This is a genomic window from Bacillus cereus group sp. MYBK139-1, assembly GCF_051916915.1.
In the GTDB taxonomy this organism is placed as follows: domain Bacteria; phylum Bacillota; class Bacilli; order Bacillales; family Bacillaceae_G; genus Bacillus_A; species Bacillus_A pacificus.
In genome coordinates this window covers 979,396-1,037,066 of record NZ_JBQAHO010000001.1, presented here as the reverse complement: position 1 = coordinate 1,037,066, position 57,671 = coordinate 979,396, and the positions used below count along the sequence as shown (strand labels likewise).

Below are 57,671 nucleotides of genomic sequence, written 5' to 3'. Positions count from 1 at the left end.
TAAGCTAATGGCTTATATTTTAGATGAAAAAGATGTACTTATTTTAGATGAACCAACGAATCATCTGGATTTGCCTTCACGTGAACAGCTCGAAAATACATTAGCTGAGTATAAGGGAACACTCGTTATTGTTTCTCATGATCGATATTTTCTGGAGAAAACAACAAACACAAAACTTGTGTTTGTAAACAATACGATACAAAAGCAACTTGAAGAACCTACGAAAACTAGAGATGAAATTGAAGAGCTACGTTTAACGTTAGAAACAGAAAGACAAGAAGTATTAGGGAAATTAAGCTTTTTAACTTCTAAAGATAAAGAATATAAAGCACTGGATGAACGATTTAAGGAACTTACAAAGCAGATTAAGGAACTTTAATGTAAGTAAGGGGGATTAACATGGGAGAAGAGAGTTTGACTAAGTTATTTAGAATAGATTGTGGAGATCTATACCTACAAGAGTTTACGGTCAATGATGCAGAGAGTATTTATCAAATAGCAAATCAACCGGAGATAGAAAAATTTTTACCGGACTGGAAATCAACGAAAGAACAACGAATTGTTTGGATTGCAAATTATGAAACACCTGCAAACAAAGCGTTCCTTGATGCTGTAAGAACTACGAATAACATAGATGACCATATATTAAAGCTAGGAATATTCAAGAAATCGACTAATGAATTTGTTGGATGGTGCTGCACAGGTATGAAAGACGAACTTCCTTCACCAAATAGAGAAATTATGTATGCTGTTTCAAGTGAATATCATAATAAAGGTTATGCGACGAAAGCGACAAAAAGCTTGATTAATTATTTGTTTAAAAATACAAATGTAGATGTTCTTAACGCAATTGCAGTAATAAACAACGCACCTTCAAATAAAGTTATTGAAAAATGCGGGTTTACTTATTTGAGTCAACAGACGATAGAAAATCAAATTTATAATCATTATGTATTGAGTAAATCCGTATGGATAAAAAATAGTGCTCTTTAAAAGGAGCGAGAATGCAAAAAAAGCTTAGAGCTAAAACTCTAAGCTTTTTTACATTTTGTGCTTTTCACCAAAAACAGATGTATCAAGTTGTATAAGCAAGAACCATTTTATAAACAACATATTCGAAAAGGGATTTGGAAAATTTTGTCGAATGTATTCGTCTGTGAAAACACTAAATTTTTACTCGAATTATTCTGTAAATGAATTACTTTAAGCTTTAATAAAAGCATAAAAGGAAAAAAGAATTTGTAACTAAAATTAACGGTAAAGTTTTAGTGGAGTACATTTCTTAAAGTATGAAATAGTTTAAAAGAGGGGGAGAAAGCGTATTATAATTTGGTTTCGTAACTTACCACAAATAAGTATGGATTTATCAGAATGGAATCCTTTTATACAGAATAATTGGCATAGGAAACATTATATGAAGTTTGTATATGTACTTCAAATCATTATTTTTCTAATTCCGAATTATTTTGGAGCAAGTTTCACTGATCTTAATATATTTTATCTTATCATCATAGGCATTTTGGTCTTCATTATTCATGAATGTCTACATATTATTGTTATAAATAATAAAGGTGATATTAGCTTAACCCGTAGTGGAGTATTTTTTTGGCTAAATACGAATGCAATTCTATCCAAAGCGAGATTTTGGACCTTTATGAGTTTACCTATTATTGTACTATCGGTCATTCCGGCCATTATATCATCTTGTGTATCAGGCAATATTAAATCAATTTTATTATTTGTATGTTGGATAAATTCAATAATTTCTGCTTCAGATATATACAATTCTTTGTTAATTGCAATGAAACCGAAGTACTCAATTTTTTGTAGAGGGTATTATAAAGTGAAAGAGAATTAAAATGGTGAGTCAAATACATTTCAATTAAAGGCGTAAGTTAAAAATATAACTTTGGGAAGGAAAAAATCGATAAAGTAATCGGTCTTTTCTTTTTCGTATAATAAAGATAGGATATTGTATTTCCTCCCACTATACAATTATTATAAGATAGTTATGCGTTAATTTTAATTTGTAAATAATATTATTATCAGTTTTTTTAGAAATCTTACAAGCGTGTAAGATAAATGAAAGATGAATCAATATGAGCTATAAGAGAATTCATTTACACTCATTGTGAGAAGTGCAAATGAAGGGAGAATAGAAATGGAAATTTTACATGCGAAAAATATTAGTAAAGTATATAAAGGGAAAATACCTTTTAAAGCATTAGTAGATATTGATTTATCAATTCAAGAAGGTGAATTTATAGGGATCATGGGGCCATCTGGTAGCGGGAAAACAACGTTATTAAATATGGTATCTACTATCGACTCTCCAACATCGGGAGAAATAGTAATAAATGGTACGAATCCTTTCCAGTTATCATCTGAAGATTTGGCTTTATTCCGTAGAAAACAATTAGGATTTGTATTCCAATCATTTAATTTACTTAGTACGCTTACAGTGAAGGAAAATATCGTATTACCGATGACATTAGATGGTGTTTCTGTGCAAGAAATGAATAAACGAGTAGAAGAAATTGCAGAGAAATTAAATATTACAGATATATTGAATAAAAGAACGTTTGAAATTTCAGGGGGACAAGCTCAAAGAACAGCAATTGCTCGTGCAATTGTTCATAAACCGCAATTATTACTTGCTGATGAACCGACCGGGAATTTAGACTCTAAATCTTCAAATGATGTAATGGAGATGCTGGATACGCTTAATAAGGAAGAAAAGGCAACGATGATGTTAGTTACACATGATCCGTATGCAGCTAGTTTTTGTAGCCGAGTAATCTTCATTAAAGATGGTCAACTATATAACGAAATTTATCGTGGTGAAAGTCGGCAAACCTTTTATCAAAAGATTATGGATGTCCTTTCTTTGTTAGGAGGGAAAAGGCATGACTTTTCGTCAGTTCGCATTTAATAATATTTTTCGAAATAAGCGTACATATGCTGCCCATTTTTTAAGTAGTGCATTTTCGATTATGATTTTCTTTACATATGCCCTTTTATTATTCCATCCTGATTTACAGGGGGAGTTGAAATCGACAAGTAAAACAATAAGTACATTTGGTACATTAGGATTTCAAATATCCCAAGGTTTGATTTTTGTTTTTTCATTTTTCTTTATTTTATATTCAGTGAGCTCGTTTTTAAAAACGCGTAAGAAAGAATTTGGCATTTTAATGATGCAAGGTATGTCAATGAGACAGCTTAAGCAGTTATTGTTAATTGAAAATATGTTAATCGGACTTGGTTCGATTTGTATTGGGATCCTCATTGGCCTCATATTTTCTAAACTAGTTTTACTAATCAGTGCCAGTGTATTAATGATTAGTAATGGTTTACCTTTTTATATACCAGTGCAGGCTGTATTATTAACAGTTTTCACGTTTCTTGTCTTATTTTTAATCGTTTCGTTAGTTACATTTAAAACGGTTAAAGTAACCGAACTTGTGGAACTTATTCAAGCTGGAGAAAAGCCAAAGCCTGAACCGAAAGCTTCAATAATATTATCGTTACTTTCTTTAATTAGTATAGGGTATGGATATATTTCAGTATTTCGCTTTATTCAAAATCATAGTTTTATCATGCTCGTAATGGGTGTGCTCTTAGTAATTATAGGAACGTACTTTTTATATACACAATGTAGCGTTTATATATTGCATCTTGCGAAAAGGAGTGAATTTTTCTTTTTAAAGAGAACAAATATATTAACGTTTTCAGAATTAATTTACCGTATGAAAGATAATGCAACTATGTTTTTTATAGTGTCTATTATTTCAGCAGTTGCTTTTACAGCAATTGGAACTACAGCTGCTATTGGGAATAAAGAATTGGTAAGAATGACAAACCCATATACGTTTCTTTATATAGGTCCTGAAAAAGACAAAATGGTGGATAAACATCTATCTATTATAAAAAAACATCTTGCTGATGCGAATATTCCATATCGAACAGCTTCATCTTCTTATAAATATACAGAAAGTAATGTATATGTAATGAAGTTAAGTGAATATAACGAACTTGCGAGAGCACTAGGATATCAACAAGAAACAATTGAAAAAGAAGATGAAATATTACTAATCCCTGGAATGGTATCACAAAAACAAGAATTTAAAAATGGTGATTATAAAAAGAATATTGAAGTCATTGAAGGAGATTGGATAAAGACATTTCGTGTGAAAAAAGCTGTAGAAAATTTAGTTTTACCACATGATACTAGCGGTATTTTTATCGCGGTTCAAGATCGTGTATATGATGGTATTCCTTTTAATATCAATCAAGATGATGTAGTTATTCAACATCGTACATACGGATTTGTTGTAGATGACTGGATAAAGACGAAAGAAATTTCAAATCAATTAAATAGTATATTCAATGCAGATGCAAGAGAAGATAATTTCCATTTTCAAGCTTTGACTTTAAGTTTGTTAGAGGCAAAACAAACGAATGGATTATTACTTATGGCCAGTGTTTTAGTTGGAATCGTCTTCTTCACATTTGCCGCTAGTTTTATTTACTTCCGGTTATATACTGATTTGGATCGCGATCAACAACAATATAAAATGATTTCGAAAATGGGATTAAGTAAGCGAGAGTTGAAAAAAGTTGTAACGAGACAGTTATTATTAATGTTCTTTTTACCGATTACCATTGCAGTAATACACACAGTGGTTGCTTATATGGCATTGCAACAATTAGTCGATTTTTCTATTTTAAATAGTTCTATTGTAATTTTAATTTCATTTATCTGTATACAAGTTTTATATTTCTATATAACTCGTTGGCGTTATTTACAGAAGCTTTATAAAACTATGGAACAGTAGGGAATATGAGTAAGTAAGACTGCATAAAAGCATGTAAAAACAATTTGAGTTATGAAAGGAACTGTGATGAAGAAAATATTATCTATTTTCATTTTAAGTATATTAATGTTAATAAGTTTAAGTGCATGCTCTAAAAATGAAAACAGATTTCCAGCTAACGGTGTATTAATCATTGGAGATGAAAATAATACTTTATCAATTATGAATCGTTATCAGGAAATTACGAAAGAAAATGAAGTGTTTTCTGTAAAAACGGGTACATTTGGAAATGGACAAGTTTTAATTTTAAATGAATCTACAGCACAAGCGTTGATTAAAACAAAGGTTTTTCGTGAAAGAGAGAATGGATCCAAATTTAGACCTATAGGTACGTTACCTAAGTTACCAAAAGAAGGCTCGATTTTGTTGGCACAAGAAGATGAAAAAAATTTAAAAAGTATTGAATTAGAAGGAAAGGAGTTTGCTGTTAAATACGGTAGTGATGCTTGGATAGGTAACACTCGTAAATATCCAACACAAGCGTATGTAATTGTAGCAAAAGATAGTGTGTATAAAGAATTAAAAGCAAATGAAACGAAAATGCATCTTCTCCACCTGAACAAGTCTTTAGGTGATGAAAAACCTAAAATGTCGACAGATAATACATTAATAAATGAAAAAGTAAAAGTAGAAAAGTTAATTAAAGATCATCAAGGGGAAGTATCATTTCAGTTTGTAACGATTGGAGAAAAATCTTAAAAAAGAGTTCGAGTTTGATAGAAATTTTATCAATCTCGAACTCTTTTTACTTTAGAGCATTCATATAACATAGATTACATTACTTCATTTAATCGAGTCTCACTTGTTTCTTCAATCGCAGTTGAATTTTGAACTGAATTATTTTGTGCTTCTTTTTCTTTACGAGCCTTTTGTAGCATTTCAAGTATAATCCATAAAGGAACACCTTTATCTTTTAGCATCTTCCATAAATCTAATTCATTAAATTTATGCTCAGGTTGTTTCATCTCTTTTTCAGATGAACGAATATCAAATTTGATGGGATCATTTGATTTTTTATCTTCAAGTTTAGTAGAAGAGATAGTATTATGCTCAAGATTAGATGGAGTTATTTTAGTAGGTTGAGATAATGTATGAATATTTGATCTGATTTGCATGCTTTTTCCTCCTTTTCAAGCAATGAGATTAGTTTTCTTATGGTTTTTAAATCTTTTTAACATGAGGAAACTATACCTAATTATAAATTCAAATAAATAGATTTACAAGGTGCATTGTAAAAAGTAAATGTTTACTTGAATTAATATTTATCAACATTTGTATATGTTTTCTATATATACAACGTATATATAATAATTTACATTATGTTTAAGTTATTAAAGCATGCTGTAAAGTGAAAAATGTAAACGTTTTATCAGGGGGAGGAAATATGGGGAAGTTATTTTTAAAAATATGTTTTTTTGCATTAGTGGCTGTTTGTTCATTGGTAGCGAAAATAACATATGCTGAAGAGAGTCAACAAAATAATTATCCGATCATTTTAGTAAATGGGTTTGCCGGATGGGGTAGAGAGGAAATGCTAGGGGTTAAATATTGGGGGGGTGTTCATGATATACAAGAAGATTTGAAACGCAATGGTTATACAGTTCATACCGCAGCTGTTGGACCAGTTTCTAGTAACTGGGACCGTGCATGTGAATTATATGCCCAAATTAACGGTGGAACAGTAGACTACGGTGCCGCACATGCTGAGAAACATGGACATAATCGTTTTGGTAGAACTTATAGTGGTTTTGCGCCGAATTGGAGTGAAACAAATAAAGTTCATTTAGTTGGGCATAGCATGGGTGGACAAACGATTAGAACATTAGTACAGCTATTAAAAGAAGGCAGTTTTGAAGAAAAAAATCATGTGAAAAATCACCCAAACACCAAAATATCACCATTATTTGAGGGTGAGAAATCATATGTTCATAGTGTTACAACATTAGCAACTCCTCACAACGGTACAACACTTGCGGATGGTAGTCTTCTACTACCGTTCGTTAAAGATTTACTCATTACAGCTGCAAGTTTTGGAGGAAACGATAATTTATCACTATATGATTTTAAATTGGATCAATGGGGCATAAAGAAAAATGTTGGAGAGTCCTTTTTCCAATACAGTAATCGTATTCTAAATAGTTCACTTTGGAAAAATACAAAAGATATAAGTCAATGGGATTTAAGTACAGATGGTGCAAAGGAGTTAAATAATTGGGTAAAGACGCAACCGAATGTGTATTACTTATCCTATAGTGGACATGCATCACAAGCGGCACCTATAACAGGTTTACATTTGCCTCATATAACGATGAATAAAGTGTTAATGGGGAATGCATTTTTCTTAGGTTCCTATGCAAGGTATGAAGAAAATCGTCCATTAATTGATACTACTTGGTGGCAAAATGATGGTGTAGTAAATACAAGTTCTATGATTGCACCTTCTTCTAATGCTACCGTAAATAATAATGAGTCATTACAGATTGGGAAATGGAATCATATCGAAACGAAAGCAAATTGGGACCATCTCGACATGGTAGGATTAAGTATTTCAGACACGTTAGGTTTTTCTAACATTCAAGAGTTTTATAGAACAATTGCTGAAAAGCTATCACGTTTACCGAAATAGGTAATAATAAAGCGCTCTCGATGGAATTCGAGGGCGCTTTATATTATATTGAAAGAGGGATTTGGTAGAAAAATATGGGGGGATATTATGAAAATTAAAGTTGTACTATCAGGATATGGAACAGTAGGAAGAGAGTTTATAAAATTACTACATGAAAAATGTTCATATATATATGAAACATATGGTATAGAGTTAGTTGTAAGTGGCGTATTAGGCAGAAATGTTGCAATACATAATGAGGATGGATTATCTATTCACAACTTATTAATGTATGGTAGCAGTAGTGCTGCAATTGAAAAGTATATAGAATATCATCCGGAGGAACGTGCGACAGATAACATAAGTGGTACAGTGCTGGTAGAATCAACAGTTACAAACCTTAAAGATGGAAATCCAGGGAAACAATATATAAAACAAGCGATTGAGAAACAAATGGATATAGTAGCAATTTCAAAAGGTGCGCTTGTTACAAACTGGAGAGAAATAAATGAAGCAGCAAAAATTGCGAATGTACGAATTCGATATAGTGGTGCAACTGCGGCCGCATTACCGACACTTGATATTGGTCAATTTAGTTTAGCTGGTTGCCATGTTGAAAAAATAGAAGGAATATTAAACGGGACAACAAATTATATTCTTACGAAAATGAATGAGGAAGATATTACGTTTGAAGAAGCACTGAAAGAAGCGCAACGTAAAGGAATTGCTGAGACGAACCCAATATTGGATGTAAGCGGATCTGATAGTGCTTGTAAATTGTTACTTTTGACAAACAGTTTAATGGGAACAGAGCATATGCTTACAGATATATATATAAAAGGAATTGAACATGTTACAAAACAACAAATTCGAAATGCTAAGGAACAAAATAAATTTATTAAATTAATAGCTTCAGCGTATAAGGATCAGGATGGTAAAGTGACTCTTAAAGTAGAACCGTACGAAATAGATAAGAATCATCCACTAGCAAATGTAAATGGTACAGAAAAAGGAATTACGTTCTTTACAGATACGATGGGGCAAGTTACTACAATTGGTGGTGCTTCTAATCCACGAGGCGCTGCAGCTGCAGCTTTAAAAGATGTAATTAACTTATATCGTAAAGATTTGTCACGTATGAACGGGTAGTAAAATTACCAATGGGTTAAAGTTTCACTTTATAAAACCGTACCGCCCTTTATAAAAAATACATATGTAGTGGACCTTTTGAGAATGAAATAATTATGCAAAAATGATTGCAGGGGGTAAGGAATTGTTTAAAGATTTTAAAGTTGTCAAAGAGCGTCCCGTTTATATTCAATTGAAAGATTATTTAAAAAAGATGATTATGAAAGGGCATTTGCTCGGGGAGCAAAAAATTCCTTCGACGAGGGAACTTAGCGAATTATTAAGTGTGAGCAGAAATACTGTGCTAGCTGCTTATGCGGATTTAGAGCAAGAAGGACTTATATATGCAGTTAAAGGAAAAGGGAATTTTGTTGCGAAGGTTGATATTTCAAACACTTCGTCTGTTGAAATAGATTGGAAAAATAAACTTAATACAGTTACTTTATTAGCGGATGAATTAGATTTAATGAAACATGGTGTTCGCTGGGAAAAAGGAATGATTGTTTTTAACAGTATCGCTCCGGACGAAAAGCTATTTGATGTGGAAAATTTCAAAAGAGCTTTTCTTACTCGTATGTCCATTGAAGGTGATGTCGTATTAAATTACGGATACGCAAAAGGCTATAGACCGTTAATGAAATATCTACTTCATTATATGGAAATGAAAGGTGTAGATATTTCGAATAAAGACATTTTAATTACAAATGGATTTACAGAAGGGTTAGACATTGTTCTATCCTCGTTATCAAAGAAATCAGGGCGGGTTATTTGCGAGAATCCGACTCATCATGCTGCACTCAAGCTTTTCCGCCTACATGGTCTTGAAGTGCATGGAATAAATATGAATGAAGATGGTATTGATACGAACGAAGTGGAAAAAAGCTTGCGTGAAAAAGAGTTTGATTTTGCATATTTAATTCCTTCCTATCATAATCCAACCGGTATTGTTACGAGTTCAGAGAAAAGAACGGAACTGATGAGATTATTTTCAAAATATAAGGTTCCTATTATAGAAGATGGATTTAATGAGGAACTACGTTATTCAGGTTCACATTTAGCCCCACTATTAACTTTTGCTGGTGCTGGTAATAATGTGATTTATATTAGTAGCTTTTCTAAGGTACTTTTCCCTGGTTTACGTGTTGGATGGATCATTGCAGATAAAGAGCTGATTCATTATTTAGAAAGTGTAAAAAGAGCAAGAACAATTCACACATCTACTTTAGATCAAGCTGTTCTTTTTCAATATTTACATGAAGGATATTTTGAAAAATATTTAAAAAAGGCAAGGTCTGTTTATAAGAAAAAATATGAGTTAGCTGTTGGGGCGTGTAACGAGTACATTCCGTTTCAAAGAATGACCGGTGATGGTGGACTTCATTTATTTATAGAGTTAGAAGAAAAAATTCATGCCCGCACACTTTTGCAAAAGTGTTATGAGCAAGGGGTTACTTTTTCTCCTGGAGATGTGTTTTATTCTGATGGAGAAGGAGCGACCACTTTTCGATTAGGATTTTCACGCCTGAAAGAAGAAGAAATAGTTCGTGGAATCAAAATAATCGGTGATACAATAAAAAACGAAATTTGGAGTTGAGGAAATGAGAATTGGCGTTATTATGGGAGGAGTATCCTCTGAAAAACAAGTATCCATTATGACTGGAAATGAAATGATTGCAAATTTAGATAAAAATATATATGAAATTGTACCAATTACATTAAATGAAAAAATGGATTTAATCGAAAAAGCGAAAGACATTGATTTTGCATTGCTCGCGTTACACGGAAAATACGGAGAAGATGGAACTGTTCAAGGAACGCTTGAAAGTTTAGGTATTCCTTATAGCGGAAGCAATATGTTATCTAGCGGTATATGTATGGACAAAAATATTTCGAAAAAGATTTTACGTTATGAAGGAATAGAAACACCAGATTGGATTGAACTTACAAAAATGGAGGATCTAAATGTTGATGAATTAGATAAATTAGGATTTCCGTTAGTGGTAAAACCAAACTCTGGTGGCTCGAGTGTGGGGGTAAAGATTGTATATGATAAAGATGAATTAATTTCAATGCTGGAAACGGTGTTCGAATGGGATTCTGAAGTAGTAATAGAGAAATATATAAAAGGTGACGAGATTACATGTTCCATTTTTGATGGAAAACAATTACCTATTATTTCAATTCGACATGCGGCGGAGTTCTTTGATTACAATGCGAAATATGATGATATTAGTACAATTGAAGAAGTTATCGAACTTCCAGCTGAACTTAAGGAACGTGTAAACAAAGCGTCCCTGGCTTGCTATAAAGCATTAAAATGCAGCGTTTATGCAAGGGTGGATATGATGGTGAAGGATGGTATTCCATATGTAATGGAGATTAATACATTACCAGGGATGACGCAAGCGAGTTTACTACCAAAAAGTGCAGCTGCAGCTGGAATTGAATATAGTAAACTATTAGATATGATTATTGAAACTTCATTAAGAGTAAGAAAAGAAGAAGGATTTTAAGTAGCGGTATCATGAATAACTTTTGACAGTTACATGAAGTATGTTATGATGAATACAATACGAAAATTAAATATTTTATCCACTAGGGGAGCCTATTATAGGCTGAGATCAAATTGGAATTTGAGACTCTTAGTACCTGATCTGGTTAATACCAGCGTAGGGAAGTGGGAAAGACATTGCTATTTAATAAATAAAAACTGTCAATTTCACTTTCTTTACGCCTGTAAAGAAAGTTTTTTTGTTTTACAGATGTAATAATGGTGGGTAAATACTTAAATTTTATACATAATTGGAGGGATTTAAATGACTTTTTCACAATCATTACGTAAAGAAGTAGATTCAATTTGGGAAGCTAGTTTTCATCATCCTTTTGTAAAAAAACTTGGTGAAGGAACGTTAGATTTAGCTAGTTTTCGCTATTACGTGCTTCAAGATTCATATTATTTAAGTCACTTCGCTAGAGTACAAACTTTAGGAGCTGCAAAAGCACTGGAATTAGAAACGACAGCTCGTATGGCACACCATGCTCAAAATACATATGAGGCGGAATTATCTTTACATGAGAATTTTGCGAAGAAATTAGGGATAACACAAGAAGAAAAAGATACTTTTATCCCTGCTCCAACTGCATACGCATATACTTCACATATGTATCGTGTTGCGTATGAAGGGCATTTAGGTGATATCATTGCAGCTATTTTACCTTGCTATTGGTTATATTATGAAATTGGTGAGCGTTTAAAAGAGTGTCAGCCAGAAGAGCCAATTTATAACGAATGGATTTCTGCTTATGGATCTGATTGGTTCCGAACGTTGGTTGAAGAACAAATTACACGATTAGATGCAATAGCTGAAAAAGTAACAGAGGCAGACCGAAATCGAATGAAACAACATTTTATTATTAGCAGTCAATATGAATATTCATTTTGGGAAATGGCTTATACATTAGAAAAGTGGCCGATAAGTACAGAAGAGAAAAACGTAATAGGATAAAGAGAAGAGATATTGCTATTCACAGGTGTGAATCATATTTATGTATATGATTTAACAAAAGAAGTATTGTAAAAAGACGCATCAATCTAAGTGCGTCTTTTTTTAATTTTTAAAAATGAACTCATGGAAAAATATCCTAAAAATAGGTACATGAACAAGGTGCATCATCTACTGATAGGTCATATTTTGTAGGTGTACGTATTGAACTTAGTTTATAGTATCGTGCTATTTCTACTTAGATTTAACGAACAGAAATATAGGAAAGCGTCGAAAGGTTTAAAGTTAATAAACGGAGGTCATGAAAATGAATCAGTTTCAACAAGAACTACAAGCGTTAAGCCTTAATGATTACCAGTCTGGAAATGTTGTGTATTGGGACCAGCAAAACCAATATCCATATTACTATATTGAAGATGCTGCTCGTCGCTGTGGCGGTTGTGGTCGTTGTGGCGGTTGTGCAGGTCGCTGTGGTGGATTCCGTTGTTTTGGTTGCTTCGGTTGTTTTGGTTGTTTTAGTTGTGGTGGTTGTGGCAGCTGTGGTAGTTGCTCTAATTGTTTTAATGGTACTTCTGATGCTATTGTAATATATGAATATTGACTACGAATATTCATATAAAATATTAGCTTTATATATGTACATGTCGACAAAGAATATAGCGCCATCGCTAGTGGATATATTCAATCATTCAAGTAAAAGAGTAAATCGTACCTTACTCTTTGTTCATATAGTATAGGATTGTTAGCGGAAATCTAAGACTCTTTATATTGAGAAATCAAGAAGAATCATCTTAAAGAGTCTTATCTTTTTTTCATATATTAAAGAGAAGCCAGCAAAAGCTAACGACTCTTTAATGTATGAAGGGAATAAGAAACTGTATTTTGTATTCTTCAAATTACAATCTGATGGCTTAACGTATTTTGTTTCTGAGCCAACATCAGATACACAACTTAATGCAATGAAAGGATACCTTGACCGTAAAGGTTGGTGGTATGAGGTTAAGTAAAATATTCTATGTAACAGCTAATGAGGCCTATGTAAATATATATTAATTTAGTAACAGTATGACAAAGAAACCGATTCCTATAAAAGAGAGTCGGTTTCTTATAATTATTATGTCAAAGTTTAATGCTGATATCTATTAAACAATAAACTCGAAATATTCCGGGAAATCAATGTTATTCATATTCTCTATACCACCATTTTCCTCTATATGAGCATATATTTTATGAACGCATTTATATAACAAGGCCATATGTTTCTCAGGCATATCATCTAGTAATATAAATGCTTCGACACGGTTAGTTGCATTCTTTGCAACTTTAAAATTCCATCTACTATAAAGCTCTGGATTTAACATACAAGATTCGGTATCTGGGCCAAAACTGTAAATCACATTTTCTTTATCCTCATTTTCTTTTATGATTGCTATTAGTGGATATCTCCCCATTGTTCTCAACACTCCTTAATTAAAAACTTTATCAAGAGGAACTTTTAAATGCTCATCAAAAGGTATCATTGGCTCAGTAGATGCAGGTATCGTTCATAAGCATGCTTTTCTAAAGCTTCCTGAAGCAATTCTCTTTGATTTTCAGGGATTTTTCTGTTTGTTATTTCTTCTACTTGGCTAAGATATTCTTGGAATCTAGGTGTATTTAAATTACCAGGGTCAGCAAACATAAATGTATTACGTGCATCTTCTAAAGAATTAAAAGAAGTTTTTGGAATATCTCTAAACTCACTAACGCTAGCATATGCAAAGCGATCTCCCATTTGCAATTTATTCGTAAAATGCGAAATACCTTCTGGGAATTTTGCTACACTCGCACCCTTTGCGAGTGTAGTGACTTTGCTTATGCCTTTATCACCAATAAGTCCTAAACCAACTTGAGTTAAAGCATAACTTCCCCATTTTGCACGACTTTCTGCGTCACCATTTATTACATCATTAATAAATGAATCTGACAATACATGTGACAGAGTCTGACCGCAAAGGAATGAAACAGCATTTTATTATTAGCATTCAATATGAATATTCATTTTGGGAAATGACTTATACATTAGAACAGTGGTCGGTGAATAAAGAATCGAAAAAGGTAATAGGATAGTGAAAAGAGGTATGGATATACATATGTATGGTCAATACCTCTTTTATAATCTTTTGTAAAATTATTGTAAATCCCAAATACAATACGTTACTTATATTGTATAATCTTAATGTATTGTATTTATGATATAAAAGGAGGGCTATGTATGAAAATTTCTTTTAACTTTTATCAGAGTCATGTCATTAATATATAAGTCGGATAAGCGGTATTTGCTTCTCTTTTTAAATAATTAAATTATGTGATGATACTTTAGTTTTTTGAGATCAAGAAAAATGAAGAAAGGAAGTAATCATTTTATGGAAAATTTAAAGTTGTTAACATTTGAAAATATAATAGAACCTCTTTTAAACGAAAGCGTATCATTTATATATTTTCCTATTGAATGGCTCGATATTGTAGAGATACATTATAAGACATTTTTATTAACGAGTAAGTTGAAACGATTGAATGAAAGATTATATGATATGTTTTCTGATATATTATTTATTCAGCATAATCCATATGTATTAAATGAAAATACACCATGGATTGTATGTAAAGAACCTATTAGAAAAGAACAACTTGATTATATTTTTCAAAGTTGGTATGAGATTATTCATGATTGGAAACCTAATAAATTAATAGATTCACCAAAATATGAATGGCATTACGATTTAATTTCTAATTTAACAGTATTACATGATAATGAAGTATATTCTAGGTGGGTGCCCGCTTTAATTTCACATATTTTTTGTGAACGGCCTTTACAGTTAGAAAACATACACGAAGAAGATATATATTTTTCTCCTCTTAGATCACAAAATATTTGCGAGGCTATGTCGGAGCCTATTAAAGACGAAAAAACACAAGATTATTTCGCCTATGTATATCGGTTCGAATATATAACGCGCGGAGGAGAGAACATTCCATTATTAAATGTTTCAATAGGAATTCGGAGGTTTTATCAAGAATATAACCATCCAGACATTCCTTTGCTTTTAAGACGAAAACGAGGCATGATTTTAATTTCTACTCCAGAACTTGCATCGAATAATAAAAAAGTTCGGTTTGTAAAACTAAAAGTACAACAAGCTACAAATGGTATAAAGTGGATAAAGATATTTAGAAATTTAAAAGATGATTTTCATATAGGTGGAGAAGTTGAATTGGAGCATATTCTTCAATATCCGAAAGATTATATGCTGGGAGAAAATCTTAGGGTGTTGCTTCCATACAATGAAAGAATATATAAAGTTCAAGGTACTAAAATAAAACCTGGTATAAAAGTAGAGGAAAGAGAGTATTTATTTAAAGGGTTTCAGCAAAAATTCACTTATTTCACATTACTACCAGAATGTAAAAAACTAGCAATAAATAATAAAAATGAAGTATTCCCTTTAATTGCACCAAAAGGATTAGAGACTATAACGTTAGAAATATGGTCTGAAAAAATATCGATGGAAGTAGAACAAGCGTTATTTGAAAGTGAAATTGTGTTAGCTCAAATTAGTGAGTCATCATATATATTAAATGCAGATTCGCCAGTGCTGTTAAAAATAGTAAGATGTAATATTGAAAAGGTATTGCAAAATCCATATAAAATGCAATATTGCCAAAAGTATAAAACGAATTTAGTAGAGGATGTTATGAAAGCGGTTTATGCTACTGCAGGTGAGCGTAATGATGCGACATTGGCGTTAATTGCAATGAAAAATTGTGATGGACGTGAAAAAATTGATCCAAAGCAAATTGTTAGAGAAGGATTTGCACGAACAAACCGTATTTCAGCATTTATTAATTTATTTATAGGTCAAAGTGTATCTCGTAAAACAATTATAAATTGCCTTCTTAGTTTATTAGAACAAAAAGGATTTTTGAAACGTAGTTGGAATAAGATAAATTTACCTTGTACATATGTTAGTTTATCAATTGAACGAATCTCGAAATTTGATTTCTTACCTATTATTTCACAAATAAAAGGTAAAGAAATTTCATATAAATTATATGGGAATACAGATTGGCAAACGATTGATCGTTTATTATTACATGTAAATAAGCATAATACCTTTTTACCACAGCCTTCAAAGCGAAATGATATGGGGATGCAATTTAAACAATTTGTTTCTGAAACATTAAGAGGAATTTTACAACATGCAAAAGAAAGAAGTGAACAAGTATATTTCATTATAGATGCGAATGTAAGAAAACATTGGATAAAAGAGTTACAAAATAAAAAAATTGATATAGATACTTTCCCTGAATTTTTTCCAGATGTGTTAAAAGTCCCAAACTTAAATATTATTAGAATAAATACATCTTTTGATGTGCCAAAATATGGTGCAATAGAATGTGACGATATACTGGATGGTACGAGTTTATATGTAGATGAAAAAGGAATGTATTATAGCACTGGTGAATATTCGCTTAATGGTAGTGAAACATTGCAGCGATACATACTTGAAATTCTACCGCTAGGTATAAAAGCAGTAGAAAGGAATTATATTGCCAAAATGATACATTACATGTGCTGTAATACAAGTATGCTGTTGGAAAAGGATGTACACATGCCGTATTCCATGCATATGGCGAAAGTAATAAAAGGGTATATGACTGATATAGATGCAAGAGAGTTTAAAGAGTTTGATGATGAACTGGATGTAGATATAATAAAGATAGAAAAGAAAGATTCAATTATTCTGCTGTAAATAATAATAGACAAATCCTGTTCCTTATATCGGTCAGGATTTGTCATTTTTTCATGTAAATAAGGATATCATTTGTCATGTATCTTCTCTTTTACGTATTTACTTTATTTGCATACAGGATTAAGATGTTTTTTAGAAATAAAAAACATCTTATTTGGAAAAGTAATATGAATTGATTCAAAAGAAATTTGAAAGGAATGAGGAATTGTGAAGAAGTTAGATGTGCTATTAATGCTATTGAGCGGCCTCTTTCCAGTTGCAGGAATTATGAAGCAAATCCCATTAGAACAATCTTTATATATTGGAGGCCTTTTATTTTTTACTAGTTTCGGTAGCTATTTTGCGAAAAAAATATATTCACGTATATGTAGTTGGATAGCTTATGCGCCATTTATAACATTACTGCTAGTAATTTGGCATCAAGATATTTCAACAAGTTCAATTATAGCGAACGCGAAAATTGCCGCTTGTGTCGCTTTAATTCCATGTTTATTCCGTTTTCGTACATATGGACTTACTTTCGGTTTATTCGCATTATGGGCCGCTTTATTATGGGATATTAAAGAAGTGCAGTCGTTAGTTATACTTGAACGTATGTCGAGTTTAATGACAAGTCATTTCAAATATCTTATGCTTTTAGTTGGTGGACTTATATTAGGTGGATTAATTGCTATGTTATTACACCGTAAAGAAGAGGATTATAAAGAAAATATAACTTTATTTCAACAAAAAAAGAAACGTAAAAAGCGATCATTTAAGATTCCGATCCCAAGATTACCGAAATTTAAGTTAAAATTATTTAAGTTCGGTGGAAAAGTATCGAAACAAAAAACGCCTGAAAAAATACGTGAGCATAATTACGAAGAACCAACTGCAGTTGCAACATATGAAATGACAGAGCAAATACCTCAATATAAAGAAGAGACTGCTCAAGGTCAAACGAGGATGGAACGTCGTAGAAATCGGTATAATGCATAATGAAGTTAAAAGCCCCTTAATGATTAATCAATTTTAAGAAAAATCATTAAGGGGTTTTTATGTTATTAAAAATTGATTGCTAAGGTGAAATTTATAGCATACTCTAAAGTTGAGGGCTTAAATAAAATAATAGGAGGACAAAATGCTTATTATTACATATATTTCTGTCTGTATATTATTTTTAGTTAGCTTTTTACATGTTTATTGGGCTTTTGGAGGTAAGTGGGCGACAAATAGTATCATTCCAACAAAAGCTGGGGAAAAGGCATTTACACCAGGTACAGGGATGACTTTGTTCATTGCGTTATTACTAAGTATGGCCGCAATAATTTTATTACAACAAACAAATATTATTCATTTTTCATTTCCTACTATTATTGTTCAAATCGGATCTTGGGTTTGTATGATTATTTTTTTCATTAGAGTAATAGGTGAGTTTCATTATTTTGGCATCTTTAAGCGAAAAAAAGATACGCGTTTTGCTAAAATGGATACTGTTTTATATATACCGCTTTGTGCATTTTTATCTTTATCATTCTTACTAGCAATTATTACGTGAACATTAAAATAGTACCTGTTTTCTTGATAATGAATATAAACGTAAAGTGGCAAGTGTAAAAGTGAAAAATCTAGTAGTAAATAAAAAGGATGTAAGCGCCTTTTTATCGAATTATAGATTATTATGAAAGGCGGGTGCACGATGAAGTATGTAAAAGTCAGTATGAATGGTGGAAGTGAACATAAATTTTCGATGACTTTAGAACGGTTTGAAGAACTTATTACGACAGAGAATGGACTATTAGAAAATAAATTAGTTAGTATTGAAAATGTAATGATTAATCCTACTAATATATCCTCTGTAGTTGAAAAAATTGGTGTACCGGCAAAGTTTATGGAAGCTTAAAAATCGGTACATAAAAAACATCCAAGGGGGATGTTTTTTTATGTATAAATATGTTAATTGTACAATGAATTTATGAAGAGAATGTATAGTGATACTTCGTACATGCACAAAAAATAAGTACAAGCATATATTAGATAGTGGGACAAGACCATCGTGTCCTACTTAATACTCAGAAAAAACCTCTATCACATGAGAGCATCTGATTACAGGGTGCTCTTTTTTATTCAGTTCTTTAACTTTCAATTTTAAACATGTCCTTGATGTTAATAAATATTAAAAATAAAATAATAGCAAAAATTAAGTTAGATAAATAGAAATCTTGATGAAATAGTAATTCAAAGATGACATCAAAAGCATATAAAAAGGCGATAGTAGGTAATATACAAATAAATATAAATCTCCAATTTTTTAGATAATGTTTATAATTAGGAAATAATTTCTCCATATACATAGCTCCTATAATTTTTATTTTCTATATAATTATACATTTAAATAAAAAGATTTACAAAAGGTTATTTAGCAATCTTTTTAATACATGATTTGACTAAAAAACTTTTAAAGAGTAACACTTAAATGATACACTATAATCTACGTTATTTTTGAAATGAATAGAGGGATTTACATGATAGATAAAATTAAAAATGCTGTAGAGGATATGCACGAAGATGAAGCAAAATATTTACTTCAAAGTATTCTAATCCAATTAAATTTATTAGAAGAAAAGTATAGTGAAGATACTATTAAAAATTTGATGGATATTTCTAAGCAACTAACGAGTAATACATCTTATAAAAGAAATGTAAAAGAAAGCTTACACGTACATATTGCTTTTGATGATTCAACAGCTGGATGTTTAAAGCATATGCTTGGTCAAGAAGAACGATTGGAAGAGATGGTCGTTGCTTTTTCTGAATTCTTTTCAATTGGGCCGATAAATAAGTTACATATGAATGAAGGGCAACTAGCAAGACAGAAATGGTTAGTAAACAACTTAAATGCTTATGAAAATTATTTTGAAGAAGAGTATTTACCAAGGTTTTTAGAAACTATAGAAGAACTACACGCTATACCTATTGAAACCCCTATTACAATTTGGAAAGCCGATAACGCACATGAACATGTAGGTCTATGTTTTGTAATGGCGCAATTAAAAGATAAGAAAAATATTCGCGTTATGAATACATCTGATGCAAGTAAAAAAATATTAAAACTAGAGTATGCGATTCGTGGAACTGGAGAGTTAGCACCTGAAAGTTTAGCTCTAATTCAAAAAAGTTTTGTAAAATTGCCGTATTTAACTGTAGAGAAACGTACGCAGTTTGAACATGAGTGGGATAGTCTATCGAAAAGTACGGAATTTTTAAGAGTTTGGACAGACAATGAAGTACGTTCTGTACAAGAAAATTATTTTGATCAATTTATTATTGAATGCGCGAAAAGTATAGGTGCTGATCAAGAATTCCTAAAAGCTCCTAGAGTAATTGGTGAAGCACTTGGTCTTGTAGAACAATCAGTTGGCGATACGTTTTTAGAATATCGCTTAAAGGAATTAATTAAACAAGAAGTATTTGAATTTGAAGGTTCATTAGATGAAATGCGTTTCTATAGTGTGAAATTAAGAAAATAATACATCTATTTCGTTTATGAAGAAGCTCGTATTTTTAAATACGAGCTTTATTTTTTGTTGAATTTAGGCTATACATAAGCTTCCCAGAGAGGGCATATCACATATGAATGGTAAAGGAAATGAATGAAAAGAAGGTGATTTATTAATATGTATAACCAGCAAAATTATCCATATGATCAAGCGATGTATTATAATCCACAAAACTACGGGTATGAACCTACAAATGAAGTGAGAGATATTGAACAAGAAGATTACAGACCAGATGATGCGGAAGATGCTCCAACGTCACCACCTCCGTCACAAACGCCGTCGTTACCGTCTACATTTGCTTCTCCTGCACAACCAGGTAATATGAAATCCTGGATGTGTAACTGTCTAGGAAGATGGGGCTATTTACGCTTACATCGTCCTGGTCCTTTCGGAAGGGATTTATGGTTCTTCCCGACTGAAGTGAGAAGAAATGGAGTATCAGGTTACACGTGGCAAGGTGGTCGTCGTCGTAAAGTAAGTTATCGCTATCAACAAATTAGTAATTTTATGTGCTTCGCATAAAGAGAAGTGAGGGAGTGAAACGATTTTACTTTCTCACTTTTTATTTTTCAATATACGAAGTAAGATTTTGATTAAAAATTTACAATATTCTCGTTTTTATTAGAGTATAATGCATATGTTGGGTTGGTTTTCAACAACAAATGAGAGTGAGGGAATACAATGTCAATGAAAAATAAAGTTGGGTTAAGCATAGAGGATGGCATTAATTTAGCTTCAGCTCAGTTTAAAGAAGATGCGTATGAAATTTATAAAGAATCGAGAAAAAAACAACCAATATTATTTGTAAACCAAGTTGAAATCGGTAAAGAATGGCTTATTACTAGATATGAAGATGCTCTGCCACTTTTAAAAGATAATCGTTTAAAAAAAGATTGGACAAATGTGTTTTCTCAAGATACAAAGAACATGTATCTTTCCGTTGATAATAGTGACCACTTAACAACACATATGCTAAATTCAGATCCACCTAACCACAGTCGTTTACGATTTTTAGTTCAAAAAGCTTTTACACCGAAGATGATTGCACAATTAGACGGAAGAATTCAGAGAATAGCAGATGATTTGATAAGTGATATAGAGCGAAAAGGTACATTAAATCTTGTGGACGATTATTCATTTCCATTACCAATTATTGTGATAAGTGAGATGCTCGGTATTCCAAAAGAAGATCAAGCGAAATTTAGAATTTGGTCTCATGCTGTTATTGCATCACCAGAAACACCTGAAGAAATAAAAGAAACTGAAAAACAACTATCTGAGTTTATTACATATCTTCAATATTTAGTTGATATGAAACGAAAAGAGCCAAAAGAAGACTTGGTGAGTGCTTTAATACTTGCAGAGAGTGAAGGGCATAAACTGAGCGCTCGGGAACTATATTCAATGATAATGCTATTAATTGTAGCAGGACATGAGACGACAGTGAATTTAATTACAAATACGGTATTAGCACTTCTTGAAAATCCAAATCAATTACAGTTATTAAAAGATAATCCAAAACTAATTGATTCGGCTATTGAGGAAGGATTACGTTATTATTCTCCAGTTGAGGTTACAACTGCAAGATGGGCAGCAGAACCTTTTCAAATTCACCATCAAACAATACAGAAAGGAGATATGGTTATTATCGCATTGGCTTCAGCGAACCGTGATGAAACTGTGTTTGAAAATCCAGAAATATTTGATATTACACGGGAGAACAACCGTCACATTGCCTTTGGCCATGGTAGTCATTTCTGCTTAGGAGCTCCACTTGCGAGGTTAGAAGCAAAGATTGCTATTACTACTTTGTTCAAACGAATGTCTGACCTACAAATAAAAGGCGATCGTAAAGACATTAAATGGCAAGGTAACTATTTAATGCGTTCTTTAGAGGAATTGCCTTTAACTTTCTAGAATAGTTAAAGGGAGACATGCATACATTGAAAATGTTTTACATAGAGTATGTATGTGTAATTTAAATTCGAAACGGAAGGGTGAAAACATCCCAATGATCAACTAATTCTATTTATAAGAGATCTTCGTTAAAAAACGAAATATTCTTCTGAATAGGGTTAGTCTGTACATTTATAGAAAAGGGATGTATTTCGCTCTGCGAATATATAGTCTTTTTATATGATTTGTGCTGCCTCCTGTTCAGAACATGAAATAGGAGGCTTTTTTATGTCGACAAATGTAGTAACGAAACAAAACAATGGGGTATCACAAGTATTAAAAAATCGGTTTGTGCAAGGGATTTTAGCATCAGCATTATTTTTACAAATTGGAATATGGGTTCGGAACTTTGCGGTATTACTTTATGTAATGGAAATGACAAAAGGTGATGCTTTTGCTATTTCGATGATTTCAGTGGCGGAGTTTGCTCCAATTTTCATCTTTTCCTTTATTGGCGGTACTTTTGCTGATAGGTGGAAGCCGAAGAGGACTATGATATGGTGTGAGACTTTAAGTTCTTTATCAGTATTTGCAGTATTAATTACTCTAATGTTTGGAACGTGGAAAATCGTATTTTTTGTAACGCTCATTTCTGCAATTCTTTCACAGTTTTCTCAACCATCTGGAATGAAATTATTTAAACAGCATTTATCGGCAGAACAAATTCAATTAGCGATGTCTATTTATCAAACAATATTTGCGATATTTATGGTGTTAGGACCGATTCTTGGAACATTTATTTTTCATAGTTTTGGAATTTATATTTCAATCATTATTACAGGTATTGCTTTTTTACTTGCAGCAGCTGTGTTATTATTTCTTCCGAAAGATCTTGAGAATGATAATGAGAAGAAAGAAATCACTCTGTTACAGGAAATGCTTGATGGTATTAAATATGTGAAAAAGAAAAAAGCATTAACTTTGCTAGGGCTTTGTTTTATGGCAGCAGGACTAGGAATTGGTTTAATTCAGCCGTTAGGTATTTTTATTGTAACTGAGCAGTTAGGATTATCAAAAGAGAGTTTACAATGGTTACTAACAGTAAATGGTGCAGGAATGATTGTTGGCGGTGCTTTAGCGATGGTATTTGCAAAAAACGTTGCGCCGCAAAAAATGTTAATTATCGGTATGCTCGGTCAGGCAATCGGCATCGGTATTATAGGTTATTCTACAAATTTATGGGTAACACTCATAGCACAACTTTTTAGTGGGTTAGCTCTTCCATGTATTCAAATAGGTATTAATACGCTTATTATTCAAAATAGCGATACAGATTTTATTGGTCGTGTAAATGGCATTTTAAGTCCATTATTCACTGGTTCAATGGTAGTAACAATGAGTATTGCTGGTTCATTAAAAGAAATGTTCTCATTAAGTACAATGTATGAAGGCACAGCTTTACTATTTATAATTGGATTATTATTTATTTTACCTATATACAATTTAAAGCCAGTAATAGCGGTAGAAAGTAAAATAAACGGTAAAGGAAGTGCTGTGCAACATGAATCCTAATCCAAATGTTAAATATCCCATTGAAGGAAATAAAAATGTTCACTTTATAAAAAATACAATAACGAAAGCTAATATACTCGCCGGATACTATTCATATTATGATGCGAAAGATGGAGAAACATTTGAAGAGCGTGTAATACATCATTATGAATTTCTTGGAGATCGCCTTATCATTGGAAAGTTTTGTTGTATTGCAAATGGAGTTACCTTTATTATGAACGGAGCGAATCATCGGATGGATGGATTTTCGGCATATCCATTTAATATATTTGGAAATGGGTGGGAGAAGCATACACCTAGTTTGTCTGATCTACCTTACAAAGGGGATACAGTCATAGGTAATGATGTTTGGATTGGTATGGATGCAACAATTATGCCCGGAATCAAAATAGGAGATGGTGCAATCATTGCAGCTAAATCTGTTGTGACTAGAGACGTTGCACCATATACAATTGTTGGTGGAAACCCCGCAAATAAAATAAAGGAACGATTTACAAATACAATAATAGAGGAATTACTGCAAATTCAATGGTGGCATTTTGATATTGAAAAAATAACTGAAAATATAGATGCTATTGTACAAGGGGATATAGAGCCATTAAGAAAGCTAAAAATGGAATAAAAAATGCATAACAAAGAGTATCATACCTCCGAATTTTGTTAATGATAATAGAACGAGGAGGTGTGATACTATGGCACAAGACGTTTTATGTGAAGTAAACAATTGTAAATTTTGGGCTAACGGTAATAAATGTAGCGCAGACGCAATTTATGTAGTAAGTCATAAAGGAAAACAAGCATCGACTACAGAAGAAACAGATTGCAAAACTTTCGATCCGGAAGTATAAATTTTTGAAGGGTAGCCAAATCGTGGTTGCCCTTTTATTAATTATAGTATTGATAATAAATCTCATTTTCATTCACTGTTTTTAACTTTTCTTTTCTTTTTTCATATTTTCTTCATCAGTGATGTGATCCAAAGCAATTCATGTTCAATACGTGATTTACTAAATTCAATGACTTCTGTAATAAAAGATGAGCTAGCATCTAAAGATTGAATAGCAGTAAGCTGTTTATGTAGTACGTTTTGGCGTATTGTTAAAATTTCTTTTCTAGCTTCATAATCAAGTTTTTCAAATAGCGCGATACGAACAAGAAATTCTGCATTGTTTGTCGCGAGTTTTTCGGGAAACTCGCGTAACATTTCAGAAAAGATTTCTTCTCCTGTTTCAGTAATGTCATACATATTTCGGTTTGGTTTTCCGACTTGTGTATGTACCTTTTTCGTTATAGCCCCCATATTCTCAAAACGTCGAAGAGAAGGATAAAGCATATTATGATTTAATTCAAAATTCTCTCCTAACCGATTTTGAATATTTTTCTTTATTTCATACCCATATTTTGGCCCTGACGTCAATTCTGCGAGCAATAAAATATCAACATACATAAAAATCCCCCTTATTTATTTCTCAAGTTCTCCTACGAAAAATCCCCTTTAGTATATGTTAAAATAACATATGTTAGATTATACAACTTTGAATTACCGACCTATCACTTTTATTGTAAAAGAAAAGGGAGGAAAGGACTATGGCTTCGCCTGAAAATGTGATTTTAGTTCATGAAATTTCAAAGCTGAAAACGAAAGAGGAATTGTGGAATCCGTATGAGTGGTATCAATTTATGAGGGATAATCACCCAGTACATTATGATGAAGAGCAAGATGTTTGGAATGTATTTTTGTATGAGGACGTAAATCGTGTTTTATCAGACTATCGCCTGTTTTCAAGTAGAAGGGAGCGAAGACAATTCTCAATCCCTCCTTTAGAAACTCGAATCAATATTAATTCTACTGATCCACCAGAACATCGCAATGTACGTTCTATCGTTTCTAAAGCATTTACTCCAAGGAGTTTAGAACAATGGAAACCTCGAATACAGGCTATCGCAAATGAACTTGTACAACATATTGGAAAATATAGTGAAGTTAATATCGTTGAAGAGTTTGCTGCTCCTTTACCTGTTACTGTTATATCCGATTTGTTAGGAGTGCCAACAACTGACCGCAAAAAAATTAAAGCATGGTCTGATATTTTATTTATGCCGTATAGTAAAGAAAAGTTTAATGATCTGGATGTAGAAAAGGGGATAGCACTAAATGAATTTAAAGCATATCTTCTACCAATCGTTCAGGAAAAGAGATACCATTTAACGGATGATATTATCTCAGATTTAATACGAGCTGAATATGAAGGAGAAAGATTAACTGATGAAGAAATTGTTACTTTTTCATTGGGTTTATTAGCGGCTGGTAATGAAACAACTACAAATTTAATTATTAATAGTTTTTACTGTTTCTTAGTGGATTCACCAGGAACATATAAAGAATTAAGAGAAGAACCTACATTAATTTCAAAAGCAATTGAGGAAGTATTACGCTATCGCTTTCCCATTACATTAGCTAGGAGAATTACAGAGGATACAAATATATTTGGCCCTTTGATGAAAAAGGATCAAATGGTGGTTGCGTGGGTAAGTGCAGCAAATTTAGATGAGAAAAAGTTTTCGCAAGCCTCTAAATTTAATATACACCGAATAGGAAATGAAAAGCATTTAACATTTGGTAAAGGTCCTCACTTTTGCTTAGGGGCACCACTTGCACGTTTAGAAGCTGAGATTGCATTAACTACCTTTATAAATGCTTTTGAAAAGATAGCATTATCTCCATCGTTCAATTTAGAACAATGTATATTGGAAAATGAACAAACTTTGAAATTCTTACCTATCTGCTTAAAAACTCAATAAACTGTTCAGCAAGGTACAAATTTACTGTACCTTGTTTTTTTATTTCTCAATTGTGAAATTTTAGTTGGTTATTTAGTATGGAAGTGTGTGAATAAGAGTAGAGGAGGATGCTTATGTTAACGTGTAATGGAAGTAAGACGTTCCAAACATTTATTAAAGCTGTAACGGATTTAATAAATAGTAATTTGTTAGAAGATCAAATGGTTTGTGGGATTGAAAAATTATTAGAAGAACTTTTAGAAAAGAAAACATGGCTTCCGTTAGAAAAACAGCAGGCGAATTCGGCTCAATATGCACGACACTTATTATATGAAGATCCTTTAAATCGTTTTGAAGTATTAGCTCTTGTATGGAAAGATGGACAATCGACTCCTTTGCATGATCATGATGGCACATGGGGAGTAGAAGGTGTATTTACAGGAAGAATAATGGTGCAGAACTTTATACAAACTAAGCAGCTTGAAAATTCACTTGTTTATTTAACTCATACAGGAAATCTTTATTTGGGAGAAGGAGAAACAGATAAAGTCATTCCACCAGCTGATTGTCACATTCTTGAAATAGATAAAAATGAAAGCGTTGTCACAATTCATATTTACGGAAAATGTTTAGAAAAGTTTAAAGTTTACGTTCCAACTAAAGAAAAAAATGTATACACGTGTGAGACAAAATATATTCGTTATAATTCATAGTTTAAAATCCAAAGCCTTTGCTTTGGATTTTATTTATAATTATTTCTTGACCTGAAACGCTTTTCATAAATTATAAATAAAGAGTGCTTTACGAGAGTGGTATGAAAACGATACCTTTTGTTTAACATGAGCTCGTGTATATATAGAAAGTGGTGAAGAAATAATGAAATTAATCGCAATTGATTTAGATGGAACTCTTCTTTCGGGGAACAAAATGATTAGTAACGAGAATGCAGAAGCAATTCGAAAATGTCAGGAAGTTGGTCATGTTGTAGCAATTTGTACAGGTCGTTCTATCGTCGATATTGAACGATTGTTGTTAGAAGTTAATTTGGATTGTCCAATTATTGCCGAAAATGGTGCGCTTATATATAATGATAAAAAAATGATGAAGAGATATCCAATTCAAAATATGCAGGCGCTCGAGATTGTGAATTATCTTGAAGAAAATGGATTATATTATCAGCTTTATACTAATAAAGGTGTGTACGTACCGGAATATGGAGTAGAGAGTGTACGCAATGAAATCGATTATGTGAAACATTCAAATGAAAATATCGATTTGAAAGAGTTGGAAACGATCGCAGCATTATACCTTGAACATACAGCATTTCTTAGTGCAGAAAGTTGTAAACCAATTGTAGAAACAGATATACATGTGCATAAGCTTTTACCATTTTCTTATGACATGGAAAAATTAAAAAAGTTAAAAGAAACGTTTCTGCATAATACTGATTTAGCAATTACATCTTCATATTGGCATAATTTAGAGATTAATCATCGAGACGCTCAAAAAGGAAATGGACTATATACTTTAGCGGAACATCTAAATATTCCAGTTGAAAATACTGTAGCGATAGGTGATGGGTTAAACGATGTATCCATGATGGAAAAAGCAAATCTATCAATTGCAATGGGGAACGCAGTCGAAGAAATAAAAGCGATGTGTCAATATGAAACTTTGACTAATGAAGAACATGGTGTTGCACATGCTTTATATAAATATGTAATGTAATATAAAAAGAAAAAAAGAATCTAAATAGATTCTTTTTTTCTTTTTATTAGGGGTAAGGTATTCTATGAGATCCATAGAAGCCTTATTACATTTTATTATATAGAATATATTGGAATAAATGTTTATATTTTTCATAGTAATTGTGAAAATTTTATGAACTTTATATTTAATGCATTTTTATAATACAACTAATACGTATGAATTCATGTCAAAACTTAACAAATGTAAGGAGCTAAGGAGAGTTTGTGCAACATAAAAGATCATGATTGGCACAGCTAATAATTAATCGGTGATGAAAAAACTTACTAATTAGAGTTTCAATTTTGTACGGATATATTTTTTCTTTTTAATTGAAAAATAAAATTTGTTCGAATAATTATTCTTCAGCTATATACCTACAGGCACATTCTTCGTATAATGGAGAAGTATGAATTTAAAATTTGTATGAATTTTACATATTGAGGTGAAAAAGGAATGAATGCGCGGCTAATGGAACTTATTGATGTGAGTACAATAGAAACCATGGCAGAACAATTTTATCAATTAACCAACATATCACATCAACTTCTTGATGCTGAAAAAGAATGTATATTTTCATTTGGAATAAATGAAAAGAAAATATGTAAACTTCCCAAACTTGAAATCCCCATTTTTTTATACAATCAATATTTAGGATCTTTTGTTGTATGGTCTCAGAAAAGTGAAATTTTCAATTGCCAAAAATACTTTGAAATGCTTTCAAATTTAATTATAGATGGAGTAATGAAAGGATTTCAAAATAAAAATACAACGTTACTTACTCGAAAAGAGGAGGAACTACATACAATCTTACAAAACATGCCTGTTATGGTTGATGCACTTGATTATAATGGAGATTTTGTTTTGTGGAATCGCGAATGTGAAATTGTGACAGGCTATACTGCGGAAGAGGTAATTGGAAATCCAAACGCACTTCGATTACTGTATCCGGATCATGATTATCGTCACGAGATACAAAAGAAATTTTTGACTCGTGGAAAGAACTTTAGAGACTGGGAAATGCGTTTAACTTGTAAAAATGGTGAAATTAAAACGATAATGTGGTCCAATATATCAGAACAGTTTCCTGTAAGTGGATTTAGTTATTGGGCTGTTGGTGTGGATATTACACATTTAAAAGCAATAGAAGAGAAATTAAAACAACAAACGTCTGAATTAGAATTAATTTTTCAGGCTTTACCAGATTTATGTTTCTTAACGGAAGATGATGGAACAATTATTGATTATAAAGCAGGATCCCCTACAAAATGTTACGTACCCGCAGAAGCTTTTATGGGAAAAAAGTTTTACGAAGTATTACCATCTACAGTAGCAAAAAAATTTCAAGAAGCAATTTGTCAAGTGAAAGAAAAAGGGACAAATGTAATTGTGGAATATCCACTTACAATTAATGAAAGTATCGATTTCTTCGAAGCTAGATGTTTACCGTTATTGCATGATAAAATTATGATTATTGTACGTGATATTACAGAGCGGAAAAAGACAGAAGAATTGCTAAATAAATCAGATACACTTGCAGCAATCGGTCAATTAGCAGCTGGTGTTGCTCATGAAGTTAGAAATCCATTAACAGTCATTAAAGGCTTTATACAGCTATTTCAAATTAATAAAGAAGATCAAGAAAAATATTTTGATTTAATGCTTTCTGAAATTGAAAGAATAGAAGCGATTCTTCAAGAATTTTTGTCGATTGCTAAAACAGATGAACTAAGCACCGAAAAGAAAAATATTTATCAAATATTTAAAAATGTCGTTTCGTTAATAAATACAAAAGCAATTATGACAAATATTCAAGTTGAATTATATGCAGATTCTAAAGATATAATCATTGAATGCTCAGAAAATCAACTGAAACAAGTATTTATTAACATTTTGCAAAATTCAATCGAAGCTATGCCAGATGGTGGGAGAATTTCAATTCACATAAAAGAAATAGGAAAAGATGGTATCATTATAAGTGTAATTGATAAAGGAATAGGAATACCTGAAGAACGAATTAAAAGATTAGGCGAACCTTTTTATAGTACGAAAGAAAAAGGTACCGGTATTGGATTGATGTTAAGTTATAAAATTATTGAAAGTCATCAAGGGAATATAAGTATTATGAGTGAGGTTGGCGTCGGAACAACAGTAACGATTTACTTGCCAAAATTTCAGAGTAAAAAGCCTTTATCAGATTATGATGATAGATTTGAATCGATACGTCCAATTATTAACTCTTAAATTATTAAATACCCAATAACCAAAAGCTAAGTTTTTGGTTATTGGGTATTTTTGTATTTAATTTAGAAAACTTTACCTTTTCTTTAGATTTGCTTTAATTTCTATTAAGTTTTTATCAATATATTAGTATTTGTGCAAAGTAATGTATAGAAAATGTGCATTACTTTTAATATATAGATTCAATTATTAATAGAAATACAGTAAGGAGGAGGTTATGACAAGGTGAAAAAACAAGAGAAAAAAAGCGGTAGAGCAGTACCGATGCGGTTAAACATTTTATTCTTATGTGTATTTATATTGTTTTCTGCCATGATTATACAATTAGGTAAAGTACAAATTATCGATGGTGAGACGTATAAAAATGAAGTGAAGAAGAGAGAAAATGCAACCGTAAGCCTTTCTGTGCCGCGGGGAAAAATATTTGACCGAGAAGGGAATCCAGTAGTTGATAATAAGTCTTTACGTACAATTACATATACAAAGATGAAAGGTGTAAAATCAGAAGAAATATTAAAAACAGCAAGACAACTTGCAGACATAATTGAAATACCACAAGAAGATATAGACAAGCTAACTGAGACGGATAAGAAAGATTTTTGGATGCAATTAAATCCGAAACTAACTGAAAAATTAGTATCTAAAAAAGAAATAAATAAGTTCAGAGATAAAGATATTACCGGAAAAAATTTAGATAAAAAAATTGAAGAGTTAAAAAGAAAACGAGTTACAGATAAAAATCTTCAGGATTTAACAGATAAAGATATTAAAGTGTTAGCTATTAAAAGTAAGATGACTTCTGGTTATCAAATGGCTCCTCAAATTATTAAAAAAGATGTTAGTGAAAAGGAATTTACTATAATTAGTGAAGGTTTAGCAAATCTCCCAGGTGTAGATGTGTCGGTTGATTGGGAGAGAGTGTATGTAAATGATGGATTATTCCGATCTGTTCTTGGAAATGTTTCTAATTCCGATGAAGGATTACCAGGTGAGCGATTAGATTACTATTTAGTACGTGATTATAGCCGAAATGATAGAGTTGGAAAAAGTTATATCGAACAACAATACGAAGATGTACTGCATGGTTCAAAAAAAGAAATAAGAAGTGTTGCAGATAAACAAGGTAATACAATAAGAACGGAAACTGTTTCTGAGGGAAAGAGTGGTAAGAATTTAACTTTAACAATAGATATGGAGTTGCAGAAAAAAGTAGAAGAAAGTATTGAAAAAATATTAAAGATATATAAAGGGTCAGAATCTATGTTGGACCGTGCTTTCGTTGTGATGATGAATCCGAAAAACGGACAAGTATTATCCATGGCTGGAAAAAGACTTGTAGAAAAAGACGGGAAAACAGAAGTTGAAGACTATGCATTAGGCACAATGACTAGTTCATATGAGCTTGGATCAACAGTGAAAGGTGCGACAGTTTTAACTGGATTTGAAACAAAAGCTATAACTCCAGGTACATATTTTTATGATGCACCCATGAAGTTTAAAGGAACTAAGGAAAAAAAGTCTTGGAAAGATTTTGGTAATATTGATGATTTAAGAGCGTTACAAGTCTCTTCAAACGTTTATATGTTTCATACAGCATTAAAAATTGCTGGTGTGGATTATGTGAAAAATAGTTCATTAAACATTAAGCAGGAGTACTTTGATAAAATGAGGTATTATTTCGGGCAATTTGGATTAGGTGTTCCAACGGGTATCGATTTACCGAATGAAACAGCTGGACAAATTGGTAAAAAAGATAATCAACCTGGGTTTTTATTAGACTACTCAATTGGCCAGTATGACACATATACACCACTCCAGCTCGTACAGTATATTTCAACAATCTCAAACGGTGGATATCGAATGAAGCCACAAATTGTTCAAGAGGTAAGAGAGCAAACGTCGCAAAAAAATGAGATTGGTAAAGTGGTACATGCAGTAGAGCCAATCGTTTTAAATAAAATAGATATGAAAGAGGAATATATAAATCAAGTAAAAGAAGGATTTAGAAGGGTATTCCAAGAAGGTGATGGAACAGGAGTAAGGGCGTTCCAAAAAGCCTCTTATAAACCAGCAGGTAAAACAGGGACAGCACAGACAGTTTACGGTGGAGAAAGTGATATCGGAAGAAATGAAAAGGGTGAAAGAAGAAAATGTTATAATTTAACGTTAGCAGGATATGCGCCATATGATAATCCTGAAGTAGCATTCTCTGTGGTTGTGCCGTGGGTTATTAATGATAAATCTGGTATTAACTCTGATATTGGAAAAGAAGTTTTAGATGCTTATTTTGAATTGAAAAATAAGCGGTTGACTGGAGAAACTACAAAAATAGATAGCTCTCAAGAAGATTAAAAAATACGAAATGTTATAGAAACTAGAGTCGTCTTATGTAGGAATAAATTCAAAATGGGTGATAGAGATGTAAAATCAAACTATCAACTATTCACGCTTTATAAAATTAATCATATATTGATAGCATAGGACAAGCTGAAAAGCTTATTCTAACCTCACAGAACACTCCTTATCACGGTTTGGCATCTACTTATGTAGATGCTTTTTTTAATTAAATAACTGATAATTATTTATCAATCTAAAGTAGCAAGTATATTAGGACTATTAGGTGAAGATTGACGGTAATAATTACAGTATGCTTAAGAAGCGAATTGAAATGTAAGGAGTGAGAAATAAGTGCTAAATATTTTAGTGGTTAATTTTCCAGCAGAGGGACATGTAAATCCTACATTAAGTTTAGTCAAAGCCTATACGGAACGGGGTGATCACGTACATTATATTACGACAGAACAATTTAAAGACAGAATTGAAGATTTGGGAGCTACTGTATATACACATCCAGATTTATTAAAGGAGATTTCTATTGACTCTGAAACTCCAGATGGGCTGAATTCTTTCTTTCGTGTACATGTTCAAACTTCTTTATATATATTAGAAATTACGAAACAATTATGTGAAAACATACATTTTGATTTCGTAATTTATGATATATTTGGCGCTGGAGAGTTAGTAAAGGAATATTTACAAATTCCAGGCATAGTTTCTTCTCCTATATTTTTAATTCCTCCAAAATTTTTGGAGACATTACCTTTTCATCCAAATGCAGAAATAACATTTCAACCCGATGAAATTTCTGAACAGTTACTATATCAAATGGAACATGGATTTGGAGTAAAGCCTAAAAATAATCTTCAATTTATGCATAACAAGGGAGATATTACTCTTGTGTACACAAGTCGTTATTTTCAACCGAATAGTGATTTATTTGGAAGAAATAACATTTTTATTGGGCCGAGTATTTCAAAACGTAAAACAAATGTAGAGTTTCCACTTGAATTGCTTAAAGGTAAAGAAGTTATATATATTTCAATGGGGACACTGCTTGAAGGACTTGAACCATTCTTTAATATGTGCATTGATGCTTTTTCGGATTTTGATGGAATAGTTGTAATGGCAATTGGTGATAGAAATGATCGTTCTGAAATTAAGAAAGCGCCAGACAATTTTATAATTGCTCCATACGTACCTCAATCAGAAGTATTAAGTGAAGCAGATGTTTTTATTACACATGGCGGTATGAACAGTGTACACGATGCTATTCATTTTAATGTCCCGTTTGTCATCATTCCACATGATAAAGACCAGCCAATGATAGCACAAAGATTAACTGAGCTTGAAGCAGCGCATCGGTTATTGAAAGAGAATGTTAATGTGCAAACGTTAAAAGAAGCGGTAACCGATGTTCTTTCAAATGAAAAGTATAAGCATGGAATACGAAAACTGAAAGATAGTTTTTTAGAATGTGGTGGTTCAAAAGAAGCAATTGCAGTGATTACATCTTTTTTAAATAAATAGTTTAGACAATATAAAAGCATAGAGGCTGTACCTTTATGCTTTTATATAATTATCCTGCAAACTGCACAGCAGTATTTGCATGTAAAAAAGCAGTATCAAAAACAGGAACAGTAAGATCGTTTTGGGAAATGAGCAATGGTATTTCGGTGCAACCTAGTAGTATACCTTCTGCACCATTTTGAATTAATGATTTTGTAATTTGTAATAGCTTTTCTTTTGATGTTTCTGAAATAATTCCTTTACTTAATTCATTTAAAATAACATGATGAATAAAATTTCTTTCCTCTTTATTGGGGATGATTGTCTCAATGTTATAATTCGCTAGTCGTGATTTATAGAAGTCTTGTTCCATCGTTTGTTTCGTACCCAATAATCCGATACGCTTTATATTCTGTTCTACCATTACTTTAGCACTTACATCACCGATATGAAGAAGAGGAATGGATATTGCACTTTCTACTTCTTCAGCAAATAAATGGACCGTATTGGAACACATTAATAAACATTCAGCTCCGGATTTTTCAACCTTCTTTGCAACGGTGACTAATTCGTTTTTCACTTCTTCATATTGGTTATTTTGTAATAAAGTAGTTACTTCACCAAAGTCCATGCTATATAAAACAAGCTTTGCATTTTGATCGTATTGAGAGAGTGTAAGTGTATTAATATGTTTATAGTATAATGATGTAGATTCCCAACTTAGTCCACCAATTAAACCGATTACTTTCATCGTACATTCCTCCCGTAACTATTTTGAATTCATTATTTCACAATTCCGATAAGAATACAATGATTTAAATGTACTATTAAACAAAAAATAAAAATAATTAGAAAAGTATTGAAAATTATTTTTTTTAATGCCATAATACGAATTACAAATTAATACTTATCCAGAGAGGTGGAGGGAACGGCCCTATGAAACCTCAGCAACCCCTATATATATTTATAGGAAGGTGCTAATTCCGCAGAGAACACGATGTGTTTTTTGGAAGATAAGAGGATTCTTGAACGTGAAAGAAAATGACCTCTTATGTAAGAGGTCATTTTTTGTTGTATAGAAAGGGAGTGTCGATGCATAATTCATTTTCAAAATAAATATAGAGTAATAAAAGTTGACTATTAAGAGAGGAGAATTGTAATGAACAAATTATCAACAAAATTAGTAGTGGCAATTGGAATTGGAGCAGCATTATACGGGATATTAGGACTTTGGGGATTTTCTATTGCACCCAATACATTTATTAAACCTGCGTTAGCTATTTTAACCATTTTTGGTGCGTTATTTGGCCCAGTGGCAGGACTGTTAATAGGACTTATCGGTCATACCGTAACAGATACAATTGCTGGCTGGGGTATTTGGTGGGGCTGGGTTTTTAGTTCAGGCATTATCGGCTTTGCAATGGGGCTTATTCAAAAAAGAGTTGGCTTTAGTGTGAAAAACGGGACATATAATAAAGGAGATATTTCCTATTTAGCTATTACTGGGTTAATTGGTATTGTCATTGCTATTATATTTGCTGGGGCGTTCGATATTATTGTGATGGGAGAACCGTTTGACAAAATTGTTATACAAGTATTAGGTGCAACAATTGCTGATGTTATTGTATTTTTAGTTCTTGGATTGCCAATTACAATAGGGTTAGCTAAATCTAATAAGAAACATACACATTTAAAAATTGAAAAGTAGGGATGTTAACATGCAACCAATTATTTCTTTTGAACAATTCAACTTTCAATATAAGCATGCAGCGCAGCCTACTGTTAAAGACGTTACATTTCATATATATCCTGGGGAAAAAGTGCTGATTGCTGGGCGAAGTGGTTCAGGGAAATCGACATTAGCTCATTGTATGAATGGGCTAATCCCATTTTCTTATGAAGGGACTAGTACTGGTACTATTTTAATTGCCGGAAAAGACCCAAGGAAAGGAAGTATTTTTGAACAGAGTAAACAGGTTGGAACAATTTTGCAAGATCAAGATGCACAATTTATTGGTCTTACAGTAGAGGAAGATGTAGCTTTTTATTTAGAAAATGAATGCGTAAATGAAGATGATATGAAAAAGATTGTTTCGGAATCATTAAAAAAGGTAAAGATGCATAATTTTCATAAACAAAGTCCACATGAATTATCAGGAGGACAAAAACAAACGGTTTCTTTAGCAGGTCTGTTAACAACAAATGCTGATATATTATTGTTCGATGAACCGTTAGCAAATTTAGATCCAGTTAGTAGCTTACATACAGTAGAACTTATTAAAGATATACATAAACAATATAATAAAACAATTGTAATAATTGAACATCGAATAGAAGAAATGTTAAACCTAGATTTAGATAAAATCATTTTAATTGATGAAGGAGAAATTGTTGCGATAGGCATACCAGAAAAGATTTTAGCATCAAATATATTACCATCTATCGGATTAAGAGAACCTATGTACATAGAAGGCTTAAAGAGATTGTATTTTGACAGTAATAATGACGTAATATACCCACTTGAAAATCTTCAAAGGGAAAGTGTTAGTGGAGTAATAAATGAGTGGATGGAGAAGCAAACTTTTTGTAAAGATACTCCTACAAAAAAAGAATTATTGAAAGTAGAGAATTTGTCATTCTCATATCCTAATAAACAAAAAGTATTAGACAATGTAAATTTCTCTCTATTTAAAGGGGAAATAGTAGCACTCCTAGGACATAATGGAGCTGGAAAATCAACACTAGCTCATAGTCTTATAGGGATAAACAAAACAAAAAATGATAGGATTTTAATTGATGGAGTAAATATCAATTCTTGGTCTATTCGTAAACGCGGTGAGGTTATATCTTATGTGATGCAAAATCCAAATCATATGATTACACAAGCTACTGTAATGGAAGAAATTTCATTTTCATTAAAATTAAAAAAATTTTCGAAGGAAGAAATTAAGCTTAGAGCAGAGGAAACATTAAAAATTTGTGGCTTGTATCCATTTCGAAATTGGCCAATTCAGGCATTAAGTTATGGGCAAAAAAAGAGATTAACGATTGCATCTGTACTAACAATAAATCCAAAACTTATCATATTAGATGAACCGACAGCGGGACAAGATTATTATCATTATAAACAATTTATGACGTTTATTAGAAAACTAGCTGCAAAGGGAATATCCTTTATTTTTATCACACACGATATGAATCTCGCATTAGAATATGCAGACAGAGCAATAGTTCTAAAGGAAGGAGAAGTTATTGCGAATAATACTGCATCTATTGTATTAGGTCATCCAGAAACGTTAAAAAGAGCGAACTTAAAGGAGAGTTCTTTATTTAAACTCGTTAAATTTAGTGGTATTGCAAATCCTGAAAGGTTTATGGAACTTTATTTTGATGATATTAGGAGGGAGGAAGGTGTATAATACATATTTTCATCGCATGGACGGATCAGTGAAATTGTTATTATTTATTTTTTGTATGACACTTACTTTTTTATTTTTTGATTTTCGCATATTGCTATTTATATTTATGATTGGATGTATCGGACTTCTAGTTGCTAAAATTCCATTTCGTAAAATTTTTATTGTTTTTACTGTTATATTTACATTTAGTTTATTAAATTCTGTTATGATCTTATTTATTACACCAACCCATGGATCTGAATTAACCGGATCATATACTTCATTTGTGTATATTGGATATGCAACAATTACATACGAAACATTATTTTATGCAGCTACACTTTCGTTAAAGTATTTTACGTTATTACCATTTACACTTATTTTTATTTATACGACTGATCCAAGCAAATTTGTGAGTAGCTTAAGTAAATTTCGAATTCATTATAAAATTACTTATGCGATAAATATTGCATTACGTTATATACCTGATATTCAGTCCGAATATAAAGTTATTAAACATGCCCAAGAGGCGAGAGGAATAGCTTTTGAAAAAGGAGAAGCAAGTTTATGGATCCGCATGCAAAACCGTGTCTTAATTTTCTGGCCTTTAATTATTCATTCTTTAGAGAGAATCGATACAGTTTCAAACGCAATGGATTTAAGAGGATTTGGAAAGAAGGATACACGTACGTGGTTCTATACAAATAAAGCGAAAAGAGGGGATTTCATTGCTTTATTTGTAGGTATTTTTATTTTAATTACTGCAGTATATTTAAAGTTACATGTATTTCAAAATTTTTGGTATCCGTTTTAAAGCACTCTCAAATGAGTGCTTTTACTTATTTTTATATAGACATGCTCAAAAAAGGGATATTTACATAATGTATAATACGAACCAGTTAAAATGATCAACTACCTATTAGTTTTCAAACCAAAAGGAGGAGAAAATATGAGTTACGGTGGTTCTTGTGGTTTTGGTGGAGGTTTCGCTTTATTAGTTGTGTTATTTATTTTGTTAATTATCGTTGGATGCAGCTGTTGGGGCGGAGGGTACTAATTTTTAATTAGTCTCCACAAATGTAAAACTAAAAAACATAGAAGATACTTATGTATCGAAACAAATAAAAAAGGAGCATAATTGCTCCTTTTTTATTTGTTGTTAGATGCGTTTGTATTACATTTCGGAAATGTAATTGTCAAAGTAGTACCTTTATTCATAACGCTTCGGATTTTCAAATTACCTTGCATCGTTTCAATGATCTTAACAGCAACCATTGTACCTAAACCTGTACCTTTCGTTTTTGTACTAAAATACGGTTCGCCAAATCGATTTATTTGCTCTTGTGACATACCAATTCCGCTATCTTCAAGTCGTATGATAACTTTATTATTACTAATAGAAGAGGAGATATTTAAAGTGCCACCATTAGGCATTGCTTCAATACCATTTTTTATTAAGTTTAAAAAGCATTGCTGAAAGTGCTGTTTATTACCAACTATTGTTGCATTGGAGAAATCTTTCGTAATATGTACTGTATTCATATTACATAAGGGCACTATCATATTAATAACTCTATTTAACTCTTGTTCGACTGAAATATGATCTAATTTTTCTGGAGCAGGTTTGGCAAATGTTAAATAGTCATCAATAATTTCTTGAGCACGATTTAATTCTTCAAGTATATGGTCAATATATTTATCTCTCGATTCAGGAGTTAAATTGGATGTTTTCAAAAGTTGTGTAAATCCTTTTACGACAGTTAAAGGGTTTCTTACTTCATGTGATATACTAGCAGCGAGTTGGCTAACAATCTCCATTTTCTCCATTTTAATTAATTTTGATCGCATACATACTGCATCTTTTATAACTTCATTTATATAAACAATAAATAGCATTAGAGTAGTCGGTAATATTATGAAGTAAATAATATACAAATTATTTACTTCAAAATTTGATAAAGTTAAGACAATTACAGTTGTAAATATTGCTAGGAAAAAGGTTAAAAACATGGAAAAAGCTACTTTTATTTTTCTATTATATGTATTAAATTTTGCGGATGCGAATGCTGTAATGATAAACATTATTCCGTAAACAATGACAGTTAGCATATTAAATCCATAAAATAAAAATCTTGTAATTAATAAAATTGTAAACAATATGATACCGACAGGGAATCCACCATAGAGTGTACCAATTATGACTGGGATTTGTCTTAAATCATGAATACAACTCTCATCCATATAGATAGGGTATCTCATACATAGAATAAGTGGGATACTCGAACAAAGAGTAATAAGTAGTGTTTTATATTTCTTTAAATAGCGCCCGCTATCGTATATAAAATAAAAAATAAATATACTAATTAGAATGTAAAGAAGATTATTTAATACGTTTTGATTAATATAAACAAAGTTCATAATATATTTGCCTCGTTATTTTGAATTTCCATTTCATATATATTATAAATGATTATAGTAGAAACTTTTTGCTTTTAATAATATAAGTTTATATTTTTTCAGTATTAGCCATGTTTAGCCACTCTTCATAAAATGTTTCAACCGATACATATCGTTCAATTCGGTTTTCATTTACAGCACGATACGCTATTTCATATAAATCCCTACTTGCTTCCCATTTTGTAAAGGAGCGATCTTTTCCACCACCTAAAATTGCGAAAGCCATTGCACCCATATTAAATACATTTGTTCTCGCATCAATCATAGCGTTTAGCTCGAATTCTTCAGGAGACATAAAACGTGAGGAACCCCATAATCTTCCCATTTTATTTACGTATGGTTTTTTAGAATATAAATCAATATCACAAATTTTCGTTTCATTTGTATTAAAATTATACATAATACTACCATCATAAAAATCTATCGCTACATAGTTTTTCTTTTCGACATATGTATGGAAAGAAAAAATGGAATTTAAGGATTGAACTCGTTTTCTAACAGGTAAATGCTTAAATTTATAAAATGGAGAGTTTGGATTTTTATATTTCTCAGGAGGCGGGAAACTCCAGTGCGAATGAAGACATTCGCCATCAAACCAATCGAAAATTAATACATATCCAGATTGAACTGGAAAATGTTCAATTAGTTTTATAAGCGAGTTATGCTTTAATTCCTCATATAGGGAAACTGAATTTTTTAACCGTTCAATAGCGTCGTTTATTGTTCCTTCGTATGCAATTGTTTGTGCCCCTGCGTATTTAATGAATTTTTTATGGCCATTTTTTTCAACACCAAAACTTATATTACCTGAATCTTGCTGGTCAAAAACTGCAAATACGGTTCCTAATTTCAAGAGCCAATCAAAATTATGATGTTCTTTTAATTGGAATGTTATTTGATTTAACTGAATTTCAACTGGTTTAGCTTCCATAATATACCTCGCATTTATTATAATTAAGTTGTATATTTCAGTATTCGACATATTTTGTAAAAATCCTATGTTAATCACATGAAATTTTATAAATATAATGATGAACACTTATAGGAGTGTGAATAAAGTGGAACAACAAATCGTTATTAAATCGTATGAAAAAGAGTGGCATGAAGAGTATTTAAAAGAAAAGGAAAAATTTATTTCTTTATTCGGAGGAGATTGTATTGCTATTGAACATATAGGGAGCACATCTGTACAAGGGTTAGGAGCGAAACCTTTAATTGATATGATGATTGGCGTAACAGATTTGCAAATTATCGAAAAGTGGATTGAAGATTTATTAAAAATTGGATATGAGTATGTTCCAAAAGAAACACCTAATTGGCGTTTTTTTAGAAAGGGAAAATGGAGAGCGGGTACTCATCATTTACATGTTTATATTTATAATAGTGACGAATGGAAAAACAATCTTTTATTTCGGGACTTTCTAATAAAGCATGAATGGGCACGTAAAGAATATAGAGAACTAAAAGAGAGACTTGCAGCTACATATCCTTTTGATCGTGTTTCTTATACAAATGCAAAAGCACCGTTTATTCAAAAAATAATAAGGGAAGCTAAACAATTTAAGTGATCTTGAAATTCTCATTTTATTTTAATCTTGTTCTCATGTTCCTTTCTTTTTTATTTGATATTCTGCTGGTTACAGAAACTTTTTAAGAAAGGAGCTTAAATGAAATGGAAAAGCTACTAAAACATAAATCTTTTCATTTATTTGTAAAAATTATAGGTTTTACTATTATTTTTTGTAGTGTAGCATTGTTACTTATTAATGTAATTTACGGCAACGTATTAAATGTAAAAGGGTTAAATAAGAAATTAGGTTCTTTCGGTGAATATGGGACGATTTTAGCTGCATCATTATGGTTTTTACGTCATGTATGGTTATTTTTTAAAAAGAAAAATATAATTGGGGTTAAATTGATAAAAGACTTATATTTGTTCATTAAAAAATTTCACGTATTCATTGGATATACTGTATTAGCTGTATCAATTACTCACGGTGTTTATTTTTTATTAAAAGGAAGTCGACATATACTTATATTTTATAGTGGTATATTCTCCCTTTTCATTTTAATCATACTAGGTGTCATTGGACTTTTCTTACAGAAACATAATAAAAAAACAAACTTGATATTGTATAGAAAAGCACATCAAATTATTGCAATTATATTTGGAGTAGGATTACTGATTCATTTAACTGTATAGGGGGCATTGCTGTTGCAACACATATTAATCATTGAAGATGAAGAAAGTTTAGCTGATTTTTTAGAGTTAGAACTAAAGTATGAAGGATATAAAGTCGATATACAGTTTGATGGGCGGAAGGGTTTAGAAGCTGCACTTGAAACAAATTATGACCTTATTCTACTGGATTTAATGCTACCAGGATTAAATGGAATAGAAGTGTGTCGTAGATTAAGGGCAACTAAAAATACACCAATTATTATGCTAACTGCACGCGATAGTATTATGGATCGCGTGACAGGATTAGATAGCGGAGCCGATGATTATCTTCCGAAACCATTTGCAATTGAAGAGCTGTTGGCACGTATGAGGGTTATATTTAGACGGGAAGAACATATAGAAAACAAGCATGTTTCATCTCTTACGTTCAAAGATTTACAGCTCCAGATTGAATCTCGAACTATTACAAAAGGAAATGAAGAAATCGAACTTACAAATAAAGAATTTGAACTTTTGCTTATGTTTATGAAAAATATTAATAGAGTACTTACCCGTGATGTTTTATTGGATCAAGTATGGGGATATGATGCAATGGTTGAGACGAATATCGTTGATGTATACGTTCGTTATTTACGTAACAAGTTACATAGTGTAGATAAGGAGGAATATATCCAAACGGTCCGCGGTGCTGGATATATAATGAAATGATTAAAAATATTGTGCATCGAATTCGAAATCTACCTATAAAGTGGAAATTAACACTTTGGTCCACTACACTAGTATTTCTTCTATTCATTTTATATAGCGCTTTGCAGTTTATTGTAATTAATAGGTGGACTATAGATTATGAACAGAAACAAATAAATAGGCAAGTGACAGAAATAGCGGCATATTACCAAGATAAAAGTGATACCCTTTCGATTAAAACGTTTGAAAGCAGTAAAGATTTCTTAAATAATATGATTGATAAGCATCAAATGATTCGTGTTATCGGCATGGATGGAAAACCAATTGTTACTGTTTCGCGAGATTTTAATGAGACATGGATAAAGCCAAAACAAGTTTTACAAGATGAATCATTTATAAAAAGACATGTTGAAGATCGCATATTAGTTAAACGTATACCAATTCAAACAAAAGAGTTTACTGGCACGATTGAACTTACGAAAAACTTAGAGGCTTTTGATCATTTATTAAAAATTATTTTAGTGGTAATGATTATTGCCGGAATATGTGGATTAATCCTTAGTTTTTTAGGTGGGGTACTAATCACGAAAAAGCTATTATCGAATATTCAAAATATAACAAATACGATGAAGCGTATTAAGAAAAATGGGCTAAATGAACGGGTTCCAGTACGTGAAAATAATGATGAACTTGCAAAATTATCGTTTCTTTTTAACGAAATGATGGACGAAGTAGAAACTTCTTTTACACAACAGAAACAGTTTGTAGAAGACGCATCTCATGAGTTAAGAACGCCATTAACAATTATTCAAGGGCACTTATCGATGTTAAATCGGTGGGGAAAAAATGATCCGGCAGTTTTAGATAAATCGCTTCAATCTAGTTTAAAAGAAGTCGATCGTTTAAATAAGTTAGTTTTAGAATTGCTAGAACTATCAAGAGCTGAATCAGAACAAATGCATCTAATTGCAGCTGAGCCAGTCCATGTAAATAGTATATTAAAACAAGTTACACAAAACTTTGCTGTACTTCAAACAGAATTTCAATTTGATATGAAATTCGATGGGAAAGCAGCATTTGTCTCAATACCCTCATCTTACTTAGAACAAATTCTTATTATCGTAATGGATAACGCAGTGAAGTATACAAAAGAAGATAATCGATATATTTGTATTGAATCTAGTGTGCAGTCAGGAAAAGTTAACATTCGTATTATAGATCATGGAGCGGGAATACCTGAAGGTGATTTGCCTTTTGTTCTTAACCGTTTTTATCGAGTGGACAAAGCAAGAAGTCGAAAACAAGGTGGAAACGGTCTAGGTTTGTCTATCGCAAAACGACTTGTAGAGAAATATAACGGAACTATTCGAATAGAGAGTAAAGAAGGTGAAGGAACAATCGTTACGATTATACTGCCTACCGTTTCACTTTAATACATTGAAAAGAAGGGGTGCTTTTACATTCCTTCTTTTTTATAGTCAAATTACTTTGTTTATTTCGAACTTTCTAGTACATTAGAATTATTAAGGGGGAATAAAAATGAAAGCTATCGTACAACAATCTAAAGCAGGATTTGAAGGGGTAGAATATAAAGTATTACCTGAGAGAAATCCTAGCGCTGGAGAAGTGAAAGTAAAATTAAAATCAGCAGGATTAAATCATCGAGATTTATTTATAATGAATAATAGAAAAGAAATGCAAGTACCATTAGTTCTAGGATCAGATGGTGCAGGTATTATTACGGAAATTGGAGAAGGTGTTTCAAGGACTTTATTGCAAAATGAGGTTATTATTAATCCTAGTATTGGATGGGATCATATTGCTGAAATACCCGAGTTACCAGAAGTGTTAGGTGGACCGAGAGATGGAACGTTTGCTGAATATGTGATAGTGCCCGCTGAAAATGTAGTGGCAAAACCGTCATATCTTACATGGGAAGAGTCTGGTGTTTTATCTTTATCGGCACTAACTGCATATAGAGCGCTTTTCACAAAGGGTAGATTAAAGCGTGGCGAACATGTTTTAATTCCGGGGATAGGCGGCGGTGTAGCGACGTTTGCTATGTTATTTGCAAAAGCAATTGGCACAAAAGTAAGTGTTACTTCAAGGGTAGAGAACAAAAGGAAGCTTGCCGAAACATATGGCGCAGACTTTTCCTTTAATAGTTCTGGAAATTGGGAAGAGAGTTTGTGCGGAGAAAAAGTAGATTTAATAATTGATAGTATAGGGCCAGCAACATTCTTAAAATATTTTGATGTATTAAAACAAAATGGGAGAATTGTTAATTTTGGTGCAAGCTCAGGAGATAACATTGAATTGCCTTTACGAGCGTTATTCTATAATCAAATTGATATTATGGGGACATCTATGGGTAGCCGTGAAGAATTTAATGAGATGATTAAGTTTATAGAGAAATATAAGATTAAACCAATTATGGATAAAGTGTATTCGTTGGAAGAAGCGACTCAAGCGTTAAGACGTATGGAACAAGGCGAACAATTCGGTAATATTGCACTTCGTATGTATTAAAAATATGATTTTGCAACAAGTATATTTAAGTAACTATGTTATGTATTCTACACATAAAAAGCATATGATTCATATTGTTTTAAAGGTTTTTCAGCTTTATACATAATTGGCCGTTATAATTAGTCTTAATATTGTCAAATAAGTGATAGTAAAATGAGAATTTGATGAGAAAAGTTTCAGCCCATTTTCATATTGATGTTATATACTGTGTAAATCAAGAAAGCTTTTATGCAAGGAGAGAGTATTATGAATTACACAGTATTTCAATGGTTTAATAATTTTGCTGGATCGTCCAAACTATTAGATTCGCTAATGATCGCTATTACAAATAGTGCTGCATATGTAGCGATTTTATTTATGCTTATCTTATGGTTTAATAATGGAAAGAAAGTTAATGCAATAAAAAAACAATACACAGTGTTATATACGACACTTTCAGTCATTATCGCATTACTAGTAAATGTTGTGATACATGCGGTATATTACCATCCACGTCCGTTTGTATCACATGATGTACATCAATTAGTGCCACATGCAGCAGACTCATCATTTGTTAGTGATCATTCAGTACTTGTATTTTCTATTGCATTTGTATTTTTGCTTAGAGGAGAAAAACTTAAATATGTCGCTCTTATTTGGGCAGTATTAGTCGGTGTTTCACGTATGTACGTAGGTGTTCATTATCCTTTAGATATACTGGGTGCTGCTTTCTTAACATTTATCACAAGTGGCTTAGTAGTGCAAAGTACACGTACGTTTGAGCCGATAGCAAAATTTGTATTTAAAACGTACGCGTTGGTAACGAAACGTATTCCTTTTTTAGCGAAATATAATCATTTAGCTTAATTTTATAAATAACTATTTGTAGGTTTGTTTGAAAGTTCTCCTTTGGAAATCCAGAGGGGAACTTTTTATTGTGCACAAGATAAGGGCCATATGCATTAAAAGAGTGACAAAATAATACTGATTTAGCATTAAAAGTCTTTATGAAATTTGTAATTTATAATAAATCAACCATCTCATGACGGAATATTCGTAAATTTCACGCACCGTAATATAAATAGATAAAAAAATAGAAACAGAAACAATAACTACTTTCAGACTGTTTTAAAGGAATTGAAAGGAAATGTTCGAAACATATAGTAGTGAAAGTAAAAACTACATATTTTGTAGCACATCTTTGTAGTAATTCATGGTGAAAGAAAGGAGCGAAATATGCATAAACTTCAAACGAATAAAGGCGCGCGGTATTTTATGATTGCTTTTATTGTTTTGTTTCTTATTATGCTTTTGCGTTTTTTCTATATTCAAGCAGTAGGAGTCGTGCATAATGTGGATGTAAAGGATTTAGCAAATGAACAACATAATAAAAATGGTGTTTTGGAAGCGAATCGTGGCACGATTTATGATCAAACTGGAAAAGTGCTCGTTCAAGATTCAACAACGTATCGTGTTGTTGTGAATTTGAAAGGTAATGACAAAGTGAAGAATAAAGATGAAACTGCAGAGCAATTAGCTACTGCGCTTGAAATTGATAAAGAGGACGTATTAAAAAATTTCCATGAGGGGCGTACGCAAGTTGAAATCGGAAAAGTTGGCCGGAATTTGTCTAGGGAAAAGAAAGAACAAATTAAAAAATTGAAAATCCCGGGTGTTTCTTTTATGCCTGAGAAAGCAAGAGTGTATCCAAATGAAGATTTTGCATCTTATATACTTGGTTTTGCTAGACCAGACGATAAAGGAAATACAGAAGGGAAGTTTGGACTTGAAAAAAGTTTAGATAAATATTTGCGCTCGACAAATGGGAATATAGAATATGTGGGAGCACGAGGAGGTATCCCGCTTACAAATGATATAGGAAAAATAGAACCCGCTAAACATGGAAATAACGTATATCTTACGCTTGATAAACAAATTAATAGTTTTTTAGAAGAAGCGATGAATAAGGCGCAAGAGCACTATGATCCTTCTATGTTAGTAGGTATTATAGCGGATCCAAAGACTGGGAAAGTTTTAGCTATGTCTAGTAAACCCAGTTTTAACCCTAATAAAGGGGATATTGAATACTTTTTAAATGATCCAATCGCAAATGCATATGAACCAGGTTCAACGATGAAAGTATTTACGTTAGCTGCTGCAATCAATGAAGGTGTATATAACGGGAAAGAATATTTTCAATCCGGCAAGTATTCAGTAGGTTCAGCGGATATAAAAGATCATAATGGTGGGTTTGGATGGGGATCTATAACATTTGATGAAGGTTTTGAAAGGTCATCAAACGTAGCTTTTTCTATTTTAGAAGATCAGTTATTAAAACCAAATAAATTTAAGCAATATATGAATAAATTTGGTTTTAACCAAAAAACGGGAATAGATTTACCTGGTGAAAGTAAAAATACTTTACTATTAAATACACAAATTCAACAAGTAACAACTTCTTTCGGACAAGGTTCTACAGTAACTCCAATTCAATTAATCCAAGCTGCTACGGCTATAGCAAATGACGGGAAAATGATGCAACCATATATCGTTGACAAAGTTGTAAATCCAACAAACAAGCAAGTTATTATGGAAAATCAACCGAAAGAAGTTGGCAATCCGATAAAAAAAGAGACTGCGGACAAGGTAAGAGACTTAATGGAGCGTGTTATTACGTCTTCAAAAGGTACAGGTACAATGTATAAAGTCGATGGTTACCCAATAGGAGGCAAGACAGGAACAGCCCAAATTCCGAATCCTGAAAATGGACGATATATGGAAGGAAAAGAAAATTATATTTTTTCATTTTTAGGTATGGCTCCAATTGATGACCCAGAGTTAATTATATATTTAGCTATTAAGCAGCCAAAGTTAAAGGGAGATGAATATGGAGCCCAGCCACTCGCTGAAATATTTAAACCAGTTGTGAAAAATAGTCTTGAATATTTAAAGGTGAAACCATATACAGAACAACAAATGGCCGATGCAACGAAAAAATCCCAATTAAAAGTGCAAAACTATGTGAATCAATCAATAGATACGGTAGAGAATAATGTGAAAAAAGAGAAACTCCAACCGATAATTTTAGGAGAAGGAAAAATAAAAAAACAATATCCGCAGTCTGGTGAAGTAATGAGTGAAGGTGATCGTATATTTTTATTAGGAAACAACGCAACAATGCCCAATTTACAAGGTTGGTCAATGCGTGATGTTATGTATTTTTCTAAACTATTAAAATTAGATTTAAAAACTTCAGGTACGGGATATGTAACAAATCAAAGTATTGAAAAAGGACAAGCTATACAAGAAGGCGATGCATTAGAACTAAAATTAGAACCACCGTTACAACCGTTAGCAGAGGCAAATACAAATTAATTCAAGCAATGTGAAGGGTCTATATACAATAGGCTCTTTTTTTATAGAGTTTAGTAATTTCACGCACCGTAATTTTTATAAAAAATAATAAATAAGAAACTTAACAGTTACTAAAACAAAAAAACTTACATATATTGAAATTAGAACGATTGTTCAATTTTTTTGTATTAAACGACGGAAGGAGTCTACATTGAATAAAAGACGATACGATAGCGATTTAGCCAAAGAAGTAATAGCAGAGAAGGCGACAGAATTATTTTCCTTAAAAGGATATACAAGAACTTCAATTGATAACATTGCAAAAGCCTCTGGTTATAGTAAAGGACATATATATTACCATTATAAAAATAAAGAAGAATTATTTGTTTATTTAGCTAAAGACAGTATGAGAAATTGGCACAATAAATGGGAAATAGCAGAAAAACAGTATACAAACGCTACTGGGAAATTATATGGGATAGCTAAATTTGTACTTTATAATTACAAAACGCCATTATTAAGAGCAGGACAAGAACTTGCCTCTGATTCGAGCGCGAACCCTTCTACAATTCAACAACTCTATGGTTTAGCTGTTATCCCTTTAAAAACATATCAAAACATTTTGGATGAAGGTATACAAAGTGGTGAATTTTATATAGAAAATGTTGAGGATTCAAGTCTTTTATTAGGTTCATGGCTAGGTGGATTATGTCAATTCATTCATTCATTTGAAACAGAGAAATTAGAAGTTTTATTTAATGAAGCCATTACGATTTTTTTACTCTCTATTTCAAACAAACATGCGTAGCATTACAAGCGAATTAGAACGATTGTTCAAATCTTTACACTCGTCCGTTTTCATTATATGTATTAACAACAGGAGGTTTTTTATATGGATGAACAAAGAGTCGCGATTGTAACTGGCGGAGCTTCTGGTATCGGTAAAGCTTTAGCTATTCAATTAGCAAATAAAGATATATTTGTAATTATCGCAGATATTAATGAAACAAGTGGTCAAGAGCTTGTGAATAATATAAAAAATAATAATCAACTAGCTAGGTTCGAATATTTAGATGTTACTAACGCTGGATCCGTAGAGGAACTTATTATAAAAATAGTTAATGAGTTTGGTAGAATTGATTATATGTTTAATAATGCAGGAATTGCTATGTATGGAGAAGTATTCGATATGTCTTTAGATAATTGGAAACATATTATTGAAATAAACTTATTAGGAGTAATTTACGGGACACAATTGGCTTACCAATTCATGAAAAAACAAGGATTTGGTCATATCATTAATACTGCGTCTGCAACAGGTTTAGGACCTGCTCCACTTTGTACCGCGTACGCAACAACAAAACATGCTATCGTCGGTTTAACCACTTCATTACATTATGAGGCAGAAGAATATGGTGTAAATGTAAGTGTACTTTGTCCAACTTTTGTAGATACACCCATATTTGAAAAATCAATTGCAATTAATATGAATAAGGACCAAATTATAAAACAACTAAAAACAAATAAGCCGATTTCAGCAGACAAGTTTGCTGAAATTGCACTGAAAGCTATTCATAAAAATAAATTAGTTATATGTCCAATGCCGTTAAAAAAAACAATGGATGTATTCTTCACTTTATTTCCTTATCTTCATAAAAAGCTAATGCGTTTCGTATGCCGAATTGGTCGAAAAGCAAAAATGACCCAACTATAAATATCTGATTATTTTTTATTTACAGTTAAAATAAATTGTGATAATATGGAAAAATCAAATGCAGTGAAGAGAAGAGTAAATAAGATGAATTTTTCACAGAGAGCTCCATTTAGCTGAAAAGGAGTAAAAATTCTTTATTGAACCAAGCCTCTGAGCAGCGCATCGGAATCTATTAATAGAGGGTGGTGTGACGGGAGCTCCCGTTATAGAGCTATGGTATAAGCATGAATCAAAATGCAGTACCTGATAAGGTTAATATGGTGACATATTAACAAACTAGGGTGGCACCGCGATGATAAATCTCGTCCCTAAGACTAAAGTCTTGGGGGTGGGATTTTTTTATTGGTTAAAAATAATTTGGAAAGCGGGGCCGAAAATGAAAAACTTACTTAACGATTGGAAATATCCTTTATTATTACTGTCCGGAGTTGGTATTGCAAATTTAGGGGCATGGATTTACTTAATAGCACTAAACGTACTTGTCTATAATATGGGTGGCTCAGCCCTAGCTGTTGCTACTTTATATGTAATTAAACCATTAGCCGCTTTATTAACAAACGCTTGGTCAGGGAGTATGATTGATCGTTTAAATAAACGAAAATTAATGATTCACCTCGATATATATCGTGCGGTATTTATCGCTATTTTACCTTTACTTCCATCACTTTGGATGGTTTATGTATTCGTATTCTTTATTAGTATGGCTAATGCAATTTACGAGCCAACTGCTATGACATATATGACTAAATTAATTCCAGTTGAGAAAAGACAACGTTTCAACTCATTGCGTAGTTTAATAGGATCTGGTGCATTTTTAATTGGTCCAGCGATAGCGGGAGTATTGTTAATAGCAAGTACACCAGAATTTGCAATATATATAAATGCTATAGCGTTTCTCTTATCAGGAGTAATTACATTGCTATTACCTAATCTTGATAAAAAATCCGATATGCATACATCAAATGACAAGTTATCTTTAGCTGTACTAAAAAAAGATTGGAACATCGTTTTAAATTTTAGTAAAAAATCTTTGTATATCGTTTTTGTGTACTTCTTATTTCAAGGGATGATGGTTTTAGCTACCGCAAATGATTCGCTTGAATTGTCATTTGCTAAAGAAATTCTATTGTTAACAGATAGTGAATATGGATTTTTAGTTAGTGCCGGCGGGGCTGGAATTATTTTAGGAGCTATAACAAATACAATTTTATCTAAAAAATTAGCGCCTTCATTTTTAATTGGAATAGGATCATTATTCATTGCAATTGGTTATTTAATTTATGCTTTTTCAAATGGGTTCGTAATGGCTGCTATCGGATTTCTTATTTTATCTTTCTCTATGGCATATGCAAATACAGGATATTATACCTTTTATCAAAACAATGTTCCCGTTCACATAATGGGACGGATTGGAAGTATATATGGACTAGTAATTGCCGGCATAACCATTTTGATTACGATTCTATTCGGAGTTGCAACTCAATTTATTTCTATACAACTTGTAGTTATTGTAGGATCATTGGTAATGTTACTTATAACTATTATATTGTGTGTGTTTACTTTATTACCTTCAAAATCCAAGGTATACCATGCTGAATCAGTAGATTCCAAATAATTTTTTCTTCCATTTTTCAATTAGTATACATCACTAGAGGATTCTTCCATCTATATATTGAATAATAATTAGGTGGAAGAATCTCTTCTGCATATGACGGTGACAAATATGATTAATGCAAAGGATATAGTCCAGGAAATGATTATATCTTGATTTAGATTGTTCAATTGATTATATGTCTAAAGCAACGAAGTATGGGTTAAAAAATTAATGAAAATATAGAGGGGGCTTTTAGATTACATGGATATTAAGATTAGAGCATATAAAAAAAATCTGATGAAACCGGTTGGGTACGTTGCCGTGTGTTATCTTTTTTAGATACAGCATATTACGATAACGTATTTAGAGAGAAAGAAAAATAGGAAAATCCTGCAATTGAATTAGTAGCTGTATACGAAAATCAAATTGTGGGTTTAATAGATATTGAATATGAATTAGAAGAACGTACGGTATGTTCAAGAGGGACAGGTCTTGGCGGTATGATTTGGCATATTGCAGTTCATCCGGATTTCCGTAGAATGAAAATTGGTAATCAACTATTAAATGAGGCAGAAAAGTTAGCGAAAGAACTTAACCTAAATCGATTAGAAGCGTGGACTAGGGACAATCTATGGGTACATGGATGGTATGAAAAGAACGGATTTGTAAACGTAGATTCGTATTTACACGTATATAGCGATCATACAGACGAGATAAAAGGCGTAATGAAAAGTAATATTGATCAGTTATATCCGGTTCAAACATTTGCTCATTATACAGGTGAAAATAAAGAAGACATAAGAAAACAATTTAAACGAGTTCATGATTGTTTTTGTTTTGAAAAACATTTTAGTTGACTAGAAAACCTTTATTTTATAAATAAAGGTACTAAAGACGTACGGGTAAAAAGTACGTCTTTTTATTTTTAAAAATAATGCTTCAGACTGATGGGAAATCAAATTCCACATCATACAATTAAAAGTAGCTATCGTATTTCAATTATGAAATGAAAAGAAGAGAATATAATTTTTAAAGGCAAACAACTATATAGGAGGACTTTAAATGGATATTGTACTTGTTATTCTTATTATTGTTTTGCTGCAAGGGAAAGAGCGAAAAGTCAAAAAAAATCGCATTTGGCTTGTTCCAGTTTTGTTGGGCTTTGTAACAATCCAGTCCATTATTCATATGGGACAAATAACTTTGCTGCAAGGACTACTATTTGTTGCAACGCTTGGAATTGGCTTAGGTCTTGGAATTATACGGGGAAAAGTTTTAACATTTCGATTAGATAGTGAAACGGGTCATGTATTACGAAAAGGAAATTGGTTAAGCACAATGATTCTTCTTGTTATTTTAGGTGCGAAAATTGTAATTAAGCAAAGTATGTTTTCAGGTAGTACACATTCCACATTAATGGTTGTAACGAATGCCTTTTTATGTATCACATTAGGTACGGTAATAAGTAGACGATATTATATTTGGAAAAAATATAATGAGTTAATACAAAAAGTGTAAATACATTTATCCCTTGTTTAACAATGCTGTGAACGGTAATACTAAATAACATTGAACTTTTATAACAAGGGATGATCATATGATATTCATTTACACTGATTTCGGCGGAACACATTCAACTGCACTCGCTGCAGCTTATCATTTGAATAAATTGCCAACTGACCGTAAGTTAACGAAAGAAGAAATATTAAATGTAGATTACTTTAATAAATTGAAAACCGAAGATATGGGGAAAATTATTTTTCATGGAATAGATGAAAATGGTAATCCTGTATATACAATTGGGTGCGGGGCATCTAAAGTCGTTGTACCTGCGATGAAGCATTTAGGAGAAATTTTGCAAAAACATTATCAAAGTCATGAAAAGATCGTTTTTTCTAATACATCACCAACTGTACCTTTACCAATGACTTTTGGCGGTCTGTTTTCTAGAAGATTTCATATTGACTTTATTGGTGTACCACTACTCGTATGGGGTGCAAAACTTAGCTGTGATAACATACAAAGACTTGTTAGTTATACGAAAGAAGCAGGTCGCTTGACGAATGATTATGTTGTGATTTTAGCTAATGAAACTTTTAAATAATGTATGAGAAAAAGAAAATCGAGCAAATTTCTTGATTTTCTTTTTAATTTGTGAAAAAGACAAGAAATATTCACATTTATCATCTATCTACTATAGCCAAAACAATAAAGTCCTGTTACTATTACAGGGATATTCTCTTTTCATAACATAAATATATAGAAAAATTAGAAAAGAGGAATTGAATTAAGGGAGGAACAACATGAAGCGTGTTGCTTGGATTACTGATAGTACAACTGCGAGTTTTACAACAGAAGGAGATAACTTTGTTATCCCAATTGAAGTTATTATTGATGGTGTGTCGTATAAAGATTGTGAAGAAGGTGTGCGTGAGCGCGTTTATAATGCTTTAAACGAAGGTAAAACTGTCACTACATCACAACCTAACATAGGGGAAATGGTAGAGTTATTTTCGAAATGCAAAGAAGAATATGAAGAGGGATTTGCAGTTGCTATTAGCGGAAAAGTAAGTGGAACCTATCAAAACATGAAGTTAGCTGCAGAAATGGCAGGTTTCCCATTAACGGTATTAGATAGCGAAACAACAAGTTATCCAATGGATGAACTAATTAGAAAAGCGAAATCGTTATACAATGATGGTATGACTTTACAAGATATACACAAAACATTAGTAGATGAAAAAAGAAGACCTTTCCACGTATTCCCGAAAAGTTTAAAGGGTCTTTACGCAAGTGGACGTGTAAAGGGAGTTCAATTTTTACTTGGAAGTTTATTAAGTGTTAACTTAATATTAGAAGTAAAAGGTGGCGAGCTTTTACTTGAAAAGAAAGTTCGCAAAATCCAAAAATGTCGAGAATACATTAAAAATGAACTTGAAAAAGAATTACCAAAAGTACTTCACATGTTCCATGCTAACGATAAACCTGGAGCTGAAGAATGGATTGCAGATATTAGACAAGCATTCCCTGAAATGGATTTCAAACTATATCCATTACCAATTTCATTTGCGGTACATGCAGGTGAAGGTACAATAGCAATTAGTTATTAAGAAGAAAACCCGTGAATGATTCGCGGGTTTTTTATTTAATTAAATTGGAATCGGAGGCATATTACGTCGGCATTAATCAAAAAAGCTCATTTTATCATTTTGGAGAGCAACCACAATTCCTTGACTTGATTTGAAATTAAAAATATAAACCTTTTCCTACTGGCTGAACAGTTTCTAATACAATATCAACCATTTCTTCATTAAGCAGGGTCCTTATAATCCAAGCTGAGAGTTCTTGAGCAGCGAAACAACCTGCAGCAGTCGATATATTTCCTTCGTTTACGAAACTTTTTTCAATAACCTCTACGCCAAATTCTTTAAGCTGTTCTACTGCGGATGGATATGTAGTTGCTTTTTTGCCAGTGAGCAATTTTTTAGCTCCTAATAGTAGTGAACCAGAACACATAGATCCTATTAATTGTCTTTGAGGATCTACATGAATGCTATTAATATATTCTTGGTTTTTATATAAATCTTGCACACCTTTACCGCTTGCAAATATTACAGCGTCAGCAGAAGGAAGATCAGATATACTTGCTGTCATGGGAATACGTAAGCCAGACATGGATATATGAGTTTTTTCCGTTCCTAAAAGCTGGACATCCCAATCAGAAATACCGCCAACTAAACGTACACGATTTAATAAATCCCATGGTAGGAAAACATCAATATCAGTAAAGTTATCGAAACAGACTATTGCAATTTTCATTTTCTAATCCTCCATTACTGTTATTAACAGTGCCAATTTAATCTTCTAATAAAAAAATGTTTTAACAACTCATTCTAACTCCATATATACGTCCCTTTGTTTACAATATAAACTTCTCCTTTTTATGTTCTATATCAAGTTATAAATCCCTGTATATTACACGTATATGAAGGAGGTGTAGTGATTTTTTAACTTCTCTAAATATAAAAAGATATAAAATTTTTTTCTTGGGTTCTATCAATTTTTTTGTACAAAACCAAAATCTGTAGCAATAACTCGTAAGGTATTGTGGATGAGGATTTTTAATATTCTCAAGGAAATAGATGTAATTTATCACACATACCAATAGAAATAAAAAAGTCATCCTTTCTTATAAATCCACAGATAGAAACACGTTTTTAGGGGGCATTGTATCATTAGCTTACTAATCTATATATAATATGATTTTTATAATTTCCGTAAAATAATTTTGACGTATTTATTTTTTCAATATAGAATAATATTCATCCATCCAAATTTAACCAATATTATACAAAAGATATATCTTTTTAGTTTTAAGGGAAAGGTTAATATGAAAGTAAAGAAACTAGTTACGCTTGCAGTACCATTTATCCCACTTTAATGGGCAGTAAGACCCCCACCTCAAAATTCAGAGAAAGCAAAGAAGTTAGGCGGGGGATCAACTGCCCATTAAAGTCCGATTGGTTCAACTTTATGTAGTAAAGCTCTATAAAGAGGGAGATGGGACTGTAAATTACATTTGTGAAATTACAAATGTGTCTAGGTCCTCATTATATTAGAAAGCTATCGGAAAGGAACAGTTAATGAGTTATACCCAAAATCAGAAATATATAATAGAAAATAAGTTTCATATAGGGGTGGAATTATATGCCTAAAATTGACAATATGCTAGCAATTCTATGGATGCTTCGTTCAGGTAAAAAAATTACTGCGAAACAAATTTCAGAAAAGTTAGAGATAAATATAAGGACTGTGTATCGTTATATTGATACAATTTCAACTAGTGGCGTACCTATAATTTCAGAACCAGGACATAACGGCGGATACACTTTATTGAACAATTTTATTGAGGCTCCTCTTTTTTTTGATTTTGAGGAGCAAACTTCACTATTTCATGCTGCTGTTTTTGCAGAAGAAGCCGGATATTATGGGGTGAAGCATTAAATAGGGCCATTTCAAAACTAAGTAAATACTCAAATCAAGAGCAGGAAACAAAAATAAACCAACATTTAACTAGTCTTGAAGTAATAAGCCGATTAACTTCACTCTCTATAGAAACTTTTTTGAAGGAGTTGGAGCAGGCTGTAGCTGACGGGTACTCAATAAAAATTCTTTACCATAAAAGTGGCGAAAAGCAATTAAATTATAGATTGGTCAATCCATACAGAATTATCTATTGGAATAATAAGT

The 57,671-nt window shown here is 31.9% G+C and carries 53 protein-coding genes, 6 pseudogenes, 2 riboswitches and 1 other annotated feature (2 of these 62 only partly in view); of the genes and pseudogenes, 50 read left to right on the top strand and 9 right to left on the bottom strand.

The window, feature by feature from the left end; translation table 11 throughout:
• From abc-f to ACTFRS_RS05310, 6 genes are all read left to right on the top strand, one after another.
• Nucleotides 1–379: the end of a ribosomal protection-like ABC-F family protein gene (gene abc-f / locus ACTFRS_RS05335; RefSeq protein ID WP_440024029.1), read on the top strand. 1,250 nt of this gene lie to the left of the window's left edge; the window shows 379 of its 1,629 coding nt (coding positions 1,251–1,629); the start codon falls outside the window, past its left edge; the stop codon is at nucleotides 377–379.
• Nucleotides 380–399: 20 nt separating this feature from the next.
• Nucleotides 400–993, top strand: coding sequence for a GNAT family N-acetyltransferase (locus ACTFRS_RS05330; protein WP_139869039.1), 594 nt, complete (start codon nucleotides 400–402; stop codon nucleotides 991–993).
• A 364-nt stretch (nucleotides 994–1,357) separates the two neighbouring features.
• Nucleotides 1,358–1,858: a DUF3267 domain-containing protein gene (locus ACTFRS_RS05325; RefSeq protein WP_439194715.1), complete on the top strand. Its 501-nt coding sequence runs from the start codon at nucleotides 1,358–1,360 to the stop codon at nucleotides 1,856–1,858.
• A 303-nt stretch (nucleotides 1,859–2,161) separates the two neighbouring features.
• Complete coding sequence (locus ACTFRS_RS05320) at nucleotides 2,162–2,932, top strand: ABC transporter ATP-binding protein (protein WP_000404256.1); 771 nt, start codon at nucleotides 2,162–2,164, stop codon at nucleotides 2,930–2,932.
• Complete coding sequence (locus ACTFRS_RS05315) at nucleotides 2,907–4,838, top strand: ABC transporter permease (protein WP_242294038.1); 1,932 nt, start codon at nucleotides 2,907–2,909, stop codon at nucleotides 4,836–4,838. Before ACTFRS_RS05320 ends, ACTFRS_RS05315 begins: the two co-directional genes overlap by 26 nt.
• 66 nt (nucleotides 4,839–4,904) lie before the next feature.
• Nucleotides 4,905–5,576 (top strand): lipoprotein BA_5634 family protein, encoded by a 672-nt coding sequence (locus ACTFRS_RS05310; protein WP_242294037.1) that lies wholly within the window; start codon nucleotides 4,905–4,907, stop codon nucleotides 5,574–5,576.
• Nucleotides 5,577–5,650: 74 nt separating this feature from the next.
• Here the strand turns inward: ACTFRS_RS05310 and ACTFRS_RS05305 are convergent, their stop codons facing one another.
• Nucleotides 5,651–5,992: a DUF3914 domain-containing protein gene (locus ACTFRS_RS05305; RefSeq protein WP_242294036.1), complete on the bottom strand. Its 342-nt coding sequence runs from the start codon at nucleotides 5,990–5,992 to the stop codon at nucleotides 5,651–5,653.
• A 269-nt stretch (nucleotides 5,993–6,261) separates the two neighbouring features.
• On the opposite strand from ACTFRS_RS05305, the gene ACTFRS_RS05300 reads away from it, so the two are divergent.
• The 7 genes and pseudogenes from ACTFRS_RS05300 to ACTFRS_RS05270 all read left to right on the top strand — a co-directional run.
• On the top strand, nucleotides 6,262–7,503 hold the full coding sequence (locus ACTFRS_RS05300; protein ID WP_242294035.1) for an esterase/lipase family protein: 1,242 nt from the start codon (nucleotides 6,262–6,264) through the stop codon (nucleotides 7,501–7,503).
• Nucleotides 7,504–7,590: 87 nt separating this feature from the next.
• Entirely contained in the window at nucleotides 7,591–8,631 is a 1,041-nt protein-coding gene (locus tag ACTFRS_RS05295) for a homoserine dehydrogenase (RefSeq protein WP_139869034.1), read from the top strand.
• A gap of 124 nt (nucleotides 8,632–8,755) precedes the next feature.
• Nucleotides 8,756–10,204: a MocR-like pyridoxine biosynthesis transcription factor PdxR gene (gene pdxR / locus ACTFRS_RS05290; protein WP_139869033.1), complete on the top strand. Its 1,449-nt coding sequence runs from the start codon at nucleotides 8,756–8,758 to the stop codon at nucleotides 10,202–10,204.
• A gap of 4 nt (nucleotides 10,205–10,208) precedes the next feature.
• Nucleotides 10,209–11,123: a D-alanine--D-alanine ligase gene (ddlB, locus tag ACTFRS_RS05285; protein ID WP_431084609.1), complete on the top strand. Its 915-nt coding sequence runs from the start codon at nucleotides 10,209–10,211 to the stop codon at nucleotides 11,121–11,123.
• Between the two features lie 74 nt (nucleotides 11,124–11,197).
• Nucleotides 11,198–11,303, top strand: a riboswitch (TPP riboswitch).
• 123 nt (nucleotides 11,304–11,426) lie between these two features.
• A complete protein-coding gene (gene tenA, locus ACTFRS_RS05280; protein ID WP_440024034.1) occupies nucleotides 11,427–12,116 on the top strand; it encodes a thiaminase II in 690 nt (229 codons plus the stop codon).
• Nucleotides 12,117–12,420: 304 nt separating this feature from the next.
• Nucleotides 12,421–12,714, top strand: coding sequence for a heterocycloanthracin/sonorensin family bacteriocin (locus tag ACTFRS_RS05275; RefSeq protein ID WP_047386168.1), 294 nt, complete (start codon nucleotides 12,421–12,423; stop codon nucleotides 12,712–12,714).
• 289 nt (nucleotides 12,715–13,003) lie between these two features.
• Nucleotides 13,004–13,120, top strand: a pseudogene (locus ACTFRS_RS05270) (N-acetylmuramoyl-L-alanine amidase C-terminal domain-containing protein); the annotation flags it as partial.
• A gap of 135 nt (nucleotides 13,121–13,255) precedes the next feature.
• Here ACTFRS_RS05270 and ACTFRS_RS05265 read toward each other — a convergent pair.
• On the bottom strand, nucleotides 13,256–13,564 hold the full coding sequence (locus ACTFRS_RS05265; RefSeq protein ID WP_431084612.1) for a hypothetical protein: 309 nt from the start codon (nucleotides 13,562–13,564) through the stop codon (nucleotides 13,256–13,258).
• Nucleotides 13,565–13,653: 89 nt separating this feature from the next.
• Nucleotides 13,654–14,097, bottom strand: a pseudogene (locus ACTFRS_RS05260) (hypothetical protein); the annotation flags it as partial.
• Between ACTFRS_RS05260 and ACTFRS_RS05255 the strand changes: the two are divergent.
• The 5 genes and pseudogenes from ACTFRS_RS05255 to ACTFRS_RS05235 all read left to right on the top strand — a co-directional run.
• Nucleotides 14,088–14,222, top strand: a pseudogene (locus ACTFRS_RS05255) (TenA family transcriptional regulator); the annotation flags it as partial. The pseudogenes ACTFRS_RS05260 and ACTFRS_RS05255 overlap by 10 nt on opposite strands.
• A gap of 296 nt (nucleotides 14,223–14,518) precedes the next feature.
• Nucleotides 14,519–16,906, top strand: coding sequence for an RNaseH domain-containing protein (locus ACTFRS_RS05250; protein WP_439194721.1), 2,388 nt, complete (start codon nucleotides 14,519–14,521; stop codon nucleotides 16,904–16,906).
• Between the two features lie 207 nt (nucleotides 16,907–17,113).
• Nucleotides 17,114–17,884: a DUF3959 family protein gene (locus ACTFRS_RS05245; RefSeq protein ID WP_242293592.1), complete on the top strand. Its 771-nt coding sequence runs from the start codon at nucleotides 17,114–17,116 to the stop codon at nucleotides 17,882–17,884.
• Between the two features lie 142 nt (nucleotides 17,885–18,026).
• The gene (locus ACTFRS_RS05240) at nucleotides 18,027–18,443 is read left to right on the top strand and encodes a DUF3995 domain-containing protein (protein ID WP_440024037.1); all 417 of its coding nucleotides are present in this window, start codon (nucleotides 18,027–18,029) and stop codon (nucleotides 18,441–18,443) included.
• Nucleotides 18,444–18,584: 141 nt separating this feature from the next.
• Complete coding sequence (locus ACTFRS_RS05235) at nucleotides 18,585–18,788, top strand: hypothetical protein (protein ID WP_000878375.1); 204 nt, start codon at nucleotides 18,585–18,587, stop codon at nucleotides 18,786–18,788.
• Between the two features lie 232 nt (nucleotides 18,789–19,020).
• On the opposite strand, the gene ACTFRS_RS05230 is transcribed toward ACTFRS_RS05235, so the two are convergent.
• The gene (locus ACTFRS_RS05230; RefSeq protein WP_139865695.1) at nucleotides 19,021–19,233 is read right to left on the bottom strand and encodes a hypothetical protein; all 213 of its coding nucleotides are present in this window, start codon (nucleotides 19,231–19,233) and stop codon (nucleotides 19,021–19,023) included.
• A 177-nt stretch (nucleotides 19,234–19,410) separates the two neighbouring features.
• Between ACTFRS_RS05230 and ACTFRS_RS05225 the strand changes: the two genes are divergently transcribed.
• From ACTFRS_RS05225 to ACTFRS_RS05200, 6 genes are all read left to right on the top strand, one after another.
• Nucleotides 19,411–20,415 carry a DUF1835 domain-containing protein gene (locus tag ACTFRS_RS05225; RefSeq protein ID WP_440024039.1) on the top strand — a complete coding sequence of 335 codons (1,005 nt, stop codon included), beginning with the start codon at nucleotides 19,411–19,413 and terminating at the stop codon, nucleotides 20,413–20,415.
• 147 nt (nucleotides 20,416–20,562) lie between these two features.
• A complete protein-coding gene (locus tag ACTFRS_RS05220; protein ID WP_139865697.1) occupies nucleotides 20,563–20,967 on the top strand; it encodes a hypothetical protein in 405 nt (134 codons plus the stop codon).
• Nucleotides 20,968–21,126: 159 nt separating this feature from the next.
• Complete coding sequence (locus ACTFRS_RS05215; RefSeq protein ID WP_139865698.1) at nucleotides 21,127–22,362, top strand: cytochrome P450 family protein; 1,236 nt, start codon at nucleotides 21,127–21,129, stop codon at nucleotides 22,360–22,362.
• A 267-nt stretch (nucleotides 22,363–22,629) separates the two neighbouring features.
• The gene (locus tag ACTFRS_RS05210) at nucleotides 22,630–23,913 is read left to right on the top strand and encodes an MFS transporter (protein ID WP_440024042.1); all 1,284 of its coding nucleotides are present in this window, start codon (nucleotides 22,630–22,632) and stop codon (nucleotides 23,911–23,913) included.
• On the top strand, nucleotides 23,903–24,535 hold the full coding sequence (locus ACTFRS_RS05205) for a Vat family streptogramin A O-acetyltransferase (protein WP_139865700.1): 633 nt from the start codon (nucleotides 23,903–23,905) through the stop codon (nucleotides 24,533–24,535). Before ACTFRS_RS05210 ends, ACTFRS_RS05205 begins: the two co-directional genes overlap by 11 nt.
• Before the next feature lie 70 nt (nucleotides 24,536–24,605).
• Entirely contained in the window at nucleotides 24,606–24,761 is a 156-nt protein-coding gene (locus ACTFRS_RS05200; protein ID WP_000046091.1) for a DUF1540 domain-containing protein, read from the top strand.
• Between the two features lie 101 nt (nucleotides 24,762–24,862).
• Here ACTFRS_RS05200 and ACTFRS_RS05195 read toward each other — a convergent pair whose 3' ends face one another.
• Nucleotides 24,863–25,360 carry a PadR family transcriptional regulator gene (locus tag ACTFRS_RS05195; RefSeq protein WP_062822557.1) on the bottom strand — a complete coding sequence of 166 codons (498 nt, stop codon included), beginning with the start codon at nucleotides 25,358–25,360 and terminating at the stop codon, nucleotides 24,863–24,865.
• A gap of 140 nt (nucleotides 25,361–25,500) precedes the next feature.
• Here ACTFRS_RS05195 and ACTFRS_RS05190 point away from each other — a divergent pair, with 140 nt between their 5' ends.
• The 6 genes from ACTFRS_RS05190 (at nucleotide 25,501) to ACTFRS_RS05165 (ending at nucleotide 34,548) form a co-directional block, all read left to right on the top strand.
• The gene (locus ACTFRS_RS05190) at nucleotides 25,501–26,715 is read left to right on the top strand and encodes a cytochrome P450 (RefSeq protein ID WP_000158000.1); all 1,215 of its coding nucleotides are present in this window, start codon (nucleotides 25,501–25,503) and stop codon (nucleotides 26,713–26,715) included.
• Nucleotides 26,716–26,828: 113 nt separating this feature from the next.
• On the top strand, nucleotides 26,829–27,407 hold the full coding sequence (locus ACTFRS_RS05185) for a cysteine dioxygenase (protein ID WP_440024045.1): 579 nt from the start codon (nucleotides 26,829–26,831) through the stop codon (nucleotides 27,405–27,407).
• 163 nt (nucleotides 27,408–27,570) lie between these two features.
• Complete coding sequence (locus ACTFRS_RS05180; RefSeq protein WP_139865702.1) at nucleotides 27,571–28,422, top strand: Cof-type HAD-IIB family hydrolase; 852 nt, start codon at nucleotides 27,571–27,573, stop codon at nucleotides 28,420–28,422.
• 474 nt (nucleotides 28,423–28,896) lie between these two features.
• Nucleotides 28,897–30,684, top strand: a complete 1,788-nt coding sequence (locus ACTFRS_RS05175) for an ATP-binding protein (RefSeq protein ID WP_440024048.1) — start codon at nucleotides 28,897–28,899, stop codon at nucleotides 30,682–30,684.
• Nucleotides 30,685–30,906: 222 nt separating this feature from the next.
• Entirely contained in the window at nucleotides 30,907–33,033 is a 2,127-nt protein-coding gene (locus ACTFRS_RS05170; protein WP_440024050.1) for a peptidoglycan D,D-transpeptidase FtsI family protein, read from the top strand.
• A gap of 336 nt (nucleotides 33,034–33,369) precedes the next feature.
• Nucleotides 33,370–34,548: a macrolide family glycosyltransferase gene (locus tag ACTFRS_RS05165; protein WP_440024052.1), complete on the top strand. Its 1,179-nt coding sequence runs from the start codon at nucleotides 33,370–33,372 to the stop codon at nucleotides 34,546–34,548.
• A gap of 49 nt (nucleotides 34,549–34,597) precedes the next feature.
• On the opposite strand, the gene ACTFRS_RS05160 is transcribed toward ACTFRS_RS05165, so the two are convergent.
• Nucleotides 34,598–35,278 carry an aspartate/glutamate racemase family protein gene (locus tag ACTFRS_RS05160; protein WP_139865706.1) on the bottom strand — a complete coding sequence of 227 codons (681 nt, stop codon included), beginning with the start codon at nucleotides 35,276–35,278 and terminating at the stop codon, nucleotides 34,598–34,600.
• A 153-nt stretch (nucleotides 35,279–35,431) separates the two neighbouring features.
• Nucleotides 35,432–35,547, top strand: a riboswitch (SAM riboswitch).
• A gap of 139 nt (nucleotides 35,548–35,686) precedes the next feature.
• Between ACTFRS_RS05160 and ACTFRS_RS05155 the strand changes: the two genes are divergently transcribed.
• From ACTFRS_RS05155 to ACTFRS_RS05140, 4 genes are all read left to right on the top strand, one after another.
• Entirely contained in the window at nucleotides 35,687–36,235 is a 549-nt protein-coding gene (locus ACTFRS_RS05155; RefSeq protein WP_001038197.1) for an ECF-type riboflavin transporter substrate-binding protein, read from the top strand.
• A 10-nt stretch (nucleotides 36,236–36,245) separates the two neighbouring features.
• A complete protein-coding gene (locus ACTFRS_RS05150; RefSeq protein WP_440024054.1) occupies nucleotides 36,246–37,946 on the top strand; it encodes an ABC transporter ATP-binding protein in 1,701 nt (566 codons plus the stop codon).
• Complete coding sequence (locus ACTFRS_RS05145) at nucleotides 37,939–38,739, top strand: energy-coupling factor transporter transmembrane component T family protein (RefSeq protein ID WP_440024056.1); 801 nt, start codon at nucleotides 37,939–37,941, stop codon at nucleotides 38,737–38,739. Before ACTFRS_RS05150 ends, ACTFRS_RS05145 begins: the two co-directional genes overlap by 8 nt.
• A gap of 135 nt (nucleotides 38,740–38,874) precedes the next feature.
• The gene (locus tag ACTFRS_RS05140) at nucleotides 38,875–38,982 is read left to right on the top strand and encodes a YjcZ family sporulation protein (protein WP_000120182.1); all 108 of its coding nucleotides are present in this window, start codon (nucleotides 38,875–38,877) and stop codon (nucleotides 38,980–38,982) included.
• Between the two features lie 92 nt (nucleotides 38,983–39,074).
• Here ACTFRS_RS05140 and ACTFRS_RS05135 read toward each other — a convergent pair whose 3' ends face one another.
• Both ACTFRS_RS05135 and ACTFRS_RS05130 read right to left on the bottom strand, forming a co-directional pair.
• The gene (locus ACTFRS_RS05135; RefSeq protein ID WP_440024057.1) at nucleotides 39,075–40,343 is read right to left on the bottom strand and encodes a LytS/YhcK type 5TM receptor domain-containing protein; all 1,269 of its coding nucleotides are present in this window, start codon (nucleotides 40,341–40,343) and stop codon (nucleotides 39,075–39,077) included.
• Between the two features lie 88 nt (nucleotides 40,344–40,431).
• Entirely contained in the window at nucleotides 40,432–41,313 is an 882-nt protein-coding gene (locus tag ACTFRS_RS05130; RefSeq protein WP_440024059.1) for a serine/threonine protein kinase, read from the bottom strand.
• A 127-nt stretch (nucleotides 41,314–41,440) separates the two neighbouring features.
• Here ACTFRS_RS05130 and ACTFRS_RS05125 point away from each other — a divergent pair, with 127 nt between their 5' ends.
• The 14 genes and pseudogenes from ACTFRS_RS05125 (at nucleotide 41,441) to ACTFRS_RS05060 (ending at nucleotide 55,531) form a co-directional block, all read left to right on the top strand.
• Nucleotides 41,441–41,950, top strand: a complete 510-nt coding sequence (locus ACTFRS_RS05125; RefSeq protein WP_440024061.1) for a GrpB family protein — start codon at nucleotides 41,441–41,443, stop codon at nucleotides 41,948–41,950.
• 104 nt (nucleotides 41,951–42,054) lie between these two features.
• Complete coding sequence (locus ACTFRS_RS05120) at nucleotides 42,055–42,585, top strand: hypothetical protein (RefSeq protein ID WP_000413329.1); 531 nt, start codon at nucleotides 42,055–42,057, stop codon at nucleotides 42,583–42,585.
• A gap of 12 nt (nucleotides 42,586–42,597) precedes the next feature.
• The gene (locus ACTFRS_RS05115; protein WP_242293582.1) at nucleotides 42,598–43,272 is read left to right on the top strand and encodes a response regulator transcription factor; all 675 of its coding nucleotides are present in this window, start codon (nucleotides 42,598–42,600) and stop codon (nucleotides 43,270–43,272) included.
• Nucleotides 43,269–44,684 carry a HAMP domain-containing sensor histidine kinase gene (locus ACTFRS_RS05110; RefSeq protein WP_431084621.1) on the top strand — a complete coding sequence of 472 codons (1,416 nt, stop codon included), beginning with the start codon at nucleotides 43,269–43,271 and terminating at the stop codon, nucleotides 44,682–44,684. Before ACTFRS_RS05115 ends, ACTFRS_RS05110 begins: the two co-directional genes overlap by 4 nt.
• Nucleotides 44,685–44,790: 106 nt before the next feature.
• On the top strand, nucleotides 44,791–45,780 hold the full coding sequence (locus ACTFRS_RS05105) for a zinc-binding dehydrogenase (protein WP_139865713.1): 990 nt from the start codon (nucleotides 44,791–44,793) through the stop codon (nucleotides 45,778–45,780).
• A gap of 246 nt (nucleotides 45,781–46,026) precedes the next feature.
• A complete protein-coding gene (locus ACTFRS_RS05100; RefSeq protein WP_440024064.1) occupies nucleotides 46,027–46,626 on the top strand; it encodes an undecaprenyl-diphosphatase in 600 nt (199 codons plus the stop codon).
• A 369-nt stretch (nucleotides 46,627–46,995) separates the two neighbouring features.
• The gene (locus ACTFRS_RS05095; RefSeq protein ID WP_440024066.1) at nucleotides 46,996–49,134 is read left to right on the top strand and encodes a penicillin-binding protein; all 2,139 of its coding nucleotides are present in this window, start codon (nucleotides 46,996–46,998) and stop codon (nucleotides 49,132–49,134) included.
• A gap of 190 nt (nucleotides 49,135–49,324) precedes the next feature.
• Nucleotides 49,325–49,921 (top strand): TetR family transcriptional regulator C-terminal domain-containing protein, encoded by a 597-nt coding sequence (locus tag ACTFRS_RS05090; protein WP_439194728.1) that lies wholly within the window; start codon nucleotides 49,325–49,327, stop codon nucleotides 49,919–49,921.
• 84 nt (nucleotides 49,922–50,005) lie between these two features.
• The gene (locus tag ACTFRS_RS05085) at nucleotides 50,006–50,827 is read left to right on the top strand and encodes an SDR family NAD(P)-dependent oxidoreductase (protein ID WP_000344381.1); all 822 of its coding nucleotides are present in this window, start codon (nucleotides 50,006–50,008) and stop codon (nucleotides 50,825–50,827) included.
• A 54-nt stretch (nucleotides 50,828–50,881) separates the two neighbouring features.
• Nucleotides 50,882–51,140 (top strand) — a binding site (T-box leader).
• A gap of 63 nt (nucleotides 51,141–51,203) precedes the next feature.
• Nucleotides 51,204–52,442, top strand: a complete 1,239-nt coding sequence (locus tag ACTFRS_RS05080) for an MFS transporter (protein WP_440024069.1) — start codon at nucleotides 51,204–51,206, stop codon at nucleotides 52,440–52,442.
• Nucleotides 52,443–52,682: 240 nt separating this feature from the next.
• A pseudogene (locus ACTFRS_RS05075) lies at nucleotides 52,683–53,278 on the top strand (GNAT family N-acetyltransferase).
• A 205-nt stretch (nucleotides 53,279–53,483) separates the two neighbouring features.
• The gene (locus tag ACTFRS_RS05070; protein WP_139865718.1) at nucleotides 53,484–53,939 is read left to right on the top strand and encodes a DUF1453 family protein; all 456 of its coding nucleotides are present in this window, start codon (nucleotides 53,484–53,486) and stop codon (nucleotides 53,937–53,939) included.
• A 79-nt stretch (nucleotides 53,940–54,018) separates the two neighbouring features.
• Complete coding sequence (locus ACTFRS_RS05065) at nucleotides 54,019–54,525, top strand: DUF3189 family protein (protein WP_440024071.1); 507 nt, start codon at nucleotides 54,019–54,021, stop codon at nucleotides 54,523–54,525.
• 199 nt (nucleotides 54,526–54,724) lie between these two features.
• Complete coding sequence (locus ACTFRS_RS05060; RefSeq protein ID WP_000831949.1) at nucleotides 54,725–55,531, top strand: DegV family protein; 807 nt, start codon at nucleotides 54,725–54,727, stop codon at nucleotides 55,529–55,531.
• A gap of 136 nt (nucleotides 55,532–55,667) precedes the next feature.
• Here ACTFRS_RS05060 and ACTFRS_RS05055 read toward each other — a convergent pair whose 3' ends face one another.
• A complete protein-coding gene (locus ACTFRS_RS05055) occupies nucleotides 55,668–56,240 on the bottom strand; it encodes a DJ-1/PfpI family protein (protein ID WP_242293576.1) in 573 nt (190 codons plus the stop codon).
• 713 nt (nucleotides 56,241–56,953) lie between these two features.
• Between ACTFRS_RS05055 and ACTFRS_RS05050 the strand changes: the two are divergent.
• Both ACTFRS_RS05050 and ACTFRS_RS05045 read left to right on the top strand, forming a co-directional pair.
• Nucleotides 56,954–57,065, top strand: a pseudogene (locus ACTFRS_RS05050) (helix-turn-helix domain-containing protein); the annotation flags it as partial.
• A gap of 63 nt (nucleotides 57,066–57,128) precedes the next feature.
• Nucleotides 57,129–57,671: pseudogene (locus tag ACTFRS_RS05045) on the top strand (helix-turn-helix transcriptional regulator); it runs 419 nt beyond the window's last position.

Excerpts from the sequence above, each read along its gene's own strand:
- ddlB (WP_431084609.1), top strand. The coding sequence starts at position 10,209 with ATGAGAATTGGCGTTATTATGGGAGGAGTATCCTCTGAAAAACAAGTA.
- ACTFRS_RS05155 (WP_001038197.1), top strand. The coding sequence starts at position 35,687 with ATGAACAAATTATCAACAAAATTAGTAGTGGCAATTGGAATTGGAGCA.
- ACTFRS_RS05230 (WP_139865695.1), bottom strand. The coding sequence starts at position 19,233 with ATGGAGAAATTATTTCCTAATTATAAACATTATCTAAAAAATTGGAGA.
- ACTFRS_RS05310 (WP_242294037.1), top strand. The coding sequence starts at position 4,905 with ATGAAGAAAATATTATCTATTTTCATTTTAAGTATATTAATGTTAATA.
- ACTFRS_RS05295 (WP_139869034.1), top strand. The coding sequence starts at position 7,591 with ATGAAAATTAAAGTTGTACTATCAGGATATGGAACAGTAGGAAGAGAG.
- ACTFRS_RS05160 (WP_139865706.1), bottom strand. The coding sequence starts at position 35,278 with ATGAAAGTAATCGGTTTAATTGGTGGACTAAGTTGGGAATCTACATCA.
- tenA (WP_440024034.1), top strand. The coding sequence starts at position 11,427 with ATGACTTTTTCACAATCATTACGTAAAGAAGTAGATTCAATTTGGGAA.
- ACTFRS_RS05095 (WP_440024066.1), top strand. The coding sequence starts at position 46,996 with ATGCATAAACTTCAAACGAATAAAGGCGCGCGGTATTTTATGATTGCT.
- ACTFRS_RS05130 (WP_440024059.1), bottom strand. The coding sequence starts at position 41,313 with ATGGAAGCTAAACCAGTTGAAATTCAGTTAAATCAAATAACATTCCAA.
- ACTFRS_RS05235 (WP_000878375.1), top strand. The coding sequence starts at position 18,585 with ATGAAGTATGTAAAAGTCAGTATGAATGGTGGAAGTGAACATAAATTT.
- ACTFRS_RS05180 (WP_139865702.1), top strand. The coding sequence starts at position 27,571 with ATGAAATTAATCGCAATTGATTTAGATGGAACTCTTCTTTCGGGGAAC.
- ACTFRS_RS05210 (WP_440024042.1), top strand. The coding sequence starts at position 22,630 with ATGTCGACAAATGTAGTAACGAAACAAAACAATGGGGTATCACAAGTA.
- ACTFRS_RS05215 (WP_139865698.1), top strand. The coding sequence starts at position 21,127 with ATGTCAATGAAAAATAAAGTTGGGTTAAGCATAGAGGATGGCATTAAT.
- ACTFRS_RS05085 (WP_000344381.1), top strand. The coding sequence starts at position 50,006 with ATGGATGAACAAAGAGTCGCGATTGTAACTGGCGGAGCTTCTGGTATC.
- ACTFRS_RS05120 (WP_000413329.1), top strand. The coding sequence starts at position 42,055 with ATGGAAAAGCTACTAAAACATAAATCTTTTCATTTATTTGTAAAAATT.
- ACTFRS_RS05315 (WP_242294038.1), top strand. The coding sequence starts at position 2,907 with ATGACTTTTCGTCAGTTCGCATTTAATAATATTTTTCGAAATAAGCGT.
- ACTFRS_RS05320 (WP_000404256.1), top strand. The coding sequence starts at position 2,162 with ATGGAAATTTTACATGCGAAAAATATTAGTAAAGTATATAAAGGGAAA.
- ACTFRS_RS05110 (WP_431084621.1), top strand. The coding sequence starts at position 43,269 with ATGATTAAAAATATTGTGCATCGAATTCGAAATCTACCTATAAAGTGG.
- ACTFRS_RS05185 (WP_440024045.1), top strand. The coding sequence starts at position 26,829 with ATGTTAACGTGTAATGGAAGTAAGACGTTCCAAACATTTATTAAAGCT.
- ACTFRS_RS05135 (WP_440024057.1), bottom strand. The coding sequence starts at position 40,343 with ATGAACTTTGTTTATATTAATCAAAACGTATTAAATAATCTTCTTTAC.
- ACTFRS_RS05060 (WP_000831949.1), top strand. The coding sequence starts at position 54,725 with ATGAAGCGTGTTGCTTGGATTACTGATAGTACAACTGCGAGTTTTACA.
- ACTFRS_RS05055 (WP_242293576.1), bottom strand. The coding sequence starts at position 56,240 with ATGAAAATTGCAATAGTCTGTTTCGATAACTTTACTGATATTGATGTT.
- ACTFRS_RS05195 (WP_062822557.1), bottom strand. The coding sequence starts at position 25,360 with ATGTATGTTGATATTTTATTGCTCGCAGAATTGACGTCAGGGCCAAAA.
- ACTFRS_RS05300 (WP_242294035.1), top strand. The coding sequence starts at position 6,262 with ATGGGGAAGTTATTTTTAAAAATATGTTTTTTTGCATTAGTGGCTGTT.
- ACTFRS_RS05140 (WP_000120182.1), top strand. The coding sequence starts at position 38,875 with ATGAGTTACGGTGGTTCTTGTGGTTTTGGTGGAGGTTTCGCTTTATTA.
- ACTFRS_RS05240 (WP_440024037.1), top strand. The coding sequence starts at position 18,027 with ATGCTTATTATTACATATATTTCTGTCTGTATATTATTTTTAGTTAGC.
- ACTFRS_RS05070 (WP_139865718.1), top strand. The coding sequence starts at position 53,484 with ATGGATATTGTACTTGTTATTCTTATTATTGTTTTGCTGCAAGGGAAA.
- ACTFRS_RS05150 (WP_440024054.1), top strand. The coding sequence starts at position 36,246 with ATGCAACCAATTATTTCTTTTGAACAATTCAACTTTCAATATAAGCAT.
- ACTFRS_RS05275 (WP_047386168.1), top strand. The coding sequence starts at position 12,421 with ATGAATCAGTTTCAACAAGAACTACAAGCGTTAAGCCTTAATGATTAC.
- ACTFRS_RS05330 (WP_139869039.1), top strand. The coding sequence starts at position 400 with ATGGGAGAAGAGAGTTTGACTAAGTTATTTAGAATAGATTGTGGAGAT.
- ACTFRS_RS05080 (WP_440024069.1), top strand. The coding sequence starts at position 51,204 with ATGAAAAACTTACTTAACGATTGGAAATATCCTTTATTATTACTGTCC.
- ACTFRS_RS05250 (WP_439194721.1), top strand. The coding sequence starts at position 14,519 with ATGGAAAATTTAAAGTTGTTAACATTTGAAAATATAATAGAACCTCTT.
- ACTFRS_RS05100 (WP_440024064.1), top strand. The coding sequence starts at position 46,027 with ATGAATTACACAGTATTTCAATGGTTTAATAATTTTGCTGGATCGTCC.
- ACTFRS_RS05205 (WP_139865700.1), top strand. The coding sequence starts at position 23,903 with ATGAATCCTAATCCAAATGTTAAATATCCCATTGAAGGAAATAAAAAT.
- ACTFRS_RS05175 (WP_440024048.1), top strand. The coding sequence starts at position 28,897 with ATGAATGCGCGGCTAATGGAACTTATTGATGTGAGTACAATAGAAACC.
- ACTFRS_RS05065 (WP_440024071.1), top strand. The coding sequence starts at position 54,019 with ATGATATTCATTTACACTGATTTCGGCGGAACACATTCAACTGCACTC.
- ACTFRS_RS05265 (WP_431084612.1), bottom strand. The coding sequence starts at position 13,564 with ATGGGGAGATATCCACTAATAGCAATCATAAAAGAAAATGAGGATAAA.
- ACTFRS_RS05220 (WP_139865697.1), top strand. The coding sequence starts at position 20,563 with ATGTATAACCAGCAAAATTATCCATATGATCAAGCGATGTATTATAAT.
- ACTFRS_RS05200 (WP_000046091.1), top strand. The coding sequence starts at position 24,606 with ATGGCACAAGACGTTTTATGTGAAGTAAACAATTGTAAATTTTGGGCT.
- ACTFRS_RS05225 (WP_440024039.1), top strand. The coding sequence starts at position 19,411 with ATGATAGATAAAATTAAAAATGCTGTAGAGGATATGCACGAAGATGAA.
- ACTFRS_RS05325 (WP_439194715.1), top strand. The coding sequence starts at position 1,358 with ATGGATTTATCAGAATGGAATCCTTTTATACAGAATAATTGGCATAGG.
- ACTFRS_RS05305 (WP_242294036.1), bottom strand. The coding sequence starts at position 5,992 with ATGCAAATCAGATCAAATATTCATACATTATCTCAACCTACTAAAATA.
- ACTFRS_RS05105 (WP_139865713.1), top strand. The coding sequence starts at position 44,791 with ATGAAAGCTATCGTACAACAATCTAAAGCAGGATTTGAAGGGGTAGAA.
- ACTFRS_RS05190 (WP_000158000.1), top strand. The coding sequence starts at position 25,501 with ATGGCTTCGCCTGAAAATGTGATTTTAGTTCATGAAATTTCAAAGCTG.